The sequence below is a fragment of the Nocardioides sp. WS12 genome (assembly GCF_014108865.1).
Taxonomy (GTDB): Bacteria; Actinomycetota; Actinomycetes; order Propionibacteriales; family Nocardioidaceae; genus Nocardioides.
In genome coordinates this window covers 4,825,816-4,882,543 of sequence record NZ_CP053928.1, presented here as the reverse complement: position 1 = coordinate 4,882,543, position 56,728 = coordinate 4,825,816, and the positions used below count along the sequence as shown (strand labels likewise).

General features: G+C 66.8%; 54 protein-coding genes (2 of these 54 running past the window's edge). 36 read left to right on the top strand and 18 right to left on the bottom strand.

Translation table 11 applies throughout. The features are described 5' to 3' along the window. Window positions 1–729: the beginning of an adenylyl-sulfate kinase gene (gene cysC, locus HRC28_RS25195; RefSeq protein ID WP_202033163.1), read on the bottom strand. It extends 1,188 nt beyond the left edge of the window; 729 of the gene's 1,917 nt are visible here — the first part of the coding sequence; it begins with the start codon at window positions 727–729; the stop codon falls past the left edge of the window. 174 nt (window positions 730–903) lie between these two features. On the opposite strand from cysC, the gene HRC28_RS23535 reads away from it, so the two are divergent. The 3 genes from HRC28_RS23535 to HRC28_RS23525 all read left to right on the top strand — a co-directional run bounded on the left by HRC28_RS23535 (window position 904) and on the right by HRC28_RS23525 (window position 2,278). After that, window positions 904–1,329, top strand: coding sequence for a helix-turn-helix transcriptional regulator (locus HRC28_RS23535; protein WP_182377781.1), 426 nt, complete (start codon window positions 904–906; stop codon window positions 1,327–1,329). Between the two features lie 5 nt (window positions 1,330–1,334). Continuing rightward, on the top strand, window positions 1,335–1,892 hold the full coding sequence (locus tag HRC28_RS23530) for a hypothetical protein (protein ID WP_182377780.1): 558 nt from the start codon (window positions 1,335–1,337) through the stop codon (window positions 1,890–1,892). 86 nt (window positions 1,893–1,978) lie between these two features. Beyond that, complete coding sequence (locus tag HRC28_RS23525; RefSeq protein ID WP_182377779.1) at window positions 1,979–2,278, top strand: DUF2516 family protein; 300 nt, start codon at window positions 1,979–1,981, stop codon at window positions 2,276–2,278. A gap of 79 nt (window positions 2,279–2,357) precedes the next feature. On the opposite strand, the gene manA is transcribed toward HRC28_RS23525, so the two are convergent. The 3 genes from manA to rfbB are packed head-to-tail and all read right to left on the bottom strand — an operon-like array spanning window position 2,358 to window position 6,005. Beyond that, the gene (gene manA, locus HRC28_RS23520; protein WP_182377778.1) at window positions 2,358–3,539 is read right to left on the bottom strand and encodes a mannose-6-phosphate isomerase, class I; all 1,182 of its coding nucleotides are present in this window, start codon (window positions 3,537–3,539) and stop codon (window positions 2,358–2,360) included. Window positions 3,540–3,572: 33 nt separating this feature from the next. Next, on the bottom strand, window positions 3,573–5,003 hold the full coding sequence (locus HRC28_RS23515) for a sugar nucleotide-binding protein (RefSeq protein ID WP_237111630.1): 1,431 nt from the start codon (window positions 5,001–5,003) through the stop codon (window positions 3,573–3,575). Between the two features lie 3 nt (window positions 5,004–5,006). Next, window positions 5,007–6,005 carry a dTDP-glucose 4,6-dehydratase gene (gene rfbB / locus HRC28_RS23510; protein ID WP_237111629.1) on the bottom strand — a complete coding sequence of 333 codons (999 nt, stop codon included), beginning with the start codon at window positions 6,003–6,005 and terminating at the stop codon, window positions 5,007–5,009. A 228-nt stretch (window positions 6,006–6,233) separates the two neighbouring features. Between rfbB and HRC28_RS23505 the strand changes: the two genes are divergently transcribed. The 3 genes from HRC28_RS23505 to galE are packed head-to-tail and all read left to right on the top strand — an operon-like array spanning window position 6,234 to window position 9,723. Further along, on the top strand, window positions 6,234–7,814 hold the full coding sequence (locus HRC28_RS23505; protein WP_237111628.1) for a glycosyltransferase 61 family protein: 1,581 nt from the start codon (window positions 6,234–6,236) through the stop codon (window positions 7,812–7,814). A 20-nt stretch (window positions 7,815–7,834) separates the two neighbouring features. Beyond that, window positions 7,835–8,722, top strand: a complete 888-nt coding sequence (gene rfbA, locus HRC28_RS23500) for a glucose-1-phosphate thymidylyltransferase RfbA (protein ID WP_182377775.1) — start codon at window positions 7,835–7,837, stop codon at window positions 8,720–8,722. Beyond that, the gene (gene galE, locus HRC28_RS23495) at window positions 8,719–9,723 is read left to right on the top strand and encodes a UDP-glucose 4-epimerase GalE (RefSeq protein ID WP_182377774.1); all 1,005 of its coding nucleotides are present in this window, start codon (window positions 8,719–8,721) and stop codon (window positions 9,721–9,723) included. Before rfbA ends, galE begins: the two co-directional genes overlap by 4 nt. Window positions 9,724–9,741: 18 nt before the next feature. Here galE and HRC28_RS23490 read toward each other — a convergent pair whose 3' ends face one another. Beyond that, complete coding sequence (locus HRC28_RS23490) at window positions 9,742–10,905, bottom strand: N(5)-(carboxyethyl)ornithine synthase (RefSeq protein ID WP_237111627.1); 1,164 nt, start codon at window positions 10,903–10,905, stop codon at window positions 9,742–9,744. Between the two features lie 110 nt (window positions 10,906–11,015). Here HRC28_RS23490 and HRC28_RS23485 point away from each other — a divergent pair, with 110 nt between their 5' ends. The 7 genes from HRC28_RS23485 (at window position 11,016) to HRC28_RS23455 (ending at window position 17,013) form a co-directional block, all read left to right on the top strand. After that, a complete protein-coding gene (locus HRC28_RS23485) occupies window positions 11,016–11,888 on the top strand; it encodes an N-acetylmuramoyl-L-alanine amidase (protein ID WP_182377773.1) in 873 nt (290 codons plus the stop codon). Window positions 11,889–12,205: 317 nt separating this feature from the next. After that, a complete protein-coding gene (locus tag HRC28_RS23480) occupies window positions 12,206–13,135 on the top strand; it encodes a glucosyl-3-phosphoglycerate synthase (protein WP_182377772.1) in 930 nt (309 codons plus the stop codon). Next, window positions 13,132–13,995: a dihydropteroate synthase gene (gene folP, locus HRC28_RS23475; protein ID WP_237111626.1), complete on the top strand. Its 864-nt coding sequence runs from the start codon at window positions 13,132–13,134 to the stop codon at window positions 13,993–13,995. Before HRC28_RS23480 ends, folP begins: the two co-directional genes overlap by 4 nt. Continuing rightward, window positions 13,992–14,486: a hypothetical protein gene (locus HRC28_RS23470; protein ID WP_237111625.1), complete on the top strand. Its 495-nt coding sequence runs from the start codon at window positions 13,992–13,994 to the stop codon at window positions 14,484–14,486. Before folP ends, HRC28_RS23470 begins: the two co-directional genes overlap by 4 nt. Before the next feature lie 123 nt (window positions 14,487–14,609). Next, window positions 14,610–15,446, top strand: a complete 837-nt coding sequence (locus tag HRC28_RS23465) for a CHAP domain-containing protein (RefSeq protein WP_182377771.1) — start codon at window positions 14,610–14,612, stop codon at window positions 15,444–15,446. Between the two features lie 44 nt (window positions 15,447–15,490). Then, a complete protein-coding gene (locus tag HRC28_RS23460; protein WP_182377770.1) occupies window positions 15,491–16,363 on the top strand; it encodes a hypothetical protein in 873 nt (290 codons plus the stop codon). Then, window positions 16,360–17,013, top strand: a complete 654-nt coding sequence (locus tag HRC28_RS23455; RefSeq protein ID WP_182377769.1) for a hypothetical protein — start codon at window positions 16,360–16,362, stop codon at window positions 17,011–17,013. The genes HRC28_RS23460 and HRC28_RS23455 overlap by 4 nt, the downstream gene beginning before the upstream one ends. Here the strand turns inward: HRC28_RS23455 and HRC28_RS23450 are convergent. Next, window positions 17,008–20,865: a CHAT domain-containing protein gene (locus HRC28_RS23450; protein ID WP_182377768.1), complete on the bottom strand. Its 3,858-nt coding sequence runs from the start codon at window positions 20,863–20,865 to the stop codon at window positions 17,008–17,010. The two genes, HRC28_RS23455 and HRC28_RS23450, sit on opposite strands and share 6 nt — an antisense overlap. A 175-nt stretch (window positions 20,866–21,040) precedes the next feature. On the opposite strand from HRC28_RS23450, the gene HRC28_RS23445 reads away from it, so the two are divergent. The 4 genes from HRC28_RS23445 (at window position 21,041) to HRC28_RS23430 (ending at window position 23,698) form a co-directional block, all read left to right on the top strand. Beyond that, entirely contained in the window at window positions 21,041–21,628 is a 588-nt protein-coding gene (locus HRC28_RS23445; protein WP_182377767.1) for a rhomboid family intramembrane serine protease, read from the top strand. Beyond that, window positions 21,625–22,008: a VanZ family protein gene (locus HRC28_RS23440; protein ID WP_182377766.1), complete on the top strand. Its 384-nt coding sequence runs from the start codon at window positions 21,625–21,627 to the stop codon at window positions 22,006–22,008. Before HRC28_RS23445 ends, HRC28_RS23440 begins: the two co-directional genes overlap by 4 nt. After that, window positions 22,001–22,780, top strand: coding sequence for an enoyl-CoA hydratase-related protein (locus tag HRC28_RS23435; protein WP_182377765.1), 780 nt, complete (start codon window positions 22,001–22,003; stop codon window positions 22,778–22,780). Before HRC28_RS23440 ends, HRC28_RS23435 begins: the two co-directional genes overlap by 8 nt. A 156-nt stretch (window positions 22,781–22,936) precedes the next feature. After that, on the top strand, window positions 22,937–23,698 hold the full coding sequence (locus tag HRC28_RS23430) for a mycofactocin-coupled SDR family oxidoreductase (RefSeq protein ID WP_182377764.1): 762 nt from the start codon (window positions 22,937–22,939) through the stop codon (window positions 23,696–23,698). A 30-nt stretch (window positions 23,699–23,728) separates the two neighbouring features. Here the strand turns inward: HRC28_RS23430 and HRC28_RS23425 are convergent, their stop codons facing one another. Together HRC28_RS23425 and HRC28_RS23420 are read right to left on the bottom strand one after the other, a co-directional pair. Beyond that, window positions 23,729–24,514, bottom strand: coding sequence for an SDR family oxidoreductase (locus HRC28_RS23425; protein WP_182377763.1), 786 nt, complete (start codon window positions 24,512–24,514; stop codon window positions 23,729–23,731). Window positions 24,515–24,583: 69 nt separating this feature from the next. Then, the gene (locus HRC28_RS23420) at window positions 24,584–25,366 is read right to left on the bottom strand and encodes an S-methyl-5'-thioadenosine phosphorylase (protein ID WP_182377762.1); all 783 of its coding nucleotides are present in this window, start codon (window positions 25,364–25,366) and stop codon (window positions 24,584–24,586) included. 73 nt (window positions 25,367–25,439) lie between these two features. Here HRC28_RS23420 and HRC28_RS23415 point away from each other — a divergent pair, with 73 nt between their 5' ends. The 4 genes from HRC28_RS23415 (at window position 25,440) to HRC28_RS23400 (ending at window position 29,049) form a co-directional block, all read left to right on the top strand. Then, window positions 25,440–26,042: a TetR/AcrR family transcriptional regulator gene (locus HRC28_RS23415; protein WP_182377761.1), complete on the top strand. Its 603-nt coding sequence runs from the start codon at window positions 25,440–25,442 to the stop codon at window positions 26,040–26,042. 75 nt (window positions 26,043–26,117) lie between these two features. Then, complete coding sequence (locus HRC28_RS23410) at window positions 26,118–27,293, top strand: acyl-CoA dehydrogenase family protein (RefSeq protein WP_182377760.1); 1,176 nt, start codon at window positions 26,118–26,120, stop codon at window positions 27,291–27,293. Then, a complete protein-coding gene (locus HRC28_RS23405; RefSeq protein ID WP_182377759.1) occupies window positions 27,290–28,318 on the top strand; it encodes a phosphotransferase family protein in 1,029 nt (342 codons plus the stop codon). Before HRC28_RS23410 ends, HRC28_RS23405 begins: the two co-directional genes overlap by 4 nt. A gap of 11 nt (window positions 28,319–28,329) precedes the next feature. Continuing rightward, window positions 28,330–29,049, top strand: coding sequence for an SDR family NAD(P)-dependent oxidoreductase (locus HRC28_RS23400; protein WP_202033162.1), 720 nt, complete (start codon window positions 28,330–28,332; stop codon window positions 29,047–29,049). On the opposite strand, the gene HRC28_RS23395 is transcribed toward HRC28_RS23400, so the two are convergent. The 3 genes from HRC28_RS23395 to HRC28_RS23385 are packed head-to-tail and all read right to left on the bottom strand — an operon-like array spanning window position 29,050 to window position 30,877. Continuing rightward, window positions 29,050–29,244 carry a ferredoxin gene (locus HRC28_RS23395; RefSeq protein ID WP_182377757.1) on the bottom strand — a complete coding sequence of 65 codons (195 nt, stop codon included), beginning with the start codon at window positions 29,242–29,244 and terminating at the stop codon, window positions 29,050–29,052. It abuts the gene before it with no gap. Next, a complete protein-coding gene (locus HRC28_RS23390) occupies window positions 29,241–29,726 on the bottom strand; it encodes a Zn-ribbon domain-containing OB-fold protein (protein WP_182377756.1) in 486 nt (161 codons plus the stop codon). The genes HRC28_RS23395 and HRC28_RS23390 overlap by 4 nt, the downstream gene beginning before the upstream one ends. After that, window positions 29,723–30,877, bottom strand: coding sequence for a thiolase family protein (locus tag HRC28_RS23385; protein WP_182377755.1), 1,155 nt, complete (start codon window positions 30,875–30,877; stop codon window positions 29,723–29,725). Before HRC28_RS23385 ends, HRC28_RS23390 begins: the two co-directional genes overlap by 4 nt. A 140-nt stretch (window positions 30,878–31,017) precedes the next feature. Between HRC28_RS23385 and HRC28_RS23380 the strand changes: the two genes are divergently transcribed. Next, window positions 31,018–32,046: a phosphotransferase family protein gene (locus HRC28_RS23380; protein WP_182377754.1), complete on the top strand. Its 1,029-nt coding sequence runs from the start codon at window positions 31,018–31,020 to the stop codon at window positions 32,044–32,046. Window positions 32,047–32,065: 19 nt separating this feature from the next. Continuing rightward, window positions 32,066–33,136, top strand: coding sequence for a zinc-binding dehydrogenase (locus tag HRC28_RS23375; RefSeq protein ID WP_182377753.1), 1,071 nt, complete (start codon window positions 32,066–32,068; stop codon window positions 33,134–33,136). 16 nt (window positions 33,137–33,152) lie between these two features. On the opposite strand, the gene HRC28_RS23370 is transcribed toward HRC28_RS23375, so the two are convergent. Then, complete coding sequence (locus tag HRC28_RS23370; RefSeq protein WP_182377752.1) at window positions 33,153–34,394, bottom strand: cytochrome P450; 1,242 nt, start codon at window positions 34,392–34,394, stop codon at window positions 33,153–33,155. A gap of 188 nt (window positions 34,395–34,582) precedes the next feature. Here HRC28_RS23370 and HRC28_RS23365 point away from each other — a divergent pair, with 188 nt between their 5' ends. Both HRC28_RS23365 and HRC28_RS23360 read left to right on the top strand, forming a co-directional pair. Then, window positions 34,583–35,419: a mycofactocin-coupled SDR family oxidoreductase gene (locus tag HRC28_RS23365; protein WP_182377751.1), complete on the top strand. Its 837-nt coding sequence runs from the start codon at window positions 34,583–34,585 to the stop codon at window positions 35,417–35,419. A 132-nt stretch (window positions 35,420–35,551) separates the two neighbouring features. Beyond that, a complete protein-coding gene (locus tag HRC28_RS23360) occupies window positions 35,552–36,046 on the top strand; it encodes a flavin reductase family protein (RefSeq protein ID WP_182377750.1) in 495 nt (164 codons plus the stop codon). Between the two features lie 131 nt (window positions 36,047–36,177). Here HRC28_RS23360 and HRC28_RS23355 read toward each other — a convergent pair whose 3' ends face one another. After that, window positions 36,178–37,425, bottom strand: a complete 1,248-nt coding sequence (locus HRC28_RS23355; RefSeq protein ID WP_182377749.1) for a hypothetical protein — start codon at window positions 37,423–37,425, stop codon at window positions 36,178–36,180. Window positions 37,426–37,632: 207 nt separating this feature from the next. Beyond that, window positions 37,633–38,481 carry a mycofactocin-coupled SDR family oxidoreductase gene (locus tag HRC28_RS23350; protein WP_182377748.1) on the bottom strand — a complete coding sequence of 283 codons (849 nt, stop codon included), beginning with the start codon at window positions 38,479–38,481 and terminating at the stop codon, window positions 37,633–37,635. A 279-nt stretch (window positions 38,482–38,760) separates the two neighbouring features. On the opposite strand from HRC28_RS23350, the gene HRC28_RS23345 reads away from it, so the two are divergent. Further along, a complete protein-coding gene (locus HRC28_RS23345) occupies window positions 38,761–39,039 on the top strand; it encodes a hypothetical protein (RefSeq protein ID WP_182377747.1) in 279 nt (92 codons plus the stop codon). Window positions 39,040–39,084: 45 nt separating this feature from the next. Then, window positions 39,085–40,743: an FAD-dependent oxidoreductase gene (locus HRC28_RS23340; RefSeq protein WP_182377746.1), complete on the top strand. Its 1,659-nt coding sequence runs from the start codon at window positions 39,085–39,087 to the stop codon at window positions 40,741–40,743. Here the strand turns inward: HRC28_RS23340 and HRC28_RS23335 are convergent. Both HRC28_RS23335 and HRC28_RS23330 read right to left on the bottom strand, forming a co-directional pair. After that, entirely contained in the window at window positions 40,740–41,711 is a 972-nt protein-coding gene (locus HRC28_RS23335) for an acyl-CoA dehydrogenase family protein (protein ID WP_182377745.1), read from the bottom strand. The two genes, HRC28_RS23340 and HRC28_RS23335, sit on opposite strands and share 4 nt — an antisense overlap. After that, a complete protein-coding gene (locus tag HRC28_RS23330; RefSeq protein ID WP_182377744.1) occupies window positions 41,708–42,844 on the bottom strand; it encodes an acyl-CoA dehydrogenase family protein in 1,137 nt (378 codons plus the stop codon). Before HRC28_RS23330 ends, HRC28_RS23335 begins: the two co-directional genes overlap by 4 nt. Before the next feature lie 79 nt (window positions 42,845–42,923). On the opposite strand from HRC28_RS23330, the gene HRC28_RS23325 reads away from it, so the two are divergent. Both HRC28_RS23325 and HRC28_RS23320 read left to right on the top strand, forming a co-directional pair. Next, on the top strand, window positions 42,924–43,880 hold the full coding sequence (locus HRC28_RS23325; RefSeq protein ID WP_182377743.1) for an enoyl-CoA hydratase-related protein: 957 nt from the start codon (window positions 42,924–42,926) through the stop codon (window positions 43,878–43,880). Next, complete coding sequence (locus HRC28_RS23320; protein WP_182377742.1) at window positions 43,877–45,373, top strand: aldehyde dehydrogenase; 1,497 nt, start codon at window positions 43,877–43,879, stop codon at window positions 45,371–45,373. Before HRC28_RS23325 ends, HRC28_RS23320 begins: the two co-directional genes overlap by 4 nt. A gap of 55 nt (window positions 45,374–45,428) precedes the next feature. Here the strand turns inward: HRC28_RS23320 and HRC28_RS23315 are convergent, their stop codons facing one another. Then, window positions 45,429–45,686, bottom strand: a complete 258-nt coding sequence (locus HRC28_RS23315; protein WP_182377741.1) for a hypothetical protein — start codon at window positions 45,684–45,686, stop codon at window positions 45,429–45,431. Window positions 45,687–46,027: 341 nt separating this feature from the next. Here HRC28_RS23315 and HRC28_RS23310 point away from each other — a divergent pair, with 341 nt between their 5' ends. After that, window positions 46,028–47,116 carry a hypothetical protein gene (locus HRC28_RS23310; protein WP_182377740.1) on the top strand — a complete coding sequence of 363 codons (1,089 nt, stop codon included), beginning with the start codon at window positions 46,028–46,030 and terminating at the stop codon, window positions 47,114–47,116. 76 nt (window positions 47,117–47,192) lie between these two features. Here HRC28_RS23310 and HRC28_RS23305 read toward each other — a convergent pair whose 3' ends face one another. Continuing rightward, the gene (locus HRC28_RS23305) at window positions 47,193–48,203 is read right to left on the bottom strand and encodes an enoyl-CoA hydratase/isomerase family protein (RefSeq protein WP_272902648.1); all 1,011 of its coding nucleotides are present in this window, start codon (window positions 48,201–48,203) and stop codon (window positions 47,193–47,195) included. Between HRC28_RS23305 and HRC28_RS23300 the strand changes: the two genes are divergently transcribed. The 6 genes from HRC28_RS23300 to HRC28_RS23275 all read left to right on the top strand — a co-directional run. Then, window positions 48,130–50,382: an acetate--CoA ligase family protein gene (locus HRC28_RS23300; RefSeq protein ID WP_182377738.1), complete on the top strand. Its 2,253-nt coding sequence runs from the start codon at window positions 48,130–48,132 to the stop codon at window positions 50,380–50,382. The two genes, HRC28_RS23305 and HRC28_RS23300, sit on opposite strands and share 74 nt — an antisense overlap. Next, window positions 50,348–51,613 (top strand): CoA transferase, encoded by a 1,266-nt coding sequence (locus HRC28_RS23295; protein WP_202033161.1) that lies wholly within the window; start codon window positions 50,348–50,350, stop codon window positions 51,611–51,613. The genes HRC28_RS23300 and HRC28_RS23295 overlap by 35 nt, the downstream gene beginning before the upstream one ends. Window positions 51,614–51,890: 277 nt before the next feature. Further along, entirely contained in the window at window positions 51,891–52,277 is a 387-nt protein-coding gene (locus tag HRC28_RS23290) for a nuclear transport factor 2 family protein (RefSeq protein ID WP_182377737.1), read from the top strand. 45 nt (window positions 52,278–52,322) lie between these two features. Further along, window positions 52,323–53,108 (top strand): ABC transporter ATP-binding protein, encoded by a 786-nt coding sequence (locus HRC28_RS23285; protein ID WP_182377736.1) that lies wholly within the window; start codon window positions 52,323–52,325, stop codon window positions 53,106–53,108. Further along, window positions 53,109–56,042 (top strand): ATP-binding cassette domain-containing protein, encoded by a 2,934-nt coding sequence (locus HRC28_RS23280; protein WP_182377735.1) that lies wholly within the window; start codon window positions 53,109–53,111, stop codon window positions 56,040–56,042. A 217-nt stretch (window positions 56,043–56,259) separates the two neighbouring features. Beyond that, window positions 56,260–56,728, top strand: partial view of a hypothetical protein gene (locus HRC28_RS23275; protein ID WP_182377734.1) — the 5' end (the start) only. Its footprint extends 908 nt past the window's final position; 469 of the gene's 1,377 nt are visible here — the first part of the coding sequence; it begins with the start codon at window positions 56,260–56,262; its stop codon lies off the right edge, out of view.

The following is a 56,728-nucleotide window of genomic DNA, read 5'->3' as shown; positions in this document are numbered from 1 at the left end:
CATGAGGGCTTGCGCGAGGGTCGACTTGCCGCTGCCCGAGAGACCGGTGAAGAACAGCACCAGGCCCCGGTCGGCGGGTCCGGGGTGCTCCTGGGCGTCGATCTCGGCCAGCGCCTCCAGCGGTCCTCCGCCGGGAACGAGCTCGACCAGGGTGTCGGCGCCGGCGTACGTCGCGAGCACGGATCGGCGCAGGGACGCGTCGGCGTCGGTGCCGTGATCGGTCAGGGGTACGGCGACCACCGCTCCGTCGATCAGGCTGGCGACCTCGGTCGTGGCACGCAGCAGCGCGACCGGGCTGACTGCCGGGGTGCCCTTGCCGACGAGTGCGACGAGCAGGACGGGACCGAGGGTGCGCAACTGCTCGAACTGGGTGTCGGTGATCAGGTCGGTCACCGGGACGACGGTGCGGCCGGCGTAGGTCGCGCGGACGACGTCGGGCTTGAGGTGGAGCCGACGAAACGGTCCGAACTCGGCGTGGGCCAGGGGGCTCACGCTGAGCCCGCGCAGTGTCTGGGCGATCCGCGCCAGGGGGAGGCCTTCGGGGTCGACGAGCTCGACCTCGAGGCCTTCGTCGAGATGCACGGACAGCTCTTCCGGCAGGTCGAGCGTGATCGGGCTGCCCGGTTCGTTGAATCCGACGATCGGCCCTGCGGCGCCGGAGGTCAGCAATTCGAGGTCGTCGAGTTCCCGAGGCGTGGGGCAGTGCTGGGGAACGGGCGGCGTCGACACATCCGTGATCGTACAGAGTTGAGTGAGTTGGTAAGGAAACGACTGTCAGGCGGTCGCCACCGACGCTCGCGGTCTCGGCGGCGTCAGGTCGAAGGGGGCGCGGAAGGGGCGGTGTGAAGGAGTTCACGTCCCGCCTGCTTGCAGTTTGCTAACTATTGCTAGCACTATGGGTACATGGCAAAAGGCAAGGTTGGTAAGACCGTCGGCTCCCTCGGCGACTACCTCAAGGAGCAGCGGCTCTCGTCGCGTCTCTCGCTGAGGCAGCTCGCGGACCAGGCCGGCGTCTCGAACCCGTACCTGAGCCAGATCGAGCGTGGACTTCGCAAGCCGTCCGCCGAGGTGCTGCAGCAGATCGCCAAGGCTCTGCGGATCTCCGCGGAGCAGCTGTACATCCGGGCCGGAATCCTGAACCCGGAAGACGGCCTGGCTGGGTCGGTGGAACTCGCCATTCTCGGCGACACCGTCCTCAGCGAGCGTCAGAAGCAGTCGCTCCTCGACGTCTACGCATCGTTCCTGGCTCTGAACGCAGCCGAGGCTCCCTCCGAAGCTGCCGAAGTGCCTGCCCAAGAAGATTCCAACAACGTCACCAACGAAGGGTGAATGCAATGCCGAAGTTCGAGCTCCCGAAGATCGAGATCCCCACGATCGACATCAAGTCCATCGACCTCCCCGAGGTCCCCGAGGCCGCGCAGAAGCCGATCTACGCCGGTGTCGGCGCGACCGACCTCGCCGTCGAGAAGGTCAAGGGCTACGTCTCCGACGTCCAGGCCAAGGTGACCGCCAAGGTTGCTGACGTCCAGAGCAGCGTCAAGGGCTTCGAGCTCCCCGAGGCGAAGACCCTCCAGGACCGCGCCACCAGCACCTTCGCTGACCGCAAGAGCCAGGCCGAGGCGAAGTTCGCCGAGCTGCAGGCCGACGCCAAGGCCCTCCCGGCCAAGGTGCAGGGCACCGTCAAGGTCAAGGTCGACGAGAACGTCGCCACCGCGACCGCCCTGTACGCCGACCTCGCCAAGCGCGGCGAGAGCGTCGTCGTGAAGCTCCGCAAGAGCACCCCGAAGCCGGCCGCCAAGAAGGCCCCGGCGACCAAGCCGGCCGCCAAGAAGGCTCCCGCGAAGAAGGCTGCCGCCAAGAAGGCTCCGGCCAAGAAGGCTGCTGCCAAGTGAGCTGACGCTCCACTTCCATCACGACCCCGAGGCGAGAGCCTCGGGGTCGTGGTCGTTTTCCAGTGGACGGCTAGGATCGCGACATCATGAGTGGGGGATTCGTAGGCGCCATCAGCGACGTCGAGGTCTGGATCAACATCGGTATCGCCTTTGCGTTGCTGGTGATCAAGATCTTCGCGTTCGTCAGCGCGCTGCTGTACTCCGGCGAGTCCTATGTCGCGGCCGACAAGCTCACCAAGCCGACCTGGACCGCGATCCTCGGCGTCGGCGTTCTGCTGCAGGTGGTGCCGATCAATCTCTCGATCGTGAACCTCGCGATGACCGTCGCGGCGCTGGTCTACCTGGCCGACGTACGACCGGCGCTCGCAGGCCTGCGGCGCCGGTAACAGCCGGCAGCGCGGCGGGAGGCGCCGCTCGCGAGCTTGCTCGCGCCGATCGAGCCGGAGACGCGCTCGGCCAATTGATTCAGAGCAGGTCGAAGAGCTGGCCGGTCTCGGCCCCCGCCGGCACGAACGCCTGGGCGACCTCGCCGGTGCCGAGCACCCGGAGCGCGCCGTCGGCGTCCTCGGCGTACGCCGCGTCGCCGCGCTGCAGGCGGAGGATGTCGCCGCGTGCGTTGACGACCGCGACGGCGCCGTCGGTGCAGACCAGGAGGCGCGAGCCGGCGGCGGGCAGGGTGACGCCCGCCGGGTCGGCGGGTGAGCTCTGGGTGACGGAGAGTGCGAACTCATGGCCGGGGATGAACACGTCGGTCGAGTAGTTCACGACCTGCGGCTCGACCCGCGCGGCCCGCGAGGTGCCCTCCTCGAGGCACTGGACCAGGCCTTCGGCGTCGATGTGCTTGGTCGTCAGGCCGGCCCGCAGGACGTTGTCGGAGGACACCATGACTTCGAGGCACAACCCGCTCAGGTGCGCGTGGATGATGCCGGTGGCAAGGTACGCCGCCTCGCCGGGCTGCAGCGTCAGGCGGTTCATCAGCAGGGCGATGATGACACCGACGTCACCCGGTGAGGTGGCGGCGAGCTCGACCGCGGTGGCGTAGGCGCGCTTGATGTCGAGCCCGCTGTCCAGGGCCCGCTGGCATTCGGCCACGACCTCGCCCACCACCTCGGCGGCGGGCGGGGTGGTCACCAGGCCCTCGATCAACCGGATGATGCCCGCGAAGCCGGGGGCGTCGAGCAGGCTCTCGGTCAGTTCCTTGGTCAGGGGGTGCTCCAGGTTCCGCAGCACGCGCACGATCTCCGACGTACGGCGCAGGCCGACGAGGGTGTCGAACGTGGAGAGGGCGTAGACCATCTCGGGCTTGGGGCGCGGATCCTTGAACACACGGTGGGGGGCGTCCAGCGGGATGCCTGCTGCCTCTTCGGCGGCGAAGCCGGCCTGGGCGCGGTCACCGTCCGGGTGTACCTGGATCGACAGCGGCCGGGCGGCCGCGATCACCTTCATCATGAAGCCGAGGTCGCCGGACACCTCGGTCAGCGGGCGCTCGACGCCCTCGGCGTCGATGATGCGTGCGGTCCCGAGCGGGTGGGTGCCCATCCAGACCTCGGCCACGGGGTTGCCGGACGCGAGCTGGCGCTGGAAGCCGGGGATGGCGTCGGCAGAGCCCCAGGCGTAGTTCTGGGTGTGACAAGAGAGCGCGAACACTTCGACTCCGACTTCGGTGGGGGTGTTCCCAGCCTAGGACGTGGTGCCGTCGAGGTAGGCGGCCAGGGCTGCGTCGGCGTCCGCGCTGGTGAAGCCTGTCTCGTTCAGCTTGGTCAGCGTCAGCGTGCTGTTCAGCGGGCGCGGTGCCATCTGCTTGCCAGCCGAGTAGTCGGCCGTGGTCACCGTTCTGACCCGGCCGGGGTCATGCCCCGTGAGCTCGAAGACGCGTCGCGCGTAGTCCGCCCACGATCGGGCGGAGCCGGAGTTGGTGGCGTTGTAGGTGCCGTACGGCGCTTCCGTGTCCAGGAGGTGCCGCGTCGCGCGGGCCAGTTCGTCGGTGAACGTCAGGCGCCCGACCTGGTCGTCGACGACGGCCGGGTCGACACCGTCGGCCGCGAGCCTCGCCATGGTCCGTACGAAGTTGTTGCCCTCGCCGATCACCCACGACGTGCGCACGATGTAGTGGCGTGGGGCGGTGGCGACCGCGATGTCACCGGCCGCCTTGCTCTGGCCGTAGGCGCCCAGCGGTGCGAAGGGTTCGTCCTCGCGGTGCCCGCCCTCGATGTCGGAGCCGTCGAACACGTAGTCAGAGGAGTAGTGGACGAGCGTCAGTCCGCGCGCCGCGGCGATCCGGGCGAGCGCGGCAGGAGCGCTCGCGTTCGCGGACCAGGCTGCGGCGCGGCCCTCGGCCTCTGCCTTGTCCACCGCGGTGTACGCGGCGGCATTCAGCACGACGTCGTACTCCTCCCACGGCCAGGCGGCGAGGGCTTCGGCATCGGTCAGGTCGAGCTCGGCGAGGTCGACGAGGGTGGCGGTGGGGAACACTGAGGAGAGAGCACGGCCGAGTTGGCCGCGGCTGCCGGTGATGAGGACCTTCAGGGGTGCCATCGGCGTCACGTCCCCGAGGTGTGGGTTCGCGAGGTCCTTGGCGGAGATCTCGACCTCGTCGGAGTCCAGCGGGATGGGCCACGCAATGGCGACGTCAGGATCGGCCAGGTGGAGCGCCGGATAGGTGTTCCCGGCTTTCCAGTGGTCGTTGACGAGATACGTGTAGACGGTGCCGTCGGCGAGCGCCTGGAAGGAGTTCCCGACCCCGCGTGGCACGAACACCGCGATGCTCTCGTCGCACTCGATCGAGAACGTCGTCCCGAAGGTGGCGCCCTCGCGCATGTCGACCCACGCGGCGAACACCTTGCCGGTGGCGACGGCGACGTACTTGTCCCAGGGCTCGGTGTGGATGCCGCGGGTCGCGCCACGCATGGCGTTGAAGCTCATGTTGTTCTGCACCGGACCGAAGTCCGGCAGCCCGAGTGCGACCATCTTCTCGCGCTGCCAGCTCTCCTTGAACCAGCCGCGGTCGTCGCGATGGACGGGGAGGTGGACGACGAGGAGGCCCGGGATGGGCGTGGTCTCGATCTGGAGCTCGCCGGGTTTCGAGGCTCGCTGCGCTCGCACCTCAACCACCGGTCACTGGCCCTTCGCGGCGTACGACGCCTCGGTCGCGTCCTTGTGTGGACGCCACCAGTCCTCGTGGTCCTGGTACCACCGGACGGTCTGTTCGAGGCCTGCCTCGAAGTCGGCGTACTGCGACACCCAGCCCAGTTCGGTGCGGATCTTGCCGGCGTCGATGGCGTAGCGCAGGTCGTGGCCGGCCCGGTCGGTGACGTGCTCGAAGTCGTCGGCGTCGCGGCCCATCAGGGACAGGATCAGCCGCACCACGTCGAGGTTCGACTTCTCGCCCTCGGCGCCGATCAGGTAGGTCTCGCCGATCCGGCCCTGCTGGAGGATCGTGAGCACCGCAGAGGAGTGGTCCTCGGTGTGGATCCAGTCGCGGACGTTCTCGCCCGAGCCGTAGAGCCGGGGGCGGCGGCCGTCGATCACTTCGGTGATCTGGCGCGGGATGAACTTCTCGATGTGTTGCCACGGCCCGTAGTTGTTCGAGCAGTTCGAGATCGTGGCCTGCACGCCGAAGCTGCGAACCCAGGCGCGCACCAGGTGGTCGGACCCGGCCTTGGAGGCGGAGTACGGCGACGAGGGCTGGTAGGGCGTGTCCTCGGTGAACTTCTTCGGGTCGTCCAACTCGAGGTCGCCGTACACCTCGTCGGTGGAGACGTGGTGGAAGCGGACATCCGCCTTCCGGACCGCCTCGAGCAGCGTGAAGGTGCCGACCAGGTTGGTCTGGATGAAGGGGGACGGGTCGTTGAGCGAGTTGTCGTTGTGGGACTCCGCCGCGTAGTGGACGACGGCGTCGTGCTCCGCGACGAGCGGCTCGACCAGCGCGGCGTCGGTGATGTCGCCGACGACGAGGCGGACCCGTTGCTCGGGCAGACCGGCGATGGATTCGCGGCTCGCGGCGTAGGTCAGCTTGTCGAGAACGGTCACCACGGCATCGGTCTGGCTGACGACGTGGTGCACGAAGTTGGAGCCGATGAACCCGGCCCCGCCGGTCACGAGGATGCGATCCACGCGTGACAGTCTAGGGACATGCTCGGGATCATTTCTGGCCGGTGGTAGGGAGCGATGAACGCACAGACGCGTTTCGTCAGGCCTCTCAGGAGCAGGGTGCCTCCTCGGGTTCGCAGGTTCATCAGAGCGTTGGCGCGCGCCGGTCGAGGCCGAAGCGCGGCTGACAAGGGCCTGGATCGCGAGCTCGCCGGTCTTCGTGTGCGGCGCAGCGGTCGTCTTCGGATCGCTGTGATCACCGACGAGACGATCGGCTCCCCATTCCCGCCGGCGCTCCGAGCCAGAACCAGGCGTCGAGAGCGCGTGCTGGCGGCCAAGGTGGGCAGCCAGACAGCGGAGCTGGATCTCCAGCTCGTCGCCGCACGAACCATCGATGCGCTGATCATCGAAGCCCATCCGGACCGTTGGCCGCAGTTGCTGGCCCGGATGATCTTCCACGTTCAGCCGGGCGGGCTGCTGATCTTCCGGGGCACCCCCGGCCGCCCTCGTTCTCCTCTGTCGGACCGATTGCGCAGGCTTGATCTGATCCGGAGCGGCGACCGCAATCCTGACTCTGTCGGCAAGCAGGCCAGCGACACCCGCGCCCGAGCAGCCGCCATTGCGGGCTGGGACCGGGTCGGCCCCCACGTGGTCGTGCACCGCTCCGGCGGTCCCGGTTCCGCCTCGGAGCCCCTGCTCAAGGTGACTCATGGCGAGGCAGACTTGGCACTTTCTCGAAGTGGCTTGCCGCGGGGGCGGCTGGTGACTCAGGTGCCAGGGGTTCGATTCACGCCCCGTTGCGAGGTCGTTCAAACAGATTCAGACGTCCGCCACACGAGCACCGAGCCGATCGAGGCACCAGCCGTCTCCTTGCGGGAGTACGAGCACGTCACCTGCCTCCCGAGGCAGCTGGTTCTGCAGGACGGCATCATCTTGCCTGACTCGTTCCGCCATCCCCATCGCCGTCGGCCGCAACATGTCTTCCTCGAGGACCTTTCCCCACGATTCGCTGCGCTGCACGAACCCATGGAAGAACCAGCTCTTCTGGACGACGTGCCCTATGTCCACCTCGATTCGCACTACCAGGGGCACTACGGCCATCTCGTCACTGACCAGTTGTCACGCATGTGGGCGTGGCCGCGCATTCAGGAAGAAGTCGAACGCCCGCGACTGCTGATGTGCACCGTGACGCACCGCACGGGTGGTCTCCATCCGCACGAGCGGGACTTGCTGGCGGCGTTCGGAATCGACGAGGACGACGTCCTGATCTTTGATCGACCCGTTCGAGTGCCGCGCCTGCTGTCAGCTGCACCGATGCTGTCCAACCCGGCGTATGTTCACCCTGCCATCGACGAAACGTGGAGACGGGCCGGCGCGGCCCTGGCCGAGCACGCACCCGAGCGCCGCTACGCGAAACGGATCTTTTGTTCGCGCCGTTCAACCAAGAGGCGTTGTCGCAATGCCGATGAGGTTGAAGCCCTGTTCGTCGAGGAAGGCTTCACCGTCGTCTACACGGAGGACCATCCGCTGGCCGAGCAAGCCGCGATGTTTCGTCAGGCCGAAGTGATCGCCGGATACGCGGGCGCTGCATTGTTCAACATGTGCTACACCGATGGCCCCAAGGATGTCGTTCTGCTCGTGCCCGAGTCCTACACGGCACAGAACGAGTATCTGATGGCGGCCGTGCAAGGCCACCGTCTGACGGTGGTGTGGTGTCCGTCAGACGTCCCGATTCCCGAATCGGGATTCTCGGCCGCCGCGTACCAATCGGACTACGTGGTCGACCTTGAACGAAATGGACCGTGGCTCCGCCGGCGCCTCAGGGCGATGTGACCACCTGTCAGGCTGGGGACATGCGCGGGATCATTCTGGCCGGTGGCACCGGCAGTCGGCTGCATCCGATCACCCATGCGATCAGCAAGCAGCTGATGCCGGTCTACGACAAGCCGATGATCTACTACCCGCTCTCGACGCTGATGCTGGCGGGCATCCGCGAGATCCTGGTCATCACGACGCCGGGCGAGGCCAGCCAGTTCCGGCGGCTCCTCGGTGACGGCTCGCAGTTCGGCATCGAGATCAGCTACGCGGTCCAGGCCTCGCCCGACGGCCTCGCCCAGGCCTTCCTGATCGGGGAGCAGCACCTCGACGGCGGCGGCGCCGGCCTGGTCCTCGGCGACAACCTCTTCTACGGCCCCGGGCTCGGAACGCGGCTGCGGCAGTTCACGGACCTCGACGGTGCGGCCATCTTCGGTTACCGCGTGGCCGACCCGACGGCGTACGGCGTCGTGGACTTCGACGCCGACGGGAAGGTGCTCTCGATCGAGGAGAAGCCGGCGAACCCGAAGAGTCGCTACGCCGTCCCCGGGCTGTACTTCTACGGTCCCGACGTCGTCGACCGCGCCAAGTCGCTCACGCCCTCGCCCCGGGGCGAGCTCGAGATCACCGACCTCAACCGGCTCTACCTCGAAGAAGGCCGTCTCCAGGTCGAGATCCTGCCGCGCGGCTCGGCCTGGCTGGACACGGGCACCTTCGACGACCTCAACGACGCCAGCAACTTCGTCCGGGCGCTCGAAGCCCGCCAGGGCAGCAAGGTCAGTTCGCCCGAAGAGATCGCCTGGCGACTCGGGTTCATTGATGACGCGCGGCTCGAGGAGTTGGCGCAGGGCCTGTTGAAGAGCGGCTACGGCCTCTACCTGCTGGACTTGCTGGCCGAGAAGCGGTCGCTAGGGTCACTGACATGAAGGTCCTCGTCACCGGCGGCGCCGGCTACCTCGGTTCGATCACGTCCAAGGCCCTCGAGCAGGCCGGGCACACGCCCGTCATCCTCGACTCGCTGCTCAGCGGGCCGCGCGCGTACGTCGGCGACCGCATCTTCTACGAAGGCGACATCGCCGATCGCGCGCTGTTGCGACGCGTGGTCGCCGAGCACCCCGACCTCGATGCCACCATCCACATGGCGGCCCGGATCGTCGTACCGGAATCGGTGGAGAAGCCGTACGAGTACTACCGCGACAACGTCGCGAAGTCGCTGGAGATGTTCGACGAGCTGACTGCGCTCGGCAAGGGCCGGATCGTGTTCTCCTCGACGGCGTCGCTCTACGCGATGACGCCGGACTTCGAGGTGACCGAGGAGGACCCGGTCGACCCGACTTCGCCGTACGCCCGCACCAAGCGGATGATGGAAATGGTGCTCGAGGACCTGTCAAAGGCGAGCGACCTGCGCGCGGTCATCCTGCGTTACTTCAACCCGATCGGCGCCGACCCGGACCTCGAGACCGGCTACCACCTCAAGGACGCGACGCACGTGGTCCCGCTGATGGCGCAGACCGCGCTGGGCCAGCGTCCGTCGTTCACGCTGACCGGCACCGACCACCCGACCCGCGACGGCACGGGCATCCGTGACTACATCCACGTGTGGGACCTGGCGCGCGCCCACGTGCGGGCGATCGAGGAGTTCGACAACGCCCTCGCCAAGGTCGACTCGACGTACACCTACATCAACATCGGCGGCGGTGACGGCGTGACCGTGCGGGAGTTGCTGGCAGCCGTCGAACGCGTGGTCGGCAAGCCGATCCCGGTGACGGAGGCGCCCGCCCGTCCGGGCGATGCGGCCGGTGCGTTCGCCAATGCGGACAAGGCGGCCGAGTTGCTCGGCTGGAAGGCGGAGCTCTCCCTGGATGAGGCGATTGCTTCGGCGCTCGCCTGGGGGGAGAAGCGGAAGGACGTGCTGGGGTACGCGTGAGACCCCGGACCTCGCGTTTCAGACTGCGAGTAGGTGAGGTGGCTCCGCCGCCCGGCCCTGGAAGGCAAGGATCGCGGGGTTGACCACCCGGCCGTCGCGGATTTCGATCGCGCGGCGGATCGTGTCGTTCGCGGCCCACCCGCTGGCACCCTCGAGTACCGGGCGCAGGAACGGGATCAGCGCGTTGCTGTTCTCCCACGTCGCCGAGTTCCACAGGTAGGACGGACTGTGGTCGACCCCGTAATAGAGGACGTTGTCGCCCACCATGAACGTCGGCTCGTCGAACGAAGTCGGACGAGCCCACGTGAAGCCCATGCCCAGGTCGCACGACACGTCGACAATCAGGCTGCCCGGCCGGAACGCGCCGACGTCGTCGGTGCCGAGGTACACGAGAGGGGCGGCAGTGTCCTGCAGCGTGCAGTTGACGACGATGTCGTTCTCGGCCAGGTACGCCGCCAGCGGCTCGCGGCCCCGCTCGGTCATCACGTTGCTCTCGCCATCCGGGCCGTGGTCGAACTGCCGGATCAGGACCGAGTGGATCGGCGAACCCACGGCGGCCACCTCGCGGTTCGTGAGTACGGCGACCCGGTGCACGCCGTGCGCGTTGAGCGCCGTCACCGCGCCCCGGGCGGTAGCGCCGAAGCCGATCACCACCGCGGTCAGTGGCCGCCCGTAGTCACCCGTCAGGCCCGCCAACGCCAGGGCATGCAGCACCGAGCAGTAGCCGGCGAGCTCGTTGTTCTTGTGAAACACGTGCAGACCGAAGCCACCGTCGCTCCGCCAGTGATTCATCGCCTCGAAGGCGATCAGCGTCAGCTTCCGGTCGATCGCGAGCTGGGTGAGCGCCTCGTCCTGCACGCAGTGCGGCCAGCCCCACAATGCCTGCCCCGGGCTCAACGCGGCGACGTCCTCATGCTGCGGTTTCGCCAGCAGTACGACGTCGGACTCCGCCAGGATCTGCTCGCGAGAGGCGAACCCGGCGACGTACTCCCCGAGGGCCGCGTCCGACGCACCGAAGCGCGCGCCGTAGCCGTGCTCCAAGGTGATCAGGGCCCGCAGATCTGCGTCGAGGCCGCGGATGTGGTCCGGGTGGATTGGCAGGCGGCGCTCATTCTCCTTCGTCGAGGAACCGATGACCCCCAACCTCAGGAGCGGCATCGTTGGGCATGACTCGTCGACCATGGACGCAACTCTCTGTGGGGGGCCTGGACGGCCCACCTGTTGACAGTACGCGCGGTGGTCTCGACGCGCTCGACCAGCGGGGACCGAGGACCCCGTTAGGGTGGCAGGCGATGGGTACGCGCTCGAGGTTCCTGATGCGACCGGTGGGCGCGGTGATCGTCGTGGCGCTGGCCGCGGGGTGCTCGGTCTCGCCAGGCTCGACCAACGGCGACGAGAGGTCGACCGGCACTGGCAACACAGGTTCGGCGCCGCCGGTGGTCGAACCTGTCGAGACCCCGGTGGACAAGGCCCCGTTGGCGGGGAAGGTGGTCGTGCTCGACCCCGGCCACCAGCTCGGCAACCGGCACCACGTCTCCGAGATATCGCGGCCCGTCGACGCGGGCGGGTTCGACAAGGACTGCAACACCACGGGGGCGGCCACCAACGCGGGCTACCCCGAAGCCACCTTCACCTGGCAGGTCGCCGTCGCAGCGCGACGGATCCTGCGGCGCCTCGGCGCGCGGGTGATCCTGACCCGGGGCAGCAACTCCGATGAGCTGTGGGGTCCGTGCGTCGACGAGCGCGGACGGACCGGCAACCCGGGCGAGCCCGGGCGTACCGCGGACCTGCGGTTGAGCATCCACGCCGACGGAGTGGTCTCGACAAGCTCGACCACCCAGACGTATCGCGGGTTCCACGTGATCCGGCCGGGTGTCCTCGACGGCTGGACCGACGACATCGCGAAGCCGTCACGGAAGCTCGCCTTCGCCGTACGCGATGCGCTGGAGGCGGCGGGGTTCCCGGGGTCGTCGTACCAGGGGAAGAACGGGATCGATGTCCGGACCGACCTGGGCACGCTCAACCACTCGGACATCCCGACCGTGATGGTCGAGCTCGCCAACATGCGCGACCCGGGCGATGCGGCGCTGGTCGCGAGCGCGAAGGGCAGGGCCAAGTACGCCCGGGCCCTGGTGCAGGCGATCCGGAGCTTTCTGGCGCCCTGACGGTGGGGGGTCGTCAGTGCATCGCGTGGCGGCCGGGGCTGTCCGCGGACTGTGGCTGTGGAAGCGGCTCGGGCCGGAACGGCGCGGGCTGCGGTTGTGGTCGATGTTTGGACCGACGCGTGTGCCGTTCGATGTGCGGGCAGCCGCGCGGACCGTGCTTGAACAGACATCGCATTTTGCGACGCCAACGGCGGAAGGACATATGAAACTCCAGGGGGGAGGGAGCGCCCAGTCCCGAGATGGCTCCGACCGTAACACCGTCTCCCCACGATGGGGAGCAAAGATGGTGAACCTTCACTGCCGGTAGGTTGGCGCGTATGGGGATCCGCGCCGCCCACTGGGACGACTGGAGCCTCGAGGGGCTGCTGGGCCAGAAGATGGCGCTGGGACAGCGCGTCAGCCTCGTCGTGCCGGCCCGCAACGAGGCCGCGACCGTGGGCGCCGTCGTCACGCGAGTCCGCGAGGCGCTGATGGACACCGTCGCCCTCGTCGACGAGATCGTGGTCATCGACAGCGACTCGGTCGACGACACCTTTGCGGTCGCCGAGTCGGCGGGCGCCCGCGTGCACCGGTCCGCCGAGATCCGCCCCGACCTGGGCACCCATCCCGGCAAGGGCGAAGCGATGTGGAAGTCGCTGTTCGTCACCAGCGGTGAGCTGGTGGTGTTCATGGACGCCGACCTCCACGACTGGGACACCCACTTCGTACCGGGCCTTCTCGGGCCGCTGCTGAGCTCGCCCGAGGTGCAGCTGGTCAAGGGCTTCTACGACCGCCCCGGCGCGGAAGGGCCGCTCGAGGGCGGCCGGGTCACCGAGCTCGTCGCGCGCCCCCTGATCGCGTTGTTGTTCCCGGAGCTCGGCGGGTTGGTGCAACCACTCGCCGGCGAGTGGGCCGTACGACGGTCGTGGTTCGCCGGCCTGTCCGTGCCGACGGGCTATGCCGTGGAGCTGGCCGCCCTGATCGACACCGTGCGGGCGGGCGGGGTGGAGGCCCTCGCGCAGGTGGACCTCGGAGTCCGGGCGCACCGGCACCAGGCGTTGCGGGACCTCGGTGGGATGGCCACGCAGATCCTGGCGGCGGCGTTGGCGCGGGTGGACGTTGACGGTCCGGAGGTTTCGAGGCTCGCTGGCGCTCGCACCTCAACCACCGGCGGGGAGGCGGTGTTGCGGCAGTTCCTGCGCGGACTCGAGCCTGTCGAGCACGTCGTACCGATCATCGAACGCCCCCCGGCAAAGGACCTGCTGTGAGCCTTGTTCTCGGTCGCCATGCCTTCGGCGACAACGACGCGTTGATGATGGCCATCGTCAACCGGACACCCGACTCGTTCTTCGACAAGGGCGCGACCTGGGCCGAGGACGCTGCGTTCGCGCGGGTGGCCGAGGTGGTGGCGCAGGGTGCCGAGATCGTCGACATCGGCGGCATCAAGGCTGCTCCGGGCGTCGAGATCTCGGCGGCCGAGGAGAAGGCGCGCGTCGTGGACTTCGTGGCCCGGGTGCGGTCCGAGTGGCCCGGACTGGTGATCTCGGTCGACACCTGGCGCGCCGAGGTGGGCGACGCCGTGTGCGAAGCCGGCGCCGACGTCCTCAACGACGCGTGGGGAGGGGCCGATCCCGAGCTCGTCGACGTCGCCGCGCAATGGGGAGCGGCAATCATCTGCACCCACACCGGCGGCGTGACGCCCCGGACCCGCCCCTACCGGATCGAGTACGACGACGTGGTCGCCTCCGCGGTCGCCGACACCGTGGCCTACGCCGAACGTGCGCTGGCCGCCGGCGTCGCGCGGGAGTCGATCGTGATCGACCCCGCGCACGACTTCGGCAAGAACACCTTCCACTCGCTCGAGATCACCCGCCGCCTGGGCGAGATGGTCGCCACCGGCTGGCCCGTCCTGGTGTCGCTCTCCAACAAGGATTTCGTCGGCGAGACGCTCGGTCTCGACGTGGGGGAGCGGCTGGTCGGGACGTTGGCGGCCACGTCCGTGTGTGCGCTTGCCGGTGCCCGGATCTATCGCGTGCATCAGGTCGTCGAGACGCGCCAGACCGTCGACATGGTGTGGTCGATCGCCGGCCGCAGACCGCCGCTGCGGGCGATCCGGGGTCTGCAGTGAGCGGCCCCGTGAAGCCGGTCGCGCTGGTGCCGGGCGTGCTGGCGCTGCTGCCTTCGTATGCGTCGCTCGAGGACCCCGTCGCATTGCTGCGCGCGTCGTGCCTCGCCGCTGTTGGTCGGCTCGGTCCGCGGGTCCGGGTCGTTGCGTCCGTTGACTCGGGCGGGCGGGTCGGGGCTGCCCTGGTCGCTGCTGTCGGCTCCTCCGTTGCCGAATCCGGGGAGACGGGGATCCTCGTCGTCGGCAACGGCTCGGGTCGTCGTACAGAGAAGGCGCCGGGGCACTTCGACGAGCGCGCCGAGGGGTTCGACGCCGCGCTGCGGGCGGACCTGGGCTCGGCCGACGCCGGCCTGGCTGTCGAGTTGTGGGCCGACGTCGGCGCGCTGGTTGCGCTCGATGGCCGGAGCCTGGCCGACGCGGACGTGCTCTACGACGACCTGCCGTTCGGGGTGCAGTACTGGGTCGCCGTGTGGGGGGCCCGAGACGGTTGCTGAGCAACCTCCTAGATCTCCTGAAAAGAATCATGAACGAGTTGTGTCACAAACTCCGACTTCTCGACGGGGTGCAGGTCAAGAGGGCCGATCGGCCCTCCTGACCCACCTCACGAGGAGAACCTGATGAACACCAACTCTCGAAAGGCCCGCCTCGGCCTCACCGGCCTGGTAGCCCGCGGCGTCCTGACCGGCGTGCTCGCAACGGTCGGCCTGGCCGGCCTGGCTGACGCTCCGGCGCAGGCCGCCACCACGCGAACGGTCAAGGGAACCGTGGTCTGTAAGGGCGGACACGCAGTGACCGGCGTCTGGGTCCAGTCCAGCAACGGCGGCTCGAAGTGGGCGAGCTTCAACCGCTTCGCTGGCGTAGCGCACGCGGCGTACTTCACGGCGTCGATCACGACTGCCAGCTCCTCGACAAGCATTCGCCTCGACATCGGATGCGGTCTCAAGAGCGGCACGACCAACACCTGGTGGTCGAACAATTCCACTCCCAACGCGACCGTCACTGGTTCGCGCATCCTCAACACCCGTTGTGCCGAAGCGTCGGGCAACCGTGCAGTGCGTTGCACCTGGCCGCCCAAGGGGCAGACGGTTTCGTCGAACCTGGGCGCGAAGGGCTGGTGCACCTACGGGGCGCTGGCGCAGTGGAAGGCACGTGCCGGCTACTACCCCCGCACTGCAGGTGATGCCGGCTACTGGGACAACACGACGGCCACTTTCGGCTGGTACGTCTCGAGCGTGCCGCACGTGCGGGCACTGGTCACCTTCGAGCCCAGCTCGGGGAGCAAGTACGGACACGTCGCGTATGCCACGAATGTCGTCCACGTGGGGAACGGAAAGTTCGACGTCACAGTGATCGAGATGAACGCCAACCACAACGGCGGAGGCTTCGGCAAGTACAACACGTTCACCTACCGCCACGTCCCCGGTCAGATGAAGTACGTCGTCTCGACGCTCTGACGTTTCCGCTGTGTGGTGCACGCTCATGCTCTAGGTTGCTCGCCATGAGCCTGGAGCAGTGGGCGTGCGCCACGGGGGGAGACGTGGACCGCTGCCCGTCGTACCCGATGTCGCTGCCGCACTACGGTGAGCTTGATCCGGACGCCGTCCTCGACCACGCCGGCAGGGAGTGTGTCCGGTGCGGCAAGTCGCTCGTGGCCTGCTTTCGTTTGGGGTGCGACGCGCCTGCGTCCGCCTTCCTCGAGCTGATCCGCGGCCCCCTCCTCCGCCACCGGTGGCGAGCCTCGGCCGCAGGACGAGACACGGACGAGTACTGCCAGGACGTCACAGTGAAGGTCATCGGCAAGATCAGAACCGACCCGGCATTTGACCCGCGCGACGGCCAAGGGCGCCTCGAGCCTCTTGCACAGTTGGTGGGGGCGCAGGTCCGGTTCGCTGCCCAGGACGTGCTGCGCGTGGGTCTCAAGGAGGATGCGAAGGAGCGCCGCCGGATTGCCGGTTCGCAGATCGATGTCGAGCGCGGCGCAAGGTCAGCGCTGCCCACCGTGGACGGGGCAGCGCTGACGGTGACTGCTGCCGATCTGCGCGAGGCCTTTGCCCTCGTGCACATCGTGCTCGACGAGTTCCCGTCCACAGTGCGCCCCGAGTTCGAAGCGTGGATGAACTCCGTCCGGGCAGGTCGGGGCCATGGCTCCGTTGCTGACGCCGCACGCGCCGTCCACGGCACCGATGACAACACGACGCGGAAGCGCGTGGGGCGCCACGTCGAGGACGTGGTGGCACAGCTGCGGGACGTGTTCGCCCACGAGTTGCACGACGACGACAACGCGGCACTGCGTCTGCTCCTGCTGTGGGGAATCGCGCTCGACGAGGACCTCGAGTTCGAACCCGGATGGCGGGAGGGAGGAGCAGCATGAATGGTGTCGACCACGATCCGTACGACGAAGGGGCCCTCGCCGACTGGGCCTTGTTGGTCAACGGCGTAGATGTGTCTTCCGCCGACGTGGCTGGCTTGTCCGGTCGCGCCGAACCGGCGGGTTTCCTCGCAGGGCTGTCTGCGTCGTCGTACGCGCTTGTGAGTCGGGTGTCGCGTCTGGGGCCGCGCACGCGAGACGAGGCAATGACGATCCTCGCGGATCAACGCCTGTCCCGGCTGCTCACCCGGCAGTGGGCCGAGACTCCGCCCAGCGACGCGGTCCGGACAGCGTGGGAAGACGATCCTTACGGTCGGTCGCTGCTGTCGCTCGCCCCTGATGCGGCCCCCGCGCCGGCCCCCCTGCACCCGGTGGTTGAGCGTCTGCTTGCTGCCCTGACCAGCCTTCGCCCTGCCGAAATGGGGGCGCTCTCCCAGGCCAAGGCGCTCGACGCGATTCGCTCGGCCCAACATGCCGTCGAGCGTCGCGATGCAGCGATGCTCGACAAGATCCTGCCCACCTTCCCGCCGCAGGCGCTGTGGATCGTCGGTGGTCTGCGCGGTGGGAACGAAGCGGCGACAGAGGTCTCGCTGGACGCGCTCATCGCGGAGCTGCGTGACCTTGCCACAGAGTGGACCGACGAGGGGTCATAGCCGCTCGCGGTGGTGCCAGCGGTCCTTCCCCGTTGGACGCTCCACCTCGAGGAGTTCGTAGATCCTGGCGTGGTCGTCGTTGTGGAGAGTGCGTGCCTCGACCGCGCCGGTGTGGTGCCACACGTCGTCACGCGGATCGATCAACAACTCGGCCAGACTTGGGCTGAACGGGTCCCAGCCGGCGATCCGGCAGAAGCGTCGCGCGACCGGAGTGTCGGACCGGAGCGCCGCTACGAAGAGTGCCTCGATGTCATAGACCGGCGTGCCGAGCTCGGAGGCGATCTGCCGACTCGCGCGGAGTGCCTCCACGAGCGACTCGTCCATGCGGACTGAGTCGGACGTCGATTCCCTCGGCCAGAAGTTGTCGCGGCGACGCCAGGCCCACATCCGCAGGCGAGCCGACGGGCGCAGGCGTTCCTCGTAGCCGTAGGTCCTCAGATAGCGGACCACCGAGTCGACGGTGACGAGGCCGTTGGGCGAGTGCCAGCGCGCGGCGTGGTCGATGCCCTCAACGAGCGCCTCATGGACCCACGTGTTCGGCGCCACCCGGCGATGGGGCGCGACGCCGATCGCTCCGAACAGTTGGAGCCCCGCCCAGTAGATCGGCGCTGACAGGGCGTCGCCTGAACGCCATCGGACGAGCAGGTCCAGCTGAAGCGAACCCAGCGCGGCGGTGAGGCTGATGCCTTCGCGGATGTCGCCCAGCAGCGCCTGGTCGAGATCGGGACGCTCCAGGATTGGGTACGCGGTCACCACTGCTGTGTCCGCGCCCGCTCGCAACAGGCCGACACCGAGTACCGTCCACTCCCCCTGTCGAGCCTCGTGGAGTGCAGACGACTCGCACGCCATCGCCACCACTTGGCGAGGCAGGCGCAAGTCGCCGCTGCTCAGTTCGGCGAAACCGACCGTCGCTGCGGCGTCCCCGGCCCCGAGGAGCAGACCGACCGAACCGTCGACACCGGTCTGTGTGTGGCAGGCGAGTACGAGGGTGCCGTCGTGGGGGAGGTCCGCCAACAGCGCCGACAACTCGGCCAGGGGCCGCTCCATCGGGGCTCCCAAGATCCGCACGGTGTCCGGTAGCCACTGGGCCAGCGAAGCCGCGCCTGGAAGGTCGCCACTCGGATCCAGAACAGCACCGACCAGCGTTGCGGGCACTTCTGGAGCCGGCGCAGCCGGGATTAGAGACACCGGGGGAACGATGACGGTGTCCGCCGCTTCCACGAGTCGCCGCCGGCCGACTGACACCCATGGCCACGGGACCCGGGCCAGTTCGGGCGCCGGGGCGATGCCGAGCCGGGCCCTTCCGGCGTCGCGGTCCAGCGCCTGTCGCAGGCCCAACGGCAACAAAGCGCCGAGGCGAGTCGCAAGCCGAGCTTCAGCCTCAGACGGAGCCGTACCGAGCGGCCCGTCGACCGCGCGCAGCAGGACATCGAGGCTCGACTCTCCCGGTCGGGGAATCGGTAGCGCGGCCGCCAGTTCAGAGAGCTCCTCCTCGGCTGTCCAGTCGAGCCGCCCACCGGTCACCGGCGCCGAACCCTCCGCCGACACCAGCGCCCAGTACAACTGGCCCGCCGACACCCACGTCGACCACCACAGACCGCCTGCACCGACCGCCCGGGCAATCGCGTCCTCCAGATCCACCTCCGGCGGCCGGTCACCCAACGGATAGAACGCCCCCGCGAGAGCCGACCGACCGCGGACTCGAACGCACCGCAGGTCCGCCGCGGTGGTGGCCGCGTCTTCTGCAGGGGCGCTCAACTGCAACCGCGCTGCCTCCAGCAGTTCGGCGAGCAGGTGCCAGTCTTGGCGTCGTACGGCGCCTTCGAGGGCGCGCGCCATGGCGTCCTCGAACTTCTGCCACCACACCCGCCGATCTTCGACCGACTCCAGCCGGTGGCGGGTCACGTTCAAGGTGGCAAGGGCCTGGAGTTGGTGCTGCACTGTCGCGTCCGACACCTGCCCCGTCACCTGCTCGGACACCTCGGCCGCCCACGCCGAGTAGTCCACGATGTCCGCCGCGGAGCCGAAGTGCAGCAGCCCAGGAAGGGTCTCGCCGCGGCTCCCGAGGATCGTCAGGTTGGGCCGGTCAACCAGATCCTCGTCGAACCCGCCAGCGATCAGGACCCGGGCCTGCGCTCGCGTGCCGATCTGCCAGGCCCGGCGTTCGGCATGGACGGACCGGTCGTTGAGGGCGTCGCGATCTGCCAGATCGCGACGAGCCACGAACTCGGCGAGGATGAAGGGCAGAACCCCCATCAGCTGTCCGGCCGTCCGGTTGCTCGGCGCCACCATCCCCGCGAGCAGCATCGCGTGCTCGCACGTGGCATAGAAGTTGGCGCGGCCGATCCATCGGGGCAACGCTTGGGCCATCTGCATCGCTGCGTCGTGCGGGTCCTGGCGCCCTGCTGCACGCAGCACTTCCAGGTGGTAGGCCCAGGCCAGGGGCCCGTTGCGCGGCGCGATCGCTGTCCCGACCGGCGGCAATTCGGCCCCGAGGTCGTTGGCGACCCGAAGGTCGACGTACGACGTGAAGGAGCGGAGGCTCGGGCTGGTGATCCCTGCCGCGAGTTCGCGGGCACGTCCGAGCTCGCCCAGCTCCAGGTGGGCCAGAGCCGCCACGGCCAATGAGGAATCGTCGGTCGGTCGTGGGGCGGCGGGAGGCAGAGCCCCGGTGGGGTGGCCGGTTCCGATCGCCCGGAGGGCCGCGCGGTGGCGTCGGTCGCGTATGAGGCCGGTCAGCGGCGTCATGGGCTTCGGGACCCGCTGCCGGCGCATGAATGCGGCGCCGGCCAGCCCGGTCAACAGCCCCAAACCAGCAGCGCTCCACTCGCCTGACGACCACGCCATCCCGACGAGGGCGGGGGCCGTCAGCCATCCGGTCGTCCAGCCCGAGCGCAACCCCCATTGTTGGGTCACGCAGACTCCGACCACAGCAGCGACCAGTGCCGTCGACAGGACCCAGGATGAACCGAAGGACGCGGCCGCAGCCGCCGCCGCGCCGGCGGCCACGCTGAGCACGGTCTCGCGGGTGCGAACAAGTACCGGGTAGGCCGCGAAGGGACGGATGGCCTTGCGGATCACCATCGGTGGCTTGGACAGCTCGGGCCCGTCCATCGCCGAGAACATCGCACAGGTCAGTTCACCGCCGTGCGCGCAAACCCGGACAACCAGCCAGACCACGGCCACCAGCACGCCGAAGCGGGCCTCGCTGCCGCCGACGCAGGCACCGGCAACGAGCAGCAGCCACGGGAATCTGCTCGGCGCCACGAACGGCCGCGTCGCACCGGTGAATTTGACCTCGTTCAGGTCTTGGACCTGTGTGCTGAACAGGGTCGCGAAGGCGACCAGGGCGAGCCACCACGGGCCTTCCCCGACGCTGGCGGAGAAAAGCACCGTCGACGCGTACAGGCGGGTGGCCACCGAGACGAACGCGAACGTCCTGTCGATACGCCTGCCCAGCGGGTACAGGCCCGCGCCGCCCGCCTCCTCGGTCGACTCGTAGTCGTCGATCAGATCCTCGAGCCGGATCCCGATGGCCTCGGCCAACGCGTCGAACGAGCCGAGGTCGCCGAAGCCGTAGGCGTCGGCCACCGTCGCAGTCCACACAGCCTTGTCCGACTCCGGGACCCTGCTGCCGGAGGTGGCTGCGAGTGCCACCGCGACGCAACCCGGCGTCACGTGCGGAAGGTCGTAGCGGTCGGCGACCACCTCGGCTGCCCGGATCACGTGGTCCAGTTGGTCCCGGGCGTAGTCGGGTTGCGCCGGTCCGAGCAGTTCATCGGCGTCGGCAGGGAGCCCTACAACGATCCGCGTCCAGGCCCCAGGGTCCTGGTCCCAGAGTGCGTCCAGCAACCGCCGCCGCTCGCTCGTCCTCGGACTTGCCTCGTCCACCCGCGCAATGACCTGCCGAGCTGGTTCTCCCCACGCCATCCCCATGTCCTTTCTGACGTGCCGAAGCATGGCATCTGCAGGAGAGCGTCGTGGGCGGTTCCGCAGGGTGTGCTCAGCCGTACGGAACACTGGGCGCATGAGCATCCAAGGCACCGAACGGCCCGCCTGGCAGCTGGCAGCGGCCGGAGCGATCGGGTTCGTCGCCCTGTTGTGGGTCATCGAGGGCATCGACGTGGCCGCCTCGCACCGCCTCGACGGCTGGGGGATCCGGCCGCGGTCCGACGAGGGCCTGCTCGGCATCCTGGCGGCGCCCTTGCTGCACGGCGGCTGGGGACACCTGGTCGCCAACACGGTGCCCGCCCTGGTGCTCGGCTTCCTCACCCTCGCCACCGGCATCGCGCGCGGACTCGCCGCGACGGCCGTGATCTGGCTGGCCGGCGGGCTCGCCGTCTGGCTGGTGGCCGGTGACCACTCGGTTCACATCGGTGCCTCGGGCCTGATCTTCGGCTGGCTCACGTACCTCGTCGCGCAGGGCGTCGTCGACCGCAAACCCGTCGAGATCGCCATCGGTGTCGGCGTCCTCCTCGTGTACGGCGGGGTGTTGTGGGGCGTGCTGCCCGGACAGCCCGGAGTCTCCTGGCAGGGCCATCTGTTCGGCGCGATCGCCGGAGTGTTGGCCGCCCTCGTGGTCAGCGAGCGCGGCCCTGTCGGCCGGCGCCGGTGAAGGCGTTCCGCCTGCCGTGGCTCTGGCTGGGACTGTGGATCGCCCTGCTCTGTGCCGTCGCCTACGCCTCGCTCGGCGCGCCCCGATCCGGCCCGGACGTTCCTGCCAGTGACAAGTGGATGCACCTGGCGACGTACTTCTTCGTGGCGGCGGCGGGCGTCCAGCTCTTCCGGCCCGGTCGACCGCTGCTGTGGGTAGCCGGGTTCGCGGTCTTGTACGGCGTCGCGATGGAGATCGGCCAGGGCACGCTCACCGCGGACCGGACGATGGACTGGCGTGACGCCGTGGCGAACACGATCGGCGTGGGGCTGGGCTTCCTCACCAGCCGGACGCCGGTACGGGACGCACTGCTGCGCGCCGTACCCTCGGGCCGTGACTGACGACCTGCTGATCGAACGGGACCGCCTCGGCCCCGGCGTGCTCGAGGTGACCTTCAACCGGCCCGAGCGTCGCAATGCCTTCACGACCGCGATGTACACGCAGATGCGGGACCTCTGGGAGCAGACGGCCACCGACGGGTCCGTCGGAGTCGTGGTGCTGCGCGGTGCCGGCGGCAAGGCGTTCGCGGCCGGCAACGAGATCAGCGACTTCCTCGAAGCCGACGCGGTCGACTACGAGAACTGGATCCGCGAGATGTTCGACCGGCTCTGGTCGCTGCCCCAGGTCACCATCGCCGCCATCGACGGCGTGTGTGTTGGTGGCGGGCTCGCCGTGGCCACGCACTGCGACCTGCGGGTCGCGACGGCCGCGTCGAAGTTCGGCTACCCGATCGCGCGGACGCTCGGCAACGCGCTGTCCGGCACGGTCCTCTACCGCTGCCAGGCGATCTTCGGCGAACCCCTCACCCGGGAGATGCTGCTCGCCTCCCGCCTGATCTCCGCCGATCGTGCCTACTCCGCCGGAGCACTGGTCGCGTCGGTTCCCGACGCTTCCGCCCTCGATCTGGAGATCACGGCCCTCGCCGAGGGCATCTCGCAGGCCTCGCGGGTGACGCTCGAGGTCACCAAGCAGCAGCTCCGCACCTACGCCGAGGCCCTCGAGGCGTCGCCCGAGGGCGAAGAGGCCCTGCTGCGCGAGGTCTACACCGGCCCTGACTTCAACGAGGGCGTGCGGGCATTCCTGGCCAAGGAGAAGCCGACCTTCGGTCGGTGACCACTATTCCCTGAAATGCATTTATTGGGCAATAATGTAATTGCCGCGTTGGTGAAGTACATTCCCTGCGCAATTAAAATAATGCATAGGGGGAGCCGTGAAGGAATCCGGAGAGTCGGGCGAACTGGTCGCTGGCATGCTCGTGGTGGTGGCGAGATGAGGGTTGCATTCGTCACCGGGGCGGCCCGGGGAATCGGTGCGGCGACCGTCAGTCGACTGGTGTCGGACGGGTACGGCGTCGTCGCGTTCGATTCGTGCGAGGGCGAGCCGCTGGCCACCCGGGAGCAACTTGATCGGCTGGCAGAGACCTTTCCCGGATCGGTGGTGCCCGTGGTGGGCGACGTTCGGAAACCCGCCGATCTGGCCCGCGGGGTCGAGGCCGCCATCGCGACGTGGGGGCGGCTGGACGCGGTCGTCGCTGCTGCGTCGGTGATCCGCGGAGGATGGCCGCTGTGGGAGGCCCCGACAGAAGACCTCGACCTGCTCTGGGAGGTCGATGCCAAGGGAGTCTGGAACACAGCCGCAGCCACCGTTCCCGTCATGCTGGCCGGGCCTCACCCGCAGACCTGCCGATTCGTCGCCGTCGCTTCCGTGGCCGGGACCCATGGACTCCGTCACCTGGCGTCGTACACCGCGGTGAAGCATGCCGTGGTCGGGATCGTCAAAGGCCTCGCGGCGGATCTGGTCGGCACCGGATTGACGGCCTCGGCCGTCTCTCCCGGAGCGACTGACACCCGCATGCTCGAACAGACCGCCGACATGTACGACATGACCATGCAGGATCTTGGCGCGCACCAGCTGATCCGGCGGGTCATCTACCCGGCAGAAATCGCAGCAGCCATCGCCTTCTGTGCTTCGCCGGCCGGGGGAGTGGTGAACGGCACCGTGCTCCACGCCGACGGTGGTGTCTTCGGCTGAGTTCCGCCTGCCCCCGGAACGACCGCGCCGTCAGCCCGGAGTGCCGTCGTACGCGGAGAAGACGTCGTCGCCCCTCGTCAGGACATCGGCCCCGCCGTCGATGCTGATCACCTGACCGGTCACATGCGTGTTCTCCTCGCCGACGAGCCAGTCGAGCAGGTGGGCGACCGCTTCGGCCTCGGCCGGGCCGTGCAGGGGCATCGGCACCATGGTCAGCAGGGCCTTGCGCCCCTCCTCCGTCGCGAGATAAGGCGCGGTCATCGGCGTCCGGATCACGCCGGGGGTGACGGCGTTCAGCGGGATGCCGGCGCCGGCCCAATCGGGTTGCCCCGCGTGGCGGCGTACCCAGCGAAGAACGGCTCGCTTGGAAGACGGGTACAGCAACGAGTCCTGGCCGTCCCGGAGGATCCGCTCGGTCTCGCGATCTGTCCGGTCGAGGTCCTCGGCGAGATAGGCCTCGACGAGTTCGTCATCGACTTCCAGCAGGCCCGCGAAGGACGACACGGCGGCTGCTCGCGGCGCTGGTGATCCGGCGAGGAGCGGCCTGACCTGCTGGAGAAGGTCGATGGCGCCGAAGAAGTTGACCGTGGGTGGGCCACCCGCGACCGCGATGATCACGTCAATGCCCTCCGGCGCGAGCGCAGCGACCTGATCGCCCAGGCGGGAGCGCGCTGAAGGATCAGCGAGGTCGGCAGTGATCTCGGCATCGCGTAGATCGATGCCGATGACCCGGTCGCCGCGTTCGGTGGCCCGGAGGGCGATTGCCCTCCCGATCCCCGACGCCGAACCGCTGATGACGAAGGTGCGCTTTCCCACGAAATGTATTACCTAGCATTTCGGACGCAAAGTCAATTGCATTTCAAATGAATTGTCGTGAATTCCTGTTCACGGTAGTTCGAACGGTAGATCCACAGTGCCGAGCCATGTCCTGCAAGGGCATTCTTCGAGCGCGGGCATCGCAGATATTGCTTGTGCGACGAGCCCCTTGAGTCGATCGATGCTGTCTGCGTGCTGCGGTGGCCGGGGCTCGTCGGCAGGGGCCGTCGAGGCGACGCCGGCGTCACGGTTCGCCACCAGTGCCAGGCTGGCGAAGCACAGGCCGAGCTCGCGCGCCAGGATCGCTTCGGGGTGCCCGGTCATGTTGATCATCGACCAGCCCTGCGCGGCATACCACTCGGCCTCGGCGCGCGTCGAGAAGCGGGGGCCGTCGATCACGACGAGAGTGCCGCCGTCGATGACGTCCTCGTTGAGAATGGAACTGCGGAACTGCGAGCAGAACGGCTCTGCAAAGGGGGCGTGCACGATTCCGGTGTCCATGAAGCTCTGGACCCGGCCGGTGCGGTCGACCAGTTGGTCCGGCACCACGAAGGTGCCTGGCCGGGTCGCCGGCTGCAGGCTGGAAACGGTGCAGGCCGACAGGATCCGCCGTGCTCCGACCTTGCGCAGTGCCCAGATGTTGGCGCGGTAGTTGACCAGGTGGGGCGGGTGTTCGTTGGCCGATCCGTGCCGGGCCAGCAAGGCCACTCGACGGCCAGCCACGTTGCCGATCGCGATGTCTGCGGAGGGAAGGCCGTACGGCGTTTCGATGGTGACGCTGACAGGCTCCTTGAGCAGGGAGTCGAAGCCGCTGCCTGCGATGACGGCGATGTCCGGGATTGCTGATGGCATGGACGGACAGTAATCACCAGGGCCAGCGGCTCCTCGGTCAGCCGGCGTGAGAAGGCCCTTCTAGAGTGGCCGCATGGATGTCGACGTGAACTGGCGCGACTACGACACCGCCGCCTTGCCGCGGGTTCTCGCGGGTGCGCTCGGCGTCTTCGCCGAGCAGGGCTATCACGGAGCGAGCATCCGTCAGATCGCTGCGCGAGCGGATTTGTCGGTGCCGGGCCTGTACCACCACTACGGGTCCAAGCAGGAGATTCTGGTGGACCTCATGCTTGCTGTGATGGGCGACCTCCTGGGTCGTTCCCGGGGGGCGCTGGCGTCGGCCGGGGATGGCTCGCTGGAACGGCTGGACGCGCTGGTCGAGTCGCTGCTGCGCTTCCACATGTTCCGTCAAGAACAGGCGTTCGTCGCATCGAGTGAGATCCGCAGCCTGCTCCCGGAGAACCGGTCGGCCTATGTCGCGCTGCGCGACGAACAACAGCGGATGCTCGAAGACCTGATCACCGATGGCGAGACCGAAGGGGTCTTCGCGACCCCGTCGCCGCGCGAGGCCGCGCGCGCGGTCTCGACACTCTGCGTCGGGGTCGCGTCCTGGTACCGACAGGACGGTTCGATGGAGGTCGACGAGATCGTCGCGGACTACCTGGTGATGGTGCACGGCCTTCTCGGGCATCGCTGACATCACCTCTGCTTGACCGGCGTCGACGGCCGTGTCACGATACCGAGCGAGCGATCGGTCGGCAGGGAGTGAACAGTGGAACAGGAAAGCCTCGTCCGTAGGACGAACGAGTTCGTGCGTGCAGAGGTCGTCGGGATCGATGACGAGTTCGACGGAGACGTCGAGGCTGCCGGCGGCGACGAACTGCGGGTACGCCTGCAGGGAGCGGCGCGTGACGCCGGTCTGCTCTCGCCGCACGGGCCGGTGGACTGCGGCGGGTTGGGTCTTTCGATGACCGAGCGTGCAGGAGTCTTCGAGGCGGCGGGCTACTCACTCTTCGGCCCGATGGCCCTCAACATCAATGCGCCCGACGAGGGCAACATGCACCTGCTGGACCATGTCGCGACAGCGGACCAGCGTGCCCGCTTCCTCGTACCGCTGGTCCGTGGCGACTGGCGCTCGGCGTTCGCGATGACCGAGCCGTCCCCGGGCGCTGGCTCGGATCCGTCCTTGCTGATGACCGGGGCAACGAAGGTGCAGGGCGGGTGGGTGATCAACGGCCGAAAGGCGTTCATCACCGGCGCTGACGGCGCGGGCTTCTTCATCATCATGGCGCGCACATCGGGAGAGCCCGGCGATCTCGGCGGCGCCACGATGTTCCTTGCTCCTGCCGACACACCTGGTATCGAGGTCGTGCGACACATCGGTACTGTCGATCGGTCGATGATCGGCGGTCACTGCGAACTGCGATTCACCGACGTGCTGATCCCGGACACCGGAGTTCTCGGCGGTGTCGATGAGGGTTTCCGCTATGCCCAGGTGCGGCTCGGACCGGCGCGAATGACCCACGTGATGCGGTGGACGGGTGCCGCGCTGCGCGCCCACGAGACGGCAATCCGGTACGTCGCCGAGCGCCGCGCATTCGGCTCGCGGCTCGCCGACCAGGGCATGGTCCAGCAGATGATCGCGGACAGCGAGATCGACCTGGCCGCGACTCGGGCGCTGCTGCTCAACGCCTGCGCCGAACTCGACGCTGGTGGGCGGGCGTCGTTGTCGACCTCGATAGCGAAGACCTTCGCCGCAGAGGCACTGGATCGGGTGGTCGATCGAGCTGGCCAGCTGTGCGGCGGACTCGGCGTCTCTCGGGACCTCCCGGTCGCCAAGATCGCCCGGGAGATCCGCCCGTTCCGGATCTACGACGGTCCCTCGGAAGTGCACCGTTGGTCGATCGCGAAGCGGGCGATCCGGTCTGTGACGGGGACCGCTCAGTGACGGCGCTGTCGTCTGAGGAACTCACTGGCGTCGGTGCGTTCCTGCGCAGCGAGGGGGTTCCCGTCACGGGCCCGCTGCGCGCGTCGCGGATCGCGGGTGGGCGCTCCAATCTGACCTTCCGGCTGGACGACGAGAACTCGCGCTGGGTGCTCCGGATGCCGCCGCGTGCTGGCCGAACGCCCTCGGCACATGATGTGGCGCGGGAGTTCCGGGTGACCCGTGCCCTCAGCGGCGCTGGTGTGCCGGTTGCCCCGGCGGTGGCGTTGTGCGAGGACGAATCCGTGCTCGGCGCACCGTTCGCCGTCGCCGGCTTCGTTGACGGACGGACGGTCCAGTCGAGCGATGACCTGGACCTTCTTGATGACGTAACTCTGGCCGCAGTGGTCGATCGCCTGGTCGAAGCGCTCGCGGCCCTCCATCGAGTCGACCACGGCGCCCACGGGCTCGAGCGGTTCGGCCGTCCCGACGGGTATGCCGCCCGGCAGCTCAAGCGCTGGTCAGGGCAATGGGAACTCGTCGGCAACGACGACGCCACTTCGATGGCTGCCCGCGAGCTCGCCGAGCGTCTGCACGCATCGGTGCCGGACCAACTGAGCACAGGGATCGTGCACGGCGACTTCCGGATCGACAACACGTTGCTGCGCCTCGACGACGAACCGGCCGTGGCCGCCATCGTGGACTGGGAGCTTTCCACGATCGGGGACCCCGTCGCTGACGTCGCGATGATGTGCGCCTACCGGCTGCCCGCCTTCGACTTGATCATGGGTATGCCGAGTGCCTGGACGAGCGCCCGCCTCCCGGGTCCGGACGGCCTTGCGGCGGCGTACGAACTCGCTGGCGGGGTGAAGCTGGCTCACTGGGAGTTCCATCTCGCCCTTGCCCACTACAAGATCGCGGTGATTGCCGCCGGTATCGATCACAGGTACCGAGCCGGTGTCGGCTCTGGCCCCGGCTTCGAGGGGGCCGGCCGGGCTGTTCCGGAGTTCCTTGCCGCCGGGCTCGAGACCCTGGGGGCACAGCGATGAGGACGGCTCTGGTGACCGGCGCTTCGCGCGGCATCGGGCGCGGGATCGCCCGCAGCCTGGCGACGCAGGGCTACGGGATCACGATCACATCCCGGGCGGACGCGGACCTGGTCGAGGTCGCCGAAGAACTGCGCTCGCTGGGCGCACCCTTGGTCGTGCATCGCGCCACCGACCTCGCCGCACGCGACGAGCTGCCAGGGTTGGTCGCGCTGCACGCGGAGACATTCGGATCGATGGATGCCCTTGTCATCAATGCAGGCATCGGCACAGCCGGCCCGGTGGCATCGACCCGGCTCGACCGGTTCGACAAGACCGTCGAAGTGAACCTCGCCTCCGGTCTGGTCCTGGTCCAGGCTGCCCTGCCGCTGTTGCGGACAGCCGCCGACGCCGATCCGAGTCGAGCCTCGCGGGTGATCGCACTGTCCTCCATCACCGGTGTGTACGCCGAGGCCGGCCTCGCCGTGTACGGCGCCACCAAGGCTGCCTTGATCTCGCTGATGGAGACGATCAACCTCGAGGAGTCCGGTCACGGAGTGTGTGCGACTGCTGTCGCTCCCGGGTACGTCGAGACGGACATGTCGGCGTGGACGACGGACACCATCCCCGCCGAGAAGATGATCAGGGTCGACGATGTCGTCGCCGTGGTGGACATGCTGCTCGAACTCGGTCGGAACACGTCGATCACGAAGATCGTGATGACCCGTAGCGGAGCGTCGTCCTACGGCGCCTGATCAGTCCGAGGTCACGGACAGCGCGGCCTTCGGGCAGCTGCGCACTGCACGTTCAACATCTGAGCGACGGTCGGCCGCCGGCTCCGCCTGGAGCAGTTCCAACATGCCGTCGTCGTCGACATCGAAAATGTCTGGTGCGATCGCCATGCACATCGCATTGCCTTCGCACTCATCCTCATGAACGCTGATCTTCACGGTGTTTCTCCATCCCTGTTCCTCGCCGGCTCTCGGCTTGAGGTGTCGATGTCGTCGGTGGTGCCGCGGTCCGGAGCGAAGACCGGGAGTCGGATGTCCGGCGTTCCGTTGTGGTCGACGAAGGTGACCTGGACCGACATCCCCACCGCCAGGTCGTCGTTGGCGCAGTCGACGATTCGGGTGGTGACCAGTGGGCCTTCGGCGAGTTCGACGATTGCGGTGTTGTAGGGCACCTCGTCGGCGAAGCCCGGGTGGTACGCCCGGTGGTAGATGTTGAAGGTGTGCAGCGTCCCGCGACCGGAGACCTCGGCCCACTCGAGAGCCTGGGCGCCGGCGTGGCAGTGGAAGCAGTCGTAGACCGGCGGCACCAGGTAGGTCTGGCACTCGCGGCATCGTTGCAGGAGGTAGTTGCCCTCCCGAGCTGCGTCCCAGTGCGGCCGGGCGTCGTCGAGCAGAGGCAGCGGCTTCGGTGCGGTCGTCACTGATCCCTCCTGAGGATCATGCAGCCGTCGGAGTACATCGCGGAGCTCTCGTTGGTGGTGCCGTGACCGGTGACCAGGCCCATGTCGGCGTTCGCCAGCTGAGTCGCCCCGGCCCGTCCGGTCAGCTGAAGGACCGCCTCGGCCAGTGGCGTGTAGCCCTGCAGGTACGCCCAAGCGGCCTGTCCGCCGCCGGTGTTCACCGGCAACGACCCGTCCAACGCGATGTGTCCGTCAGCCACGAAGGCGCCACCTTCGCCGGGCCCACAGAAGCCGAGCTCCTCGAGTTGGATGACGACGCCGATCGAGAACGGTTCATACAGCTGGAGGAAGTCGACGTCGAGCAGATCGACCCCGGCCCCGCGGAGCGCGTCGTCCTTGGCGGTCGCGGTCGCGTAGGAGCGGTAATTGGTGTTCGTGTAGTAGTTGGCCACCTGGTGGCCCAGCCCGACGCCGGAGACCAGAACGGTAGGCCCAGGAAGATCACGCGCACGATCGGCGGTGGTCACCACGATCGCCGCCCCGCCGTCGGACATCAGGCAGCTGTCGGATCGGCTGAACGGTTCGACGACCGGAGCCTCGGCGAGGTAGTCCTCCAGGCTCAGCGGCCGTCCGTGCAACTGTGCCTCGGGCCGGAGATTCGCATTCGCGCGCAGCGTCACAGGAACGGCACCGAGTTGCTCCTTGGTCAGGCCGAATTCGGCCATGTGTCGGCGAGCCATCAGCGCATGGTCGGCGAGTGGTCCGAAGAAGCCGTAGGCACCCGGCGTACTCGCACTGGCGCTCGACGCTCCGACGAGCTCGGCGGAGGAGAGGCTGTCGCCGCCGCAGAAGCACACCACGTGGCTGGCGAGCCCGGCCTGGATGGCGCCGCACGCAGCAAGGATGCTCGACATGCCGGTGGTGCCACCGGCCTTGAGCGTCCAGAAGAACTTCGGCGACAGCCCGAGCCGACGTGGCAGGTCGCCGCCGCTGTCGAGCACACCGATGTCGGACTGGCTGATCATCCCGTCGATGTCCCCGGGGCGCAGACCAGCGTCGCGGATGGCCTTGCTGATGGCCTCCGCCTTGATGGACTGTGCGTCGCGGCCGGGCAATCGGCCAAGGTCGGTCAACCCGAGTCCGGCGATGGCATAGCGATCACGAAATGTCATTTGATTGCAGCTTCTCCCTGCCAAAACTGTTCTGCCGCCATTTGTATTGGAATGCATTTAGAATAGCATTCCTTTGATCAATTCATGATTGATGAGCAATGAGCGCCATGAGGGCATTCAAAGCCTCTGAAAGGATTTCGATGATTCCGATTCAGCGGGATACCGACACCACCCGCGTCGCGCTCAGCGGGTGGCTGCGAGGAGTGCTGGGCGACGGTGAGGTGGTCGTGTCCGAGCTGGCTGGATTCAAGGCCGGCCAGTCCGGTGAGCTGCTCACCTTCACGGCTCATTGGGGTGACGGGACAGCGCGCCGCCAGGACATGGTGGTGCGGATCGAGCCGACGGCGCAGTACCAGCTGTTCCTGGACACGAATTTCGAGGAGCAGTACCGGGTCATCGACGCCCTGCATCGCAACACCGATGTGCCGATGCCGCAAGCCATCGGCTTCGAGTCGGATCGTTCCATCCTGGGTGACCGGTTCTTCGTGATGGCGAAGTCGGACGGGCGCACGGGTCTGGTGGATCTGGACTGGATGCTCGACCTCGGCCCGGATGGCCGCAAGCAGATGTGGTGGAACGGACTTGGAGCGATGGCGAAACTGCACCGAGCGGACTGGCAGACCCTGGGCCTGGAATTCCTCGACCAGAAGGGCCGCGGCGAGGATGGGATCGCCCAGCAGCTGCACTACTACCGGGACTACTACCGCTGGGCCAACGCCGATGGCGTCACCTATCCGGCGATCGAGAAGGCCTACGACTGGCTGGTGGCCAACAAGCCGTCGTCGGTCCCGAACGGGATCGTCTGGGGTGACGCTCGCCGTGCCAACCAGTTGTTCACTGATGACCTGGCCGTCAGCGCGATCCTTGACCTCGAGCAGGTCTGTCTGGGCCCTCCCGAGGCGGACCTGGCCTGGTGGCTGCGGACCGAGACGGTGATGGCTGACCGGCTGGGCATTGAGTGTCCGGGCATCGAAGAAACGGTTGAAGGATATGCAGAGCTGCTTGGTCGTCCCCTGGAGAACTTCGACTACTACCTGGTGTTCGCGGCGTACCGGATCGCCGTCCTGCTGATCAAGCTCTATCAACTTCGCGACGAGCAGCCGGATCGGGGCGACCCGTTCGCCGCCGACCGTCGCTTGGGCGAGGTCTTCGCGAAGCACGCCCGATGACGAGCAAGCAGGAGTTGGCATGAAGGCTGCATTGAAGACGGAGTCCGGGGCGCCGGTCGTGGTGCGCGACGTGGAGTCGTTGCCGGTGGGCCCACGTGAGGCGCGAGTTCGGGTGGACGCCAGCGGCGTGTGCCACACCGACCTCTTGCGGACCCGCCGGCCCGGGCCGCCGTCGATCATGGGCCATGAGGGTGCCGGGACAGTGGTGGAGGTCGGGCGTCAGGTGAACCGGCTGCGTGTGGGCGACCGGGTCATAGCGTCGTTCGCGCCGGTCTGCGGGAACTGCTTCTACTGCGCCCGCGGTGAGTCCACCCAGTGCGAAGAGACCTCCCGCGTGGCGGCCATTCCTCGAGCCAGGGTGGACGGCGCCGATATCGTCGCCATGTCCGGCCTCGGCACCTGGGCACAGGAGATGGTGGTGCCGGAGATCTCGCTGGTGCCGGTCCGGACGGACCTTCCGGCTGAGCAACTCGCGCTGATCGGCTGCGGCGTCACGACCGGCGTCGGTGCAGCGCTGTGGAGCGCCAAGGTCCAACCAGGATCGACGGTCACTGTGTACGGCTGCGGTGGAGTGGGGATCTTCGCTGTCCAGGGAGCGCGCATCGCCGGTGCTGGGCGCATCTTCGTCGTCGACCCGAACGGTGCCAAGCGTGCCGCGGCGGCGGCAGTGGGTGCCACCGACCTGATCGATCCCGCTGCGGGTGATCCCGTCGAACAGATCCGTGCCCTGACCGAAGGCAGAGGCACGGACTACGCCTTCGAAGTGGTCGGGCTGGCCTCGACGATCGTCCAGGCGTACGAGACCGCACGTCCCCGTGGCATGGCTGTCGTCGTCGGGATGGGGGCGCCGGACGCGACCGTCACGTTGCCCTCGGGGATGATGTTCCATCGGGAGAAGCGCCTGATCGGCAGCTTCTACGGCTCGGCGCAGGTCATGCGCGACATGCCGGTCCTTGTCGAGCTCGCCGAGTCCGGGCGCCTGGACATTGGTGCGGCCGTGTCCCGGTGCATCGGACTCGATCAGGTCGGCGAGGCGTTCGCTTCCCTTGAGGCCGGCGACGTCCTCCGGTCGGTGATCCTTCCGAACTGACGTCGCCGGCGCCGCGTCAGGTGAAGTCGACCTCGAGCGAGCTGATTCCGCGGAAGAAGGTGTTCCTGAAGCGCTCGGGCGCGGTGATCAGCTTCGGTTCGGGGACCCGGCGGATGATCTCGCTGAAGACGAGCTTGAGCTCGAGTTTGGCCAGGTGGTTGCCCATGCAGAAGTGGGGGCCGCCGCCGCCGAAGGCCAGGTGCGGGTTGGGTTCCCGGGTCACGTCGAAGGTGAACGGGTCCTCGAAGACTTCTTCGTCGCGGTTCGCCGACGAGTACCACACCATGACGCCGTCGCCCTTGGACAACTGCTGGCCGCGAACCTCGATGTCCTCCATGACGTTGCGGCGGAAGCGGTGGACCGGGGAGGCCCAGCGAAGGATCTCGTCCACGGCCGGACCGTCCAGCAACGACGGGTCATCCCGCAGGAGTTGGTACTGCTCCGGGTGCTTCATGAGGGCGTACATGCCCCAGGCGAGGGCTGTCCGGGTCGTCTCCGCTCCGGCTCCCCAGAGCATGTGGAAGTTGGACACATTGTTGGCCAGTGGCACCGGCTCGCCGTTGACCTGCCCCAACGCGAGCCTGGTGACCAGATCGTCCGTCGGTTCGAGAGCTCGCTTCCTGAGCAGGTCCTCACCGTAGTTGCGGATGGCCTTGATCGAGTCCTGGGACGTCTTCATGAAGGTCTCGTCCCGGTACAGGTCCGGCGAGGGTGGGGTCTTGTTGTTCTCGACGTGCTCGAAGAGCCAGTGCCGGTCCTCCTCGGGAACGCCCAGGACGTCGGCCACCAGATTCAGCGGGATCTCGCACGCGACCTCGCTGATGAAGTCGAAGCGGCCCTTCTCCATGGCCCGGTCCAGCACGTGGTCCGTGATGGTCTGGATGTCGTCCGTGAAGCGGTCGATGACCCGGTGTGAGAAGCCGGGAGACAGATTCTTTCGATAGGGACCATGCTCCGGCGGGTCCATGTGGATGAACATCTTGCCGGTGCCGACAGCGGCCTTGCGCAGTTGCTCCATCTCGGCCAGGGACATGCCGTTGATGCCGCCGTTGTCCCGGTCGGCACTGAAGATCTCGGGCGTGCGGCTGATCATCCGGACGTCTTCGTGCTTGGTGATCATCCAGACCCCGGGGCCACCGGTCGGGTCGGGGTGCCGCCACACCGGCGCGTGCTCGCGCAGGTAGGTCAGCCATTCTTCGGCGCGGCCGTCCGCAAACGCTTCGGGATCGAAGAAGTTGATGTCCGTAATGCTGGTCATTGAATCTCCACGTCTCACCTTGAATCGCCCGCGGGCGAGTCGACCTGTACGAGATTCACCTTATGCCATAAATGGAATTGCAGAAACAATTCCTATTTCCTTGACAATACTTCAATTGCAATCCAATCATTGCAATATCGTCCATCGACGACATTTATTCGACATTCGTTTCACTGGAAGGTCTCCCCATGGCTGGAAGAGTTCAGGGCAAGGTCGCACTGATCACGGGAGCTGCGCGCGGACAAGGGCGTAGCCATGCAGTACGACTGGCCGAAGAGGGCGCGGACATCATCGCGATCGACATCTGTCGTCCGATGGACACCCTCCAGTACGACCTGGCGACTCCCGACGACATGGCCGAGACCGTGAAGCTGGTTGAGGAACTCGGACGTCGCATCGTGCCGCTGGAGATCGACGTGCGTGACTTTGCCGCACTGAAGGCTGGCGTCGACGATGCTGTGGCGGTGCTCGGCCGGCTCGACATCGTGGCCGTCAATCACGGTGTGTTCAGCTCGGCTCGCCTGGAGGATCTGGACGAGAAGGCGTGGCACGAAAGTATTGACGTCAATCTCACCGGTGCCTGGCTGACGGCCAAGGCCACCGTTCCGCACCTGCGTGCTGCCGGGGGTGGTGCGATGGTGATCACCAGCTCGGTCGCCGGCCTTCGGGGAGCCCAGAATGCCGGCGCCTACGTCGCGGGCAAACACGGGGTCGTCGGCCTGATGCGCAGCCTGGCGCTCGAGCTTGCCGCGGACCACATCCGGGTCAACACGGTGCACCCGGCGATGGTGGACACCCCCATTTTGCAGAACGCGGCCATGTACGAACTCTGGGCGCCCGACCTGGCGCCGGAGGACCGGACCCGGGAGGCGCTGGCAGAGCGGTTCGCGTTGTCGCACGCCCTCCCGATTCCCTGGTTGGAGACGTCCGATCTCTCCAATGCGTTGCTCTTCCTCGTCTCGGACGAAGGCCGGTATGTCACGGGTGTCAGCTTGCCGATCGACGCCGGCTGTCTTCTGAAATAGGCGGGAATCGGTGCTTGATTCGGTACCGATATTCGTATTACTACGACTGTTCCAACTGCTCGGCCCTGTCACGATTTTCGTAAAGCACGACCTGGGTGAAGAAATCACCGTGGGCCTTCCTGAAGGAGTAAAATGACTGTGACCGCCCCCGGGGACGTGAACGCACCTGAGCGTTTCCGCGATGCCATGTCCTCGTTCCCCAGCGGCGTCACCATCGTGACGACCACCGATGCCACCGGCGAGTTCTGGGGCTTCACCGCCACCTCGTTCTGTTCGGTGTCGATGGACCCCGCCCTGGTGCTCGTCTGTCTCGCCGACACGGCCCAATGCCACCCGGCATTCGCGGGCGCCGAGCGGTGGACGATCCACGTCCTGCACCGCGCGCACTCCGAACTCGCGCTCCGGTTCGCCACCCGTGGCGAGAACAAGTTCGCCGACGCTGGCTTCGAGGTCAACGCCGATGGTGTCCCGATCCTCGCGGACGCTTCCTTCCGCCTGGACTGCGTCGCTCACGACAAGATCGTCGCCGGGGATCACACGATCCTGGTCGGTCGAGTTGTCGACACTCATCTGGGTGCTGACGACCCGACGATCTACTTCAAGCGTGCGTTCCACACTCTGGGGTGATCGCCCCTGTCTGCCACCCGGGCTGATCACTCGGGTCTGATCGCCCGCCGTCTCCCACGGCGGGCGATCCTCTGTTGGCGCGGGCCTCACGGCCCGCGCCAACTGGGGTTTTCGACAGTGTGACCGGTGGTTCAGTCCTGCGGGATGTGCGGTGCCGTGATGGGTTCGCCCTGCATGGCCCATTCCTGCCGTCCGCTGTCGTAGCGGAAGAGGGCAACCTTCTCGGCGCCGAGCAGATCGCCCTCACCGTAGGTGACGCCGAACGTCTGCGCCGTGAAGAGGTTTCCAGCCTTCTGGGCTGCTGCGGCATACGTCGCGGGGGTGGCATCGGCCCCCATCAGGGCTCCGATCTGCACGAGCTGGACGACGGCATCGCACCGGAATCCGGCGTTCACGTCGACGTCGATGCTCTTCAGGGCAGGCAGGCCCTTCGCTGCGAAGATCTCGCTGCACAGGTCTGCCCCGGGGCTGTCGGCGTAGTCCAGAACAGTTCCGCTGACGCCGTACGCGCCGTCGATGTTGTCGTTGTTCAGCAGGTTCGAGTTCTGGATCGTCGCCGAGAAGTCGCCGATCAGCCAGGCCGGTTCGAACCCTTGCTTCTGGCCCTGGGCCGAAACCGTCTTCTCGAGCAATCCGCCGGTGCCGGCGATGATCTTGGTGACGTTGGCGGCCTTGAAGCCGAGGAGCGCCTGCGCAGCAGTTGCGCCCGAGGTGACACCGCGGTCGCAGGCGTCCCTGTACTCCACGTAGTCGCCGTCGGAGATGCCCATCTCGTCCAAGAGTGCATAGACGCCGTTCGCGCCGTCCCAGACCTCGTCGGGGTCGCAGCCGTTGCGCAGGATCCCGAGCTTGCCGGGGATCTCGAAGAAGCCCATTTCGGCGCCTCCGCCGATCATGTCACCGGCCTGCTGTTCGAGATCGGCAATGCCGGCCATCATGTTCGGGAACTGGTCCAGATAGTCGACTCCAGCCCCGGGATAGGCGCTCAGCATGAGGGTGTCGTTCTGCTTGGTCACACAGGTGGGTCGTGATCGGTAGACGCTCACGTCGACGACCGCGAACACCTTCTGCTCCTGGGTGAGCTTCAGGCACGCTGCCTGGGGGGAGTTGGGATCGACCGTGGTCACCTTCACCTTGACGGGCTCGATCACGTGGCCACCGAGCCCCCCGTGGGCGTTCGCCCACGCCACGAGGGCGTCGATCTGCTCGGCGTCGTCGTCACGGAAGTCGACCGGGAATCCAGCCTCCTTGAGTGCTTGCCAATCCGTGTAGGGAAACCCGATCTTGATCGGTGAGCCGGTGGCCGCGGACGCGGCCGGGAGCGGTTGGGTGTCCGCGGTGTCGGGATCGGTCACCTTGACTGCGGCGGCGGGAAGCACGTCCCGATCCGACGCATTGCTGCCGCCACATCCGGACAGGATCAGGGCCGCGGCGCACGCGAAAACGGCCAGGCGGAAGTATCTATTTCTCACAAGCTCTCCTCAGGAAATGAAGGACGAAAAGAAGCTCCGCCGAGCGCGCAAAAGCGCCGAACAACGGAGTGCGCCGGAATGGACTCAGAGCGATTCCGTCCGGCGCCGACCCGGCTAGGTGCTGGGAAGCAGGAGATTGCCCAGATCGACGGGCAACACGGTTCCGGAGACGAAACGGGACTCTTCGGACGCCAGCCAGAGCACCGCATTCGAAATGTCCAGCGGTTCGACCCAGGGAACAGGGAGGGCGCTCGTACGCTGGAATCGTTCACCAATGATTTCCCGCGTGCGGTCCGCTTCGTCCAGATCCGGGGCGAACAGCCCGTAGACATAGGGGTTCTGCACCATCGGGGTGTCAACGGTGGTGGGGACCACGGCATTCACGCGGATGGAGTCGCTGGCGAGTTCGAGTGCCCACGTCTTCATCTGACCGATCACGCCGTGCTTGGCTGCTGAGTAGTGGCCGATGTTGCGGGAGCCGCGTATGCCTGCGGTCGAGCTGATCAGAACGATCGAGCCGCCGCCCTCTCTGCGCAGGTGCGGAACGGCCGCCCGGACGCTCTGCCAGACCCCGGTCAGGTTGACGTCGAGCATGTCCCGCCAGGCGGTCTCGTCGAGGTCTTCGAGCCGCCCGACGCTGAAGATTCCGGCATTGGCCACCACGATGTCCAGCCGTCCGAGCTTCGCGACCCCTTGGTTGATCACGTCGGTCAGTGCATCGAGATCCCTGACATCGGTCTGGGCGGCGTGCGCCCGGCGACCGAGCGCTTCGACCATCTGCGCGGTCGAAGCCAGGTCCTCGGCCGTCGACAGTGCAATGGGTGAGCTGTCGATCTGTCGGCAGATGTCGATCGCAATGATGTCGGCGCCCTCTTCGGCCAGCCGAACGGCATGACTGCGCCCCTGGCCCCTCCCGGCACCGGTGACCAGTGCGACCTTGCCCTCGACGCGCGGTCGGCTCATCGGATGCCGCCTGATGCACTATTTCCCATTGCTCGCGATCCGGGAATTGATTCAAGTACCTCGGCATTGTGGGATGTGACCACATTCATGGGAACGGAACGTATCCATCAAACTAAGTCTCGTCAATGAATTGGAATTTCTGGCAAATTGCAGTGGGGTGACCTTTGTCGACAGCGCGGAATGCCTATGATACTTTTCGAAGAATGAAACGTTGAAGTACCGCGTTCGCGTGCGAGGCGTAATTAAATCGGCGCCGGAGACAAAGGTGGAACGTCAGTCATGCTCATCGAAATCGGGGATCTTTCGGACCTGGGCGAGGCTTGGGTCAGGTACAAGGGGAATCGGCGGGTCGAGGATTACCGCGAACTGCTCGAGCGCGGTGAGCGTGTCGACCCGACCCGGGTCCTGACCGACGAGCGTGCACCTCGATTGGTGCACTACTACGACCTGCCGGCCGCGGAACTCGAGCAGTACTCCGTCGGCGGATGCTGGGTGTTCCGGGTCCTGCCACGGTCCCCCTGCCCCACCGCCTTCGCCGAGGTTCCCGAGGCGGACTGACCACGCCCGACCCGTTCGACCGCACTCCCCGCCCCGAGGATCCTGATGGCATATGTGATCACCCAGCCCTGCTGCAACGACGCGAGCTGCATCGATGTCTGCCCGGTCGACTGCATCCGACCGGCACCCGGCGATCCGGCCTTCGCCACCGCTGAAATGCTCTACATCGATGGTGCCACCTGCATTGACTGTGGCGCTTGTACAGATGCCTGCCCGGTCGGCGCGATCTTCCCCGACAACGAGCTGACGGACTTCGACCTGAGGTACGCAGCCATCAATGCGGACTACTTCGCCGCCCATCCGCTCGAACCAGTGTCGCCTCCGCCGACGGCACCACGGTTCCCGGAACGGGAGTCCCCGCTCCGGGTAGCGATTGTCGGCGCCGGTCCGGCAGCGTGTTACGCCGCCGAGGAATTGCTGCGGCTCGGACGACGGTCCGTCGAAGTGGAGATGTTCGATCGGTTGCCGACGCCGTGGGGACTGGTCCGTGCCGGCGTCGCCCCGGACCACGCGGGGACCAAGGCGGTGACGGAGTCGTTCAGGTCGATGCTCTCGAAGCCGACGTTCAACTTCCATTTGAACGTCGAGATCGGCCACCACCTGACCCACGACGAACTGCTGGAACATCATCACGCCGTTCTCTATGCCGTCGGCGCGTCTGCCGATCGCCGGCTGAACGTCCCGGGCGAGGATCTCGCCGGAAGCCACCCGGCCACGGAGTTCGTCGGCTGGTACAACGGCCACCCCGACCACGCCGGCCACACCTTCGACCTGAGCGGCGAACGTGCCGTGATCGTCGGCAACGGGAACGTTGCGCTGGATGTGGCCCGGATCTTGCTCACGGACCCAGACGAACTGGCTCGCACGGACATTGCTGAGCACGCGCTCGCGGCCCTGCGTGAGAGTCGGGTGCGGGAAGTGGTGGTGCTCGGGCGCCGTGGCCCGGCGCAGGCGGCGTACACCAGTCCGGAATTCCTGGCTCTCGGCCGCCTTGCCGACCTCGACGTCGTGATCGATCCGGCAGAACTCTCCGAGGAGAGCGGATCGGGAGAAGGCGGTCTCAAGGTGGAGTTGGCCGCAGAGTATGCGGGCCGGACCCTCGACCCGGCGAAGAAGCGAATCGTGTTCCGGTTCCTGACAACGCCCACCGAGATTCATGGCGCCGACCGGGTGCACAGCATCACGGTGGGCAACAACGTGCTGATGGCCGGACCGGACGGGACGATCCAGGCGCATCCGACAGGCCGGACCGAGGTCATCACCACCAGCCTGGTGCTTCGTTCCATCGGCTACCGGGGAGTGCCGGTGCCGAGCCTGCCCTTCGACGACGCAGGGGGGGTGCTGCCGCAGGCCGATGGACGGGTGCTCGATCCGGTCACGGGCGAGCCCCTGACCGGGGTCTACACGGCAGGTTGGATCAAGCGTGGTGCGTCCGGGGTCATCGGCACCAACAAGTGGTGTGCGAAGGAGACTGTCGCCGCACTGGTGGAGGACGCCCGAGCAGGATTGCTGTCCGACTCGGTCCGGTCCGCCGTCGACCTGGCGGCGCTGGTCGCCGACCGGCAGCCCGACGCGATTGACGGAGCGGGATGGGCCTCGATCGACCGCGCCGAGCGCCAACGCGGCAAGGACCGCGGGCGACCGCGCATCAAGCTCACCGAAGTGGGCCCGATGGTGGCGCTCGCCCGCGGCAGGACGGCTTAGCGGAACTCGTGTCGCTCGGGCGCGATCAGGGCGTCATACCCGGCTTGCCTGCTTCCGCAGGACAGTTCCAGAGTGAGCGCACGCTTGAGGTACACGTGTGCGTCCTGCTCCCAGGTGTAGCCAATGCCGCCGTGGTTCTGGACGTTGTCGGCAGTCGCTCTCCGGGCCCGCGCTGACGCAAGGACGTGCGCGGCGGCAGCGTGGAACGCTGCGTCTGGATGCGCTTCGCTCACTGAGACCGCGGCGGCGAAGACCTGGGCCGTGACGGCGTAGGCGCCGACCGCCATGTCTGCGCACCGGTGCTTGACGGCTTGATGGCTACCGATCGGCTTGTCGAACTGGCGGCGCACCTGGGCGTAGCTCGCGGACATGTCCCTGGTCGCTTCGATGACCCCGAGAAGTTCGGCGGCCGCGAGTACCCGGGCTCGGGAGAGCAGGGCCACGCCAGCGGCTTCGACGACGACTTTGCCGACGCTGGCGCGCGCCAGTCTGACGCCGGGGTCGGTTGGGACAAGGGGCGTGCAGGTATCGATCTCGTAGATGCGCGGGTGTTCATCATCGAGCTCGAGCAGCAGGTCCCCGGGGTGGGCATCGAGTGCCTGGTCGCCGACCTTCAACCCGACCCGCTGCTCGCCGCTGAGGATCGCTGCGAGGACCTCGGTGTTGCCCGTACGGGACGCGAGATAGGCGGCCAGTGCGGTCGCCCGGAAGGGCCCCGGTGTCGCGAATCGGCCGACCTCACGAAACAGCATCACCTCCTCGCCCAGGCCCAGGCCCACGCCCCCGGCCTCTTCCGGGACCGACAGCGCGAACCAACCCATCTCAACGCTCCGACGCCAGGTCTTGTCGTCGACCGAACGCTCTTCGTTCCAGAGGCGACGCACGGTCGTCATCGGCACCTCGGAGCTGAGGAAGTCCGCAACCGACTCGGCAATGTTCTGCTGTTCCGCAGACGGGGCAAGCATCATCTCGGTAGTCCCAACACTCGTTCTCCAATGATGTTCTTCTGGATGTCCTTCGTCCCGCCGGCGATCGTGGCCGAGAATTTGCTCAGCCAGTGCCGACTGTCAGGCACCATCTCGAGCGCCTCGACGCCGACGATGTCGAGGCCAAGCCGCGCGACCTCGATCGTCAGTTCGGTGTAGAAGGTGCGTACCGACGTGGTCTCTGAACTGGGCTGCTCACCCTTGCGGGCAAGCGAGACCTGCAGGTACGCCATGGACCGGACAGCTGCGGCAGCGGCGCGCGCCTCGGCCAGCCGGTTGCGGATCGACTCGTCGCGGAGTTTCCCGGTCTCCTTGGCGTGCGCGACCAGGTCGTCGACGTGGCGCACCAGGCCGAGACGCTGGTCGAGGAATGCCGGCCCGCGTTCGGCGGCCAGTGTCGACAGCGCGACGCTCCAACCGTTGTTCACGCCACCCACCACGTTGGCCAACGGCACCCGGACTTCGTCGTAGAAGACCTCGCAGTTGTGCGGGAACCCGTCGATCGAGGTGATCGGCCGGACGTCGACACCGGGAAGGTGCATGTCCATCACCAGCCAGGTCAGTCCCTTGTGCTTGGGCACCTCCGGGTCGGTACGGACCAGGAGCTCGCCGTAGTCGGACCACTGGCCATAGGACGTCCAGGTCTTCTGGCCGGTGATGACGATTTCGTCGCCATCGATCACGCCCTTGGTCTGCAGACTTGCCAGGTCTGATCCGGCGTTGGGTTCAGAGAATCCCTGGCACCAGGGGGTCTCGCCGCGCAGGATCCTGGGCAGGAAGAAGGATTTCTGAGCTTCGGTTCCGCGGGCGATCAAGGTGGGTCCGGCATGGCCGAACGCCACCGTGAAGACGGTGTCCATCGGCGCACCCGCTCGGACGAGTTCTTCGTACCAGATGATCTGCTCGAAGAGGGACAGGCCCCTGCCGCCGTACTCAGGCTCCCAGTCGATTCCGGACCATCCTCCCTCGAACTGCCTTCGCTGCCATGCCGCGTCGTACTCGCGCAGTTCAGGGCCAAAGGTGGTGGGGCGGGGCTCGGTCGGCTTGTTCTCTTCTATCCAGGTACGGGCCAGGCCGCGGAAAGCGGCGAACTCAGCGGTGTTGTTCAGATGCATCTTGCCCTCCGGACAAGTTGAAATATGGCGAACCCAAGGTATTCATTAATGCCAATATGCATCATATGCTCAATGGAGATTGCAATACACTGGGCATTCTCGAAATGCGACCAAGAATTATCTGGATTGTATTGTCACTGGAATTCCACATTGCCACATTGAAGGGCTATTCGTGAGCGACGTCGTCATCACCAGGCACGGCAGGACAACGGTCTTCACCATCAACCGTCCCGAACACATGAACTCCCTGGGCGGAACCGTCAAGGAGGAGCTGGCGGCCGGGATCGCCGAGTTGAACGCCGATCCGGGCCAGAGTGTCGGCATCATCACCGGGGCTGGTGACCGCGCGTTCTGCGCGGGCGGTGACCTCAAGGAGATGGCGAAGAAGGCGGCCGCGGGATCGTCGATCCCACTCTCGCCCAGTCCCGACATCGGCGGCGTCGCGGCCAGCGAGAAGCCGGTGATCGCCGCCGTCAACGGCCTGGCCGTCGCGGGCGGCCTCGAGTTGAGCATTTGCTGTGACATCAGGATCGCCTCGACCAATGCGTGGTTCGGCGTGTTCGAGGTGAAGCGCGGCATTCTCGCCGGCGTCGCGGTGAATGTGCTGCCGCGGTTGATGCCCATGGGTGCGGTGATGGACATGATGTTGAGCGGCAGCAGATTGAGCGCTGCTGAGGCAAAGAACCTCGGGCTGGTTCAGCAGGTCGTCGAACCCGGTGAACTGATGGACGCCGCCCTGGCCAAGGCCGACATGATCGCGGCGAACTCTGGTCCGGCCGTCTGGGGCACCAAGGCCGTGCTCAAGTTCTGGCGCGACGCCATGATGGCCGAGCAGCAGCGCTACTACGAGGCCGTGCTGCATCGAGTCCTTCTCTCCGGTGCCTTCCTCGAAGGCCCGCGGGCATTCGCCGAGAAGCGCGAACCGGTGTTGGACCACACCTGGCCCGACCCCTTTGAGCAGGTCGGCGCGACCACGGCAAACCCGCCATTCGGATCACCACATGCAGAGCACGGCACGGAAAGGTCGATGAAGTGAGTATCAGCCAGCAACTGGAGTGCCCGGTGCGCTATCCCGATCGCTTCTACATTGGCGGCGAGTGGACCAGGCCCTCGACGGATCGAACCTTCGACGTCATCGATTCGAACACCGAAGAGTTCTACTACCGGGTCGCCGAAGCGGCGGCTGGCGACATGGATCGCGCGATCACCGCGGCGCGGGCAGCGTTCGACGACGGCCCCTGGTCGAAGTTCACGCATGTCGAACGCGCCGAGTACCTGTTCGCCTTCGGCAAGGCGTTGCGCGAGCGCGGCGACACCTTGGCACAGATCTGGCCGCGCGAATCGGGAGCGCTGTTCAGCACCGCGACGACGAGCGGCGAGAAGACGGCGACCATCCTCGAGTACTACGCGAACCTGGCTTCGACGTACCCCTGGGAGGAAGTGGTCCCGCCGACTGCTGGCCAGTTCGGGCTGAAGGTCCGGGAGCCGGTCGGCGTGGTCGGAGCTATCGTGCCGTGGAACGGCCCCCTGTGGCTCGCGTTGTACAAGATCGCCCCGGCGTTGTTGACCGGTTGTACGACGGTCCTGAAGGCCTCCCCCGAGGCGCCCGGTGCGGCCTATGTGATTGCCGAGATCGCCGAGGAGATCGGTCTCCCGGCTGGTGTTCTCAACGTCGTGACCGCCGATCGCGAGGTCTCGGAGGGTCTGGTCCGGGATCACCGGGTCGACAAGATCTCCTTCACTGGCTCCACGGCTGCGGGCAGGCGGATCGGGGCGATCATGGCGGAGCGGGTGGGGCGCTACACGCTGGAGTTGGGCGGAAAGTCTGCTGCCGTCATCCTCGATGACGCCAACCTGGAGGAGGCGGCGCGTGTGATCGCGGAGCAGGAGTGCCGGCTCACCGGTCAGGTGTGTGCCTCGCTCACCCGCGTCATCGTGGGCCGCGACCGCCACGACGAGCTCGTCGGCATCCTGGGGGACCTGTTCGCGAACGTGCGCGTCGGTGACGCCTTCGACCCGAGCTCGCAGATGGGTCCGCTGGCGATGGAGCGGCAGCGCGATCGCGTCGAGGGCCTGATCCGGACTGGCGTGGAAGAAGGCGCCACGCTGGTCACCGGCGGCGGGCGTCCCGCGCACCTCGACCGCGGTTACTTCGTGGAACCGACGGTCTTCGGCAACGTGCAGAGCTCTGCGACGATCGCCCAGGAAGAGATCTTCGGCCCCGTGCTGAGTGTGCTTCCGGCCAACGACGAGGATGACGCTGTCCGGATCGCCAACGACACGATCTATGGATTGAACTCCTCGGTCTTCACCGAGGACGTCGACCGCGCTCGGCAGATCGCCGCCCGGCTCCAGTCGGGAACGGTTGGTCACAACGCCTTCCGCCTGGACTTCGGTATCTCGTTCGGTGGCTTCAAGCAGTCCGGGATCGGTCGCGAGGGAGGCGTCGAAGGAGTACTGCCCTATCTGGAGACGAAGACGGTGGTGCTGGAAGGCATCCCTGAGCGCTACCGCGACGAACAGGCGTGACGCACGAAAGCGGCGCTGAAATCCCGGTAGGGGATTTCAGCGCCGCTTTCGTGCGTCAGACGTCTGTACTGGTCAGGGCGCGGGGGCCGACCCGGAAGACCCAGCAGCCGCCCTCGGAGTAGCCGTCGAGCTCGGCCTCGGTCAGGTCGTAGTACTGAACGACCTGGGGCAGCCGCTCGGGGGTGAGGGCATGCGTCGGGTCGACGGTGTCGCTGTGGCGCAGCAGGTCCCGGTAGTCGTCGATGCGGCGGTTGCCCTTGTACTTCGCCCAGGCTTCGCCCAGATCCGAGAAGTCTCCGATTTCGATCAGCATGATGCTCTCCCACGTCGTTGTGTCAAGGATGCGGGTCGACCACCGGAGCCTCGTGACGCTGTCGGCAGGGGTGATCATCCGTGCCGCAAGCATCGTCACGACCGGGGCCCTCGCCCACGTGGAAAACCCGTAGGCGCGTACCTACGTACATCGGATAGGTACAGATTGCCGATCGGCGCACTCCGGGACCGGATTCGAGCGAAATGCATTTACGTTTGGAATCATGAAAGGCAACGTCGAATTCCGATGATACGCTTTTCTTTCACCATTCGACAATTGCATCAATAGGAGTCAAAGTGTTGGATCCCAGGTATTTCCAGACCTCGGACGAATACGGGACCATGTCTGGGCTCGACGAGTACCTGGTCCACAACAACCCGCTTCCCATTCGCGCGATGTGGACGAGCGATCCGCGTGCTTTCGAGCGGATGTGGTTCGGGATGTTCGACAAGACCGGCGACCTCATGATCATTGCCGGGATCGGGTTCTACCCCAACCTGAACACCGCGGACGCCTACGCGATCGTCAACCATCGCGGTCAGCACACCACGGTCCGCGCGCAGCGGATGCTCGGGACCAACCGGATGGACATGAGCGTCGGCCCGCTCAAGTTCCAGGTCGTCAAGCCGTTCGAGCAGTGGCGGCTGTCGCTGGCTGAGAACGACCACGGAATCAGCTTCGAGATCGACTGGTTCGACGGAGCGAAGCGGCCTGAGTTCGTCGATCGCGGCGACGTGTCGATCAATCTGGCGACGTACCGTCCGTCATCTGGCTATGAGTCGTTCGGTCAGCAGGCCGGTTGGGTGAAGATCAACGGCGAGACCCATGTGCTCACTCGCGGTGACTTCCAGGGAAGCCGCGACCACCACTGGGGTGTCCGCGACAACGTCGGTGGGCCGTCCTTCTATCCCGGACCGATCAGCCGCCACATCCACACCGGAGAGTTCGTCGAGTTCGACGACTTCGCGCTGTTCGCCAAGAGCATCTTCTACAACGAGGGTGACTCTCGCCGTACGTCTGACGTCCGGACGGCACACCGCAAGCTGCGGTTCGATCCGGTCACGCGCCTGCTGCAGGGTGGCGAGGCGGACGTGACCTTCGCGTCCGGTGAGCGCAAGCAGTACACCTTCGAGCGGGTCGGCAACCAGATCGGGTTCCTGCGTTGCGGGATGTACGGGGGATTCGGTGGCAACAGTGGAACTCCGGAAGAAGACATCTGGCACGGACGCTTCTACGGCGAGCTGACGATCACCGGAGAGACCTACGACGCCAACGACCCGGAGGTCCAGATGAGGATCGCCGGCTTCGACGACTGCGTGGCGCGCTTCGAGTGCGACGGTGAAGTCGCGTACGGCTTCACCGAGACCGTCCACCCCGGCGTGTACGAGGCGGCCGTCGAGGGTCGCAACGGACTGTCGTTGCTCGAATAGCCGCATCCGTTGCGCAACGGGAACGGGGCCAGGGTCGCCGCAAGGCGGTCCTGGCCCCGTTCCGGTGGGGCCGGCTTCACTCCGAAGCGGTCGAGACCTCCTGGCCGCAGCAGGTCACCGGGCCGCCGGCGCGACCGGTGGCGACGACGTAGACGCTGCCGCAGGTGTCGCACCCGAGGCGCGGGGGCTGGAACATGGTGGAGAAGTCCGGCTGCCGGTTCTCCACGAACGCACGGGAGCCCACCGTCGAGTCGACGACCACGCCGGGTTTGCCTGCGCCCATCCAGTAGAAGACGTCCTTGCTCAGTTGTGCCAGCTCCGAAGGCGGCACGAACCGGCCGTAGTAGGACAGTTGCTTGTGTCCCCGGACGGCCTCCTGGCCCAGGGTGCAGATGTGCTCAGCCCAGCTGATCGCCTGGCCCAACACTTCGTCGGCCGGAACGACCTTGTTGACGAAGCCGATCTCGTAGGCCCGCTGGGCCGTGATGGGCTCGGCAAGGAGATAGATCTCCGCGCTGATCGCCGCTGTCGGGAACACGCCCATCTCCGCGCCGAACCCGCCAGCCAGGTTCCACTTGTTCTCGGTGATGCCGATTCGGGCCGTCTCCGCGGCCACCCGGAGGTCGCAGCGTTGGGCGAGTTGCCAGCCGCCGGCCAGGGCGAACCCATTGATCGCGGCGATCATCGGCTTCCAGGTGGGGACGGCGGGGTGTTCCCGACGCCGTGCGCTCGGCCTGCCGTCAGGTCCGTGCGGTGACGCTCCCTGGGAGAAGTCCTTGAGGTCCATCCCGGCACAGAACGCCCGGTCTCCAGCCCCCGTGAGGACCAGCACCCAGAGATCGTCGTCCTCGTTGAAGATCTCGAGCTCCTCGTCGTAGCGACGAAGGAGCTCCGGGCTGAGCGCGTTCATCCGCTCTTCCCGATTGATGGTCAATATGTAGATGTGACCACGTTTCTCGGTAAGTAGAACATCCCGGCCATTGATCAAAAGAATCACCTCCACGGCTTTATTGATGACAATAGAGGCTACACTCGTCAATGAATTAATATATCGCGAAAAAAAATGGGCGGAATACGGGGAAATCATGGATTTGAATGATGCTGATCGCCGACTGTGCCTCGATGGTTCGTCAGAGCGACCGTCCCAACGTGCGGCGCTGAAGCGCCTGCTGAACCCGCGCACCGTTGCGTTCGTCGGCGTGAGCGAAGATTCCAAGTACGCGGCCGCGGCGCGACGGACCATGGCTGGTGGAACAGACGTGGTGTTCGTCCACCCGAAACGTAGCCACGTCTTCGACGGCATCAAGACCTTTCCTGACCTGGCCGCGGTTGATCGGCCGGTGGACAACGTCTTCAGTGTGCTGTCGGCCCACGGCACGGTTGAGTTGGTCCGCCAGGCTGCGGCCACCGGGGCTGCAGGCGTCGTGACGATCGCGGGCGGGTTTGCCGAGCAGGGCGAAGAGGGTCGTGCGCTGCAGGACGAGATGGCCGCGGTGGCGCACGCCGCCGGCATCTCCGTGGTGGGGCCGAACGGGATCGGCATGCTCAATGTCCCGCAACGTCTGAATCTCGCCATGTTGACGGCCTTCGAACGACGCTCCGGCGGGTTGTCTGCGGTCACCCACAGTGGGGCGATGCTCGGGGCGATCGCGGCCGCTGGCTGGCGAACCGGTGGTGTGGGGCTCAACCTGCTGATCTCCGCGGGCAACGAGGCCGTCACCGATGTCGCCGACTACCTCGACTACCTGGTCGAGGACGAAGCGACCCGGGTGATCGCGCTGGCCATCGAGAAGATCCGGCGGCCGGAGGCATTCTTCGCCGCCGCGCACCGTGCGCTGGAGGCCGGCAAGCCGATCATCGCGATCAAGATGGGACGCAGCGCACGCGGCGCGAGCATGGCGGCCTCACACACGGGAACCCTGACGGGCGACGCGTGGGTCTATGAGGTCGCCTTCCGGCAGGCCGGCATCCAGACGGCGAACGAGATCGACGAACTCGTTGACCGTGCGCAGTTCCTCGAACAACTGCCCGAGCGCAAGTGGACCCCCGTCAACGGTCTGGCAGTGCTCACCCAGACCGGGGGATTCGCGCAGTTGGCCAGCGACCTCGGAGACGACCTGGGAATGGACATTCCCGACGCACCGTCCGTGCAGCCGTGGGTCAACGACAACGTTCCCGGCGCTCCGCTTGCGAATCCGCTCGACGCGACCGGGTTCGCGAGCAGCATCGCCGGCTTGTGGGAGGGGATCTTGCGGGAGTACACCGCCGCGGAGGAACTCGACACCTTCATCCTGCTGAGCCAGCACGCTGACTGGGACGAGGACGTGGCCCGCAAGGTGGCCGACCTCTACCTGAAGGCTGCCGCTGGGACAGAAAAGCCGTTCGTGATCGCGCCCCTTGCCGGCCAGCCGGGCCGTTGGCTCGAAGAAGCAGCCGAGCACGGAGTCGCAGTCGGCAACGGGTTGCTGGGGAGTTTCCGCGGGCTGCAGACGATGGCGAACTTCGTGCGGACTCGCCCTACCAAGCGAGTTCAACCCACGTCGACGATCCCGCCGATCCCGCGCCCATCGGTGCAGCCGATCCTGGTCGAGGAAGGGTTGATGCTGCCCTTCGAGGCGACGATGCAACTGCTGAGCGAGTCAGGGATTCGGGTCGCCCCCTACTGCATGGTGCCGGCAACGACCGCCCTCGGAGACATTGCTGCGCCCGACTTCCCAGGCCCGTACGTCGTCAAGTTGGCTGACGTGGCGCACCGGACCGAGCACGGTGCTGTCGAGCTCGGCGTGACTGCCGCGGACCTGGCTGGAGCGGTGTCCCGGCTGAGGGCGATCGCAACCCGCGCGGGCTTGCCGGCGATGGTGGCGATCCAGCCCATGCTCAAGGGCCGCGGCGAGGCGTTCGTCGGGATCCAGGGCAACAGCGAGCTCGGTCCGCTGGTCGCGTTCGGGCTGGGTGGCGTCTTCGTCGAGGTGCTCAACCGGATCGGAGGCCGACTCGCGCCCCTGACCCACGAGGACGGGCTGGAACTCCTCGAGGAGTTTGCCGATCTCGGCATCCTCGATGAGTTCCGAGGCCGCCCGGCGTGGGACCGCGACGAGCTGGCTTCGGTCCTGGTCGATGCCGGCTGCCTGGCGGCCAGCGGTGCCGGCTGGATCGACTCCATCGACATCAATCCGCTCATCATCACCGACGACGGCCCCGTCGCCGTCGACGGACTCACACTCGTCCGCGATGCCGATCGCACATCAGGGAGTTCTCATGTCTGAACACGTCCCAGCACCCACCGCGAACCGTCCGCTCGCGGGTGTCCGCGTCGTCGAGTGCGGCGTCTGGCACGCGGGCCCCGGCGCCAGCGCGATCCTGGCCGATCTCGGTGCCGAGGTGATCAAGATCGAATCGATGGACGGTGATCCGGAGCGCTATCACGGAAGCTTCGGCCCGATGGCGCTGGGAATGGCTGACCGCGAGCACTGGAACCTGCTCTTCGAGATGTCCAACCGCAACAAGCGCGCCATGTGCTTGAACATCACCACGGTTGAGGGCAAGGAGATCCTGCACCAGCTGGTCCGGGAGGCCGACGTCTTCCTCACCAATCTGCGCACGAGCACCAAGCCGAAGCTGGGCATCGACTACGAGTCCCTGAAGGTCGTGAACCCCGAGATCGTCCACGTGAACGTCAGCGGGTTCGGCCCGGAAGGGCCCTTCGCGGACGCTGGCGGCTTCGACCCCATGGGGCAGGCGATCTCGGGAATGATGTTCCTGAGCGGCAAGCCTGAGCCGAGCGTGCTCCAGGTGATCGTGCTGGACCAGCTCGCTGCGATCACCGCGAGCCATGCAGCGATCACCGCCCTGTATGCCCGCGAGCGCAACGGTGAGGGCCAAGAGGTCCATGTGTCGCTCTATGGCTCCGCGCTGTGGCTGATGCACGCGAATCTTCTGCAGACGAGTCTCCGAGGTACCGATCTCGACGTCTCCTGGGAACGGCTGAACAATCCGTTCTCGCGCACGACTTTCGAATGCGGTGACGGTCACTGGATCATGGGGACCAATCATCCGGAAGAGAAGTACTGGGCGCGATTCTGTGAGGCGGTTGGTCTTCCCGAGATCGCGACCGATCCCCGCTTCGACACCAAGGAGAAGCGGGTCGAGGTGAATGCCGAGCTGATCTCGCTCTTTGATGCGCAATTCAAGCTCCGTCCCCGGGCGGAATGGTTGGAGATCATGCGCGAGAAGAACGTGCTCTTCGCTCCGATCAACACGACTCAGGACGTGGTCAATGACGAGCAGGCGCTGGTCAACGGGTATCTGACCGACTACGACCACCCGTATCTGGGTCAGGTGCGGATCCCCGGCTATCCGGTGAGGTTCTCCTCCTACGAGGCAGGACCGCGCACGCCGGCGCCGGATCTGGGCCAGCACACCGACGACATTCTCGCGGAGCTGGGTCTCTCACCGGCTGAAGTCACCAGGTTGCGCGGCGCGGAAGTCGTTCGTTGAGCGCCTGAATTTGAATGCACCATTCGCAATTTCTGAGCGCGAATCTCGATTGCATTAAGAAATGGCGAATTCAAGGCGCTGCAAATGTCGAGAAATGGTTGACATTGATTACGCCCAGGTTAGATGATTGCAAAAGTCACTAAAACAATGCTCGAATCGTATTGAGAATCACATTTCCGATCATCGTCTAATAGCCTCAAAAGGCGCCGGCGATGCATCGCACCGTGAATTGACGAGGAGAGCCACCAACGTTTCTGCATGAACGAGGAGCTGGACAATGGACGATGGCACCACTGGAACCGTGGCGCTTGTTGATGGTTTCGTCGAGGCCTACAACAGCGGGGACCTCGAGCGCATCAGCAGTGTCCTCGGCGACGACGTCGAGCTGACCCACCACAACCGCGGAGAGACCCTCAAGGGCCGGGCAGCGGTGATGGGGATGTTCGAAATGGCCGGCCAGATCATGCCGGGCAAGTCGTTCGTCGACCGGCATTCGATCGACGTCCTCGGTCCGGACAAGGCAGTCGTCCGCCACACCTGGACCGCCACCTCCGTGGCCGACATCCCCGGCATGGCTGTGCAGGGCGAGACCATCCGTCTCGACCTGGCCACCTTCCTGACCTTCGCTGACGGCCTGGTCGTCGAGTACCACGACTTCGGCTGAGCAGCGCTCGCCTCCGGTCAACTCTCGTCGAAGAAGGGAACCACCATGCCGCTCCTCCGTTCACGGTCGCGCCAGCGGGCGTCGACCGCATCGTCTTCGGGCTCAGCGCTGCTGAGCATCGAAGGCCTCGAGTTCTCCTACGGCGCCGTCCCGGCACTGTTCGGTGTGTCGGCGAGCATCAGCCGGGGAGAGATGGTGGCGCTGGTCGGTCCGAACGGCGCGGGCAAGTCGACGCTGATGTCATTGCTCGCCGGTATCAACAAGCCGACGGGTGGTCGAATCCTGGTCAACGGTGACGACGTCACCGGACGAGGCCCGGCGCACCTGCTGGGCCGCGGCGTGGTCCTGGTGCCCGAGAACAAGGGGATCTTCCCTGACATGACCGTGGCCGAGAACCTCGAGATGGCCGGCTACACCTTGCAACGCGCCGAGGTCGCCGACCGTACGGCGGTGCTCTTTGACGTGTTCCCGCGCTTGCGCGAGCGACTGAAGCAGCGCGCGGGAACGATGTCCGGTGGCGAGAAGCAGATGCTCTCGATCGCGCGTGCGGTCCTGCTGTCGCCGCAGCTGCTGCTCATCGACGAGCTGACGCTCGGCCTCGCGCCGATCGTCGTCGATGACCTGCTCGGTTCGATCAAGGAGCTCAACAGCGCCGGAACCACTGTCCTGATGGTTGAGCAGAGCCTCAACGTCGCGGCATCGGTTTGTGAACGCGCGCTCTTCATGGAGAAGGGAAAGATTGTGTTCGAAGGACCGACGGCTCATCTACTCGAGCGCCCGGAGCTGGCCAAGGCTGTTCTCTTCGGCGGCCACGTCGGGGGTGAGGTCTAGATGCTGTCTGCTCTGGCGCTCGGCGCCCTCGACGGCCTCACCATCGCGATCCTTGCGGTCGGCCTGGTGCTGGTCTTCCGCGGCAAGCGGTTCGTCAACTTCGCCCAGGCCCAACTCGGGATCATCCCGATGCTGCTGCTGGGCAAGCTGGTCCTTGACCATGGTGCCAACTGGTGGTTCGCGTGTGTCTTCGCGCTCGTTCTGGGGGCGCTGATCGGTGCGGCCACCGAGTTGCTCGTCATCCGGCCGCTCACTGCCCGCGGCCCGTTCACGATGCTGGTGGCAACGATCGGCGTCAGCCAGCTCCTGATCGGTTTCTCCTACTTCACCTGGCTCGCTCCAGATCCGGCCAAGATCTCGTTCGAGGGCTATCCGGTCCCGTTCGTCGCGAACTGGCAGGTCTCCGACTCACTGTCGCTCTACACCGACCGGATCCTGACGCTGATCCTGGTGCCGGTGGTCACCCTCGCGCTGGCCGTGTTCCTGAAATTCACGAGGACCGGAAAGGCGATCCGCGCAGCGGCGTCGAACCCGACCGCGGCAAGCCTTGCCGGCCTGCCGACCGGACGCCTGGCTCTGATCACGTGGGCGATCGCCGGTGCGCTGTCGACCCTCGCCGCAGTTCTCTACGCCCCCAGCCAAGGCAGTTTCGTCCCGCAGTCCTTCGGACCCTCCTTGCTGCTGCCGGCCCTCGCCGCCGCCGCATTCGGTGCCTTCACCTCGATCCCGCTCACCTTCGCTGCGGCGATCGGGCTCGGAGTCGTGCAGGCAGGGACCGTCTACGTGACCCACGACGGCACGTCCGGGTCGCTGGCGTTGTTCGTGGCCGTACTGATCGGTGTGGTCCTCCGGGCCCGGGCGATCGGGGCATCCGGCGCCGGTGGCGCCGACGGCCGTTCGCAGGTTGAGGCCGTGCACGACATGGTGGCCAGAATCCCTGATTCCCTGCGCAACCGGTTCTGGGTCCGTCGCTCGGGCGCCATGGTCGCCGTCGTCACCCTTGCTGTCGCACTGGCGATGCCGTTCCTGTTCAACACTCCCAGCAGCCAGTTCCGCCTGGGCCAGATCCTGGTCACCACCCTGCTGGTGGTCTCGCTCACGGTGCTGGCCGGCTGGGCAGGCCAGTTGAGCCTCGGCCAGTACGCCTTCGCGGGTCTCGGTGGCTTCGTGGCGGGTCAGGTGCTGGTCCAGTACTGGTCGCTGCCGGCCGCCCTGATCATGGCTGGCGTCGTGGGCTTCGTCGCTTCGATGATCGTGGGCCTGCCGGCCTTGCGGTACCGGGGCCTCACCCTGAGCGTGACGACCTTGGCGGTCGCCGTGGTTGCCCCTGCCTGGCTGTTCCAGCAGACCTGGCTCTGGCCGGACGGCTACACGCTCGGCTCTGGCCTGGTGTTGAAGTACCCGGCGATGCTGGGCAACGGCGGCGGGCAGATCGAAGGCCAACGCGCCATCTACTTCGTCGCCCTCGGTGTGGTCGTCGTCGTGGTTGCGGCACTGGCTGCGCTGCGGCGATCGGTCGCGGGAAGCGTCCTGCTGGCCGTGCGCGACAACGAGGACGCCGCTGCCTCGGTCGGGATCCGGCCCGCCATCACCAAGCTGTCGATCTTCGGCCTGGTGGGTTTCATTGCCGGCGTCGCGGGTGTCCTGGACATCCTCGTCAATCTCAATCTGACCGCTGGTCGGTACGTCCCTGACTTCTCGTTGCTCATCGTTTCCATTGCAGTCATCGGTGGGCTCGGCTCGATCAGCGGAGCGATCCTCTCCAGCCTGCTGATCTTCGGGATCCCGCTGTTGATCAGCGACTGGACGACGAGTTGGTTCCCCGCAGGAAACCAACTCCCGCTCCTGCTCGGTGGCGCATTGCTGATCCTGAACCTGCTCGCGCTGCCTGGAGGCCTCCACGGTGAGGTCGTCAAGGCGTGGTCGGCGATCCTGCGGCGTGCCGACCGGAAGGCTCGGCGTGGCGCCGTTGTGTCCGAGGAGTCCGACGCGGCCACGGCCACTTTCGAGTCCGGCGGACTGCGGGCCGGCAGGGTCGATGTCAGGTCGAGGCCGAGCGTCTTCGACGGTGCCCACCGTGGCACCGCGGGGGATGCGGACTCGCCTGCGCTCCGCGTCGAGAACCTGTCGGTCCGCTTCGGTGAACTGACAGCCGTCAACAACGTTTCGATCGAGATTGCTCGCGGCGAGATCGTCGGTCTGATCGGCAACAACGGTGCCGGCAAGACGACATTGATCAACGCGATCTCGGGACGAGTGCGTGCGCATCCCGGCGCTGTCGAGATCCTCGGCGTCGATGCAACCCGGATGTCGTCGAGCCGGCGGGCCTCTCTCGGGCTGGGGCGCACGTTCCAGGACGCGCATCTGTACCCGGGACTGACGGGACGCCAGATCCTCGAGGTCGCCATGGCTGGCCGCTACGGCCGGCCCTCGATCGCCGAGTCGCTCGCGGCCGCCCCCTGGGTGGCCCGACATGGCCGGCTGCTCCGGGCCGAGGCGGACGAGATCCTCGCCCGGCTGGGGCTCTCGGAGTACGCCGACGTGGCTGCCGTGAACCTGTCGACCGGTCTGCGCCGGGTGATGGACCTGGCGATCCAGCTCGCCATCCGCCCAGGGCTGATCCTGCTCGACGAGCCGACGGCCGGCCTGGCGCAGGCCGAGTCCGAAGCCTTCGTCCCGTTGCTGCGCAGTGTTGCCACGGACCTCGGCGCATCGATCCTGATCGTCGAACATGACATGCCGGTGATCCTCAGCGTCACGGACCGGATCTATTGCCTCGAACTCGGACAGGTCATCGCCGAGGGCACGCCTGAGGAGACACGCCACAACCAGCGCGTCATCGAGAGCTATCTCGGCACGGCCGACGGCACCGGCGCCACGCGTTCGGGTCCGCTCGGCGCCGACGCCCTGGTGTCAGCGCGAGGTGCCGAATGAGCACGCGTGCGTTCTCCGACGGACGTGATCAGGACAAGCAATCTGCAGGGGAGTTCCTCACATGAGATTCATTCGGGACTGGGCGAACGAAGTATCGAAGCTCCAGATATTCGGCACAGCGGCCCTTGCAGCAGTGGTTCTCGGAACAACGATCTGGTGCTTCGTACCAGGTTCGTGACATTCGGTATCAGTACCAATCAATCCTTGAGGAGTACGCGTGAACGGCAAGATTCCGAGTTTTCTCGTCGGCACTGTGTGTCTGGCATTGTTGGCCTCGGCCTGCGGTAGTGATGATTCAGACAATCCCGCGGACTCGTCCCCGAAGTCGACGAAGTCGATCACGGTTGCAGCGAGTGACGTGAAGGTCGCCGACCCGGCCGCCGCGAAGACGCAGCCCCTTCCGGGCGAGTCCGAGGCGACCGGGACGCCGATCAAGATCGGCTTCCCCTACACGGACTGGGAGGCGCTGAAGCAGGCCGGCTACCCGTTGGCGTTCCGTACTGATGACGAGGAGCAGATCGACGCCCTGGTCGATTGGGCGAACGCTCACGGTGGCATTGCCGGACACCCGATCGATCCCGTCCCCGTCAAGGTCACGACGGTCGACCCCAACGCCCTGCAGGCGGCCTGTCTGAAGATGACCCAGGAGGAGAAGACCGCCCTCGTTGTCGACGTGGGCGTGTTCA

Coding starts and splice junctions, on each gene's coding strand:
- HRC28_RS23535 (WP_182377781.1), top strand. CDS start 904: ATGGCAAAAGGCAAGGTTGGTAAGACCGTCGGCTCCCTCGGCGACTAC.
- HRC28_RS23530 (WP_182377780.1), top strand. CDS start 1,335: ATGCCGAAGTTCGAGCTCCCGAAGATCGAGATCCCCACGATCGACATC.
- HRC28_RS23525 (WP_182377779.1), top strand. CDS start 1,979: ATGAGTGGGGGATTCGTAGGCGCCATCAGCGACGTCGAGGTCTGGATC.
- rfbA (WP_182377775.1), top strand. CDS start 7,835: ATGCGCGGGATCATTCTGGCCGGTGGCACCGGCAGTCGGCTGCATCCG.
- galE (WP_182377774.1), top strand. CDS start 8,719: ATGAAGGTCCTCGTCACCGGCGGCGCCGGCTACCTCGGTTCGATCACG.
- HRC28_RS23490 (WP_237111627.1), bottom strand. CDS start 10,905: ATGGTCGACGAGTCATGCCCAACGATGCCGCTCCTGAGGTTGGGGGTC.
- HRC28_RS23485 (WP_182377773.1), top strand. CDS start 11,016: ATGGGTACGCGCTCGAGGTTCCTGATGCGACCGGTGGGCGCGGTGATC.
- HRC28_RS23480 (WP_182377772.1), top strand. CDS start 12,206: ATGGGGATCCGCGCCGCCCACTGGGACGACTGGAGCCTCGAGGGGCTG.
- HRC28_RS23465 (WP_182377771.1), top strand. CDS start 14,610: ATGAACACCAACTCTCGAAAGGCCCGCCTCGGCCTCACCGGCCTGGTA.
- HRC28_RS23460 (WP_182377770.1), top strand. CDS start 15,491: ATGAGCCTGGAGCAGTGGGCGTGCGCCACGGGGGGAGACGTGGACCGC.
- HRC28_RS23455 (WP_182377769.1), top strand. CDS start 16,360: ATGAATGGTGTCGACCACGATCCGTACGACGAAGGGGCCCTCGCCGAC.
- HRC28_RS23445 (WP_182377767.1), top strand. CDS start 21,041: ATGAGCATCCAAGGCACCGAACGGCCCGCCTGGCAGCTGGCAGCGGCC.
- HRC28_RS23430 (WP_182377764.1), top strand. CDS start 22,937: ATGAGGGTTGCATTCGTCACCGGGGCGGCCCGGGGAATCGGTGCGGCG.
- HRC28_RS23420 (WP_182377762.1), bottom strand. CDS start 25,366: ATGCCATCAGCAATCCCGGACATCGCCGTCATCGCAGGCAGCGGCTTC.
- HRC28_RS23415 (WP_182377761.1), top strand. CDS start 25,440: ATGGATGTCGACGTGAACTGGCGCGACTACGACACCGCCGCCTTGCCG.
- HRC28_RS23385 (WP_182377755.1), bottom strand. CDS start 30,877: ATGACATTTCGTGATCGCTATGCCATCGCCGGACTCGGGTTGACCGAC.
- HRC28_RS23380 (WP_182377754.1), top strand. CDS start 31,018: ATGATTCCGATTCAGCGGGATACCGACACCACCCGCGTCGCGCTCAGC.
- HRC28_RS23375 (WP_182377753.1), top strand. CDS start 32,066: ATGAAGGCTGCATTGAAGACGGAGTCCGGGGCGCCGGTCGTGGTGCGC.
- HRC28_RS23370 (WP_182377752.1), bottom strand. CDS start 34,394: ATGACCAGCATTACGGACATCAACTTCTTCGATCCCGAAGCGTTTGCG.
- HRC28_RS23365 (WP_182377751.1), top strand. CDS start 34,583: ATGGCTGGAAGAGTTCAGGGCAAGGTCGCACTGATCACGGGAGCTGCG.
- HRC28_RS23360 (WP_182377750.1), top strand. CDS start 35,552: ATGACTGTGACCGCCCCCGGGGACGTGAACGCACCTGAGCGTTTCCGC.
- HRC28_RS23350 (WP_182377748.1), bottom strand. CDS start 38,481: ATGAGCCGACCGCGCGTCGAGGGCAAGGTCGCACTGGTCACCGGTGCC.
- HRC28_RS23345 (WP_182377747.1), top strand. CDS start 38,761: ATGCTCATCGAAATCGGGGATCTTTCGGACCTGGGCGAGGCTTGGGTC.
- HRC28_RS23340 (WP_182377746.1), top strand. CDS start 39,085: ATGGCATATGTGATCACCCAGCCCTGCTGCAACGACGCGAGCTGCATC.
- HRC28_RS23335 (WP_182377745.1), bottom strand. CDS start 41,711: ATGATGCTTGCCCCGTCTGCGGAACAGCAGAACATTGCCGAGTCGGTT.
- HRC28_RS23330 (WP_182377744.1), bottom strand. CDS start 42,844: ATGCATCTGAACAACACCGCTGAGTTCGCCGCTTTCCGCGGCCTGGCC.
- HRC28_RS23315 (WP_182377741.1), bottom strand. CDS start 45,686: ATGCTGATCGAAATCGGAGACTTCTCGGATCTGGGCGAAGCCTGGGCG.
- HRC28_RS23310 (WP_182377740.1), top strand. CDS start 46,028: ATGTCTGGGCTCGACGAGTACCTGGTCCACAACAACCCGCTTCCCATT.
- HRC28_RS23300 (WP_182377738.1), top strand. CDS start 48,130: ATGACAATAGAGGCTACACTCGTCAATGAATTAATATATCGCGAAAAA.
- HRC28_RS23305 (WP_272902648.1), bottom strand. CDS start 48,203: ATGATTTCCCCGTATTCCGCCCATTTTTTTTCGCGATATATTAATTCA.
- HRC28_RS23295 (WP_202033161.1), top strand. CDS start 50,348: ATGCCGATCGCACATCAGGGAGTTCTCATGTCTGAACACGTCCCAGCA.
- HRC28_RS23290 (WP_182377737.1), top strand. CDS start 51,891: ATGGACGATGGCACCACTGGAACCGTGGCGCTTGTTGATGGTTTCGTC.
- HRC28_RS23285 (WP_182377736.1), top strand. CDS start 52,323: ATGCCGCTCCTCCGTTCACGGTCGCGCCAGCGGGCGTCGACCGCATCG.
- HRC28_RS23280 (WP_182377735.1), top strand. CDS start 53,109: ATGCTGTCTGCTCTGGCGCTCGGCGCCCTCGACGGCCTCACCATCGCG.